The organism is Vagococcus sp. QWL-13 (genome assembly GCF_058683555.1).
Window position 1 is genome coordinate 373358 of the sequence record NZ_CM178746.1, and the last position, 57671, is coordinate 431028.

The window sequence follows — 57671 nt, forward strand, 5'->3', positions numbered from 1 at the left end:
GATTTTCCAAACTAAGTTCAAAAATTCCTAGTTCTGGAAAATTTTCGGAATAGAACCGCAACTTTTTATCTGTTCTTTTTTTTGCTAAGCCATAGGTGCCAAGAGTGATAGATGCAGGGAAAACGTGTCCGCCGTTATAATCCGTATGTTCACCAATCAAGTTGATTCTCCCTGGTGCAAAAAAGACTCCGTCGCATTCAGCATCAAACATTTTTTTGAATCCTGCCTTTAATTCTTTTAATACTGTCATGTCATGCCCTCCTAAATATTTACTAAATATAGTATAAAATATTTACTAAATGATTTCAATGAAAAAAAGCTATATTAGTAATTATTAATATAATTATTTTATTGTGAAGAGGTTTGCTAAAAATGAAAGGATTAAAATGAAGTTGTTATAAAAGGATTGAATTGAGTGAAAAACTTCCACAAAAATGCCGTTTGCAACGGATTTTTTGTGGAAGTTTAGTTAGGTGGCAAAAGTCAATCAATAAATTTTAAATTTTGAATATTTAAAAAGTTTTGAGCTGATTTTGTGACCGCCCCCAGAAGTGTGGCATTTGACTGCAGAGGGCTATTTTTTACGATTACATCCCTAGTAAAATGGTTGATTAATTTTTCGTTCAATAGTGAGATTAGTTCAGGAATCTTCTGATAAACTGAGCTATTAATGATTACTATTTCGGGATCGTAGAGGGAAGATAAATTATTGATACCAATGCTAAGATAGTCAACATTCTCAAATAAAATTTTTTTAATGGCTTCATTTTCTTCATCATAATATTCTTTAATGCGATCAGAGTTGATGTTTTGAACACCTAATGCAGTTTCAATTTCCTTGTAAAGGACCCTATGAGATGCGTATTGTTCTAAGCATCCTTTATTGCCGCAAGGGCATTGTCTCCCGTTAGGAAATAAAATACTGTGACCGATTTCTCCTGCTTTCCCATGTTTTCCACTTCTAAGCATGCCATTTTCTACAATCCCGGCACCAATTCCCCCATGAATGCTAATGCTCGCAAGACTATTGAATTTTGACGAAAAAGCATATTCACCAAGTGCGGCTAAATTAGCTTCATTTTCAAGAAAAACTGGGAAATCATAAATATCTTCTAATTCTTGAAATAAATTTATTTCATCCAATGGGTAGTTAGGAGTATATAAAATTTGATTATTAAGAACGATGCCATGGATAGCAACCGTCATCCCAACAATTCCGTGTTTTGATTCAGGAAGATAATCAAAAAGTTCAGTAACAACTTGATGAATGATTTCTAAAATGGTAACAGCAGTAATTTGTATTTTTCTTTTTTTAATCTTTTGAATGAATGTTCCATCTATGTAAGCAAGAACACCTTCAATGTAATCAGTACCGATATCTAGGGCGATTGTTAAGGAAGAGCGTTTGTTGAATGTTAAAAGGATAGGCTTTCTGCCGCCCAGATTACTTGAGTTGCCGATTCTTGTCTTGCTAACCAATTCTTCATCCATCAGTTTTTTTATGATAGAAGATACAGAAGCTTTATTTAAATTCGTTAAAGTGGCCAAAGAAGCCCGTGAGGTTTCCTTTTCATCGATAATTTTTTTTAAAATAAAAGCTTCATTTCGCTCGCGGATAGTATATTTGTTTGTTATCACAACTGATTCTCCTTAAAATTTAGTTTGACAAAATGATTAAGAACTTAGAAGTTCATTTAATAACAGTTATTTAATTTCAACGTAAAAATAAACAAAAATTTTACGGGTTATGTCAATTCTATTTGAAAACGTTATTTTTATCAACGTAAAAATTGTTAAAGATGGATTTCAAAACTTTAAGTCACGTTTTTAAAAAAGGGTTATTTTCTTGCTATTTTCATTAAAAAACAATGTAAGCGCTTGACAATTATCTTTGCAGATGTTATTTTATTCTTGTAAATTAGTTTATCGTACAAACAAAAGAAAATCAAGAATGGAGGTCTTAATATGAGTTATTTTCCAAATGTAGACAAAATTAAGTATGAGGGGACGAAAACTGCCAATCCATTTGCTTTTCATCATTTCAATCCTGAAGAGGTGGTTCTAGGCAAGACCATGCGGGAACACCTGCCCTTTGCGTTGGCTTATTGGCACACAATGACACAAGACGGCACGGACCCATTTGGCGACCCTGTCAATATTCGTACTTGGGAGACTGCGGATCCAATGGAAACGGCTAAGAACCGTGTGGATGCTTTTTTTGAAATCCTTGAAAAATTAGGTGTAGAATATTTCTGTTTCCATGACATTGATATCGCCCCTGCTGGTAATTCCTTGGAAGAGTTTTTTGCTAATTTAGATGAGATCACCGACTTGATTAAAGAAAAAATGGCTGCGACCGGGATAAAATTGTTGTGGAACACGGCCAATATGTTTTCTCATCCTCGTTTTAATAATGGGGCTGCCTCAACTAACAATGCAGAAGTGTATGCATATGCCGCAGCGCAGGTTAAAAAAGGTTTGGACTTGAGTAAAAAGCTTGATGGAAAAAACTATGTTTTCTGGGGCGGTCGTGAAGGGTATGAGTCTCTTCTGAATACGGACATGAAATTCGAGCAGGACAATATTGCCCGCTTGTTTAAAATGGCGATTGCTTATGGTGAAAAAATTGGTCACAAACCGCAGTTTTTATTGGAACCAAAACCAAAAGAGCCCTCAAAACATCAGTATGACTTCGATGCGGCTACAACGTTAGCCTTTATTCAAAAATATGGGCTAGAAGGAGACTTCAAGCTGAATTTAGAGGCGAACCATGCCACTCTGGCAGGGCATACCTTTGAGCATGAACTACATGTGGCCCGTATCAATGATGCGTTAGGCTCGATTGACGCCAACCAAGGGGATATGCTGCTTGGCTGGGACACAGATGAGTTTCCAACTAACCTTTATGATGCCACTTTGGCGATGTATGAAATTTTAGAAAATGGCGGGATTGCTCCAGGTGGTATCAATTTTGATTCTAAAGTCCGCCGTTCGTCATTTGAAATGGACGATTTGTTGTTGGCGCACATTGCGGGGATGGATACCTTTGCCCGCGGTTTGAAAGCAGCGGCAAAATTAAAAGAAGAGCGTTTCTTTGATGATTTGAAAGACAAACGTTATGCCAGCTTTAAAGAGGGAATCGGAGCTAAGATATTAGCGGATTCTGAAGATTTAGAAAGTTTGACTGCGTATGCGTTGAAACATGATGATCCGAAATTGGAGTCCAGTCATTTGGAGTATGTGAAGTCTTTGTTGAATGATTATTTAGTTTGAATAGGAGGAGGTAGTCTATGATAACAAATCCGATACTGACAGGATTCCATCCTGACCCAAGTATCTGCAGAGTGGAAGATGACTATTATATTGCCACATCTACATTTGAATGGTTTCCCGGTGTGATGATCTATCATTCGAAAGATTTAAAAAATTGGCATTTGGTTAGTACACCTGTTAACAGGGTGTCGCAATTGAATATGCTGGGAAATCCGGACTCAGGTGGAGTCTGGGCGCCAGCGCTAAGTCATCATGATGGACAGTTTTGGCTTATTTATTCGGATGTTAAGGAGGTGCAAGGAAACAACTGGAAAGATGTCAATAATTATTTGATTACTTGTTCTTCAATAGATGGGGAGTGGTCAGAGCCAATATATTTAAATAGCTCTGGTTTTGATCCCTCACTTTTTCATGACGAAGATGGTAAAAAATATCTTGTTAATATGTTGTGGGACTACAGACCGTACAAACATAGTTTTTATGGCATTGTCTTACAGGAATATTGTCATGATAGGGGTCGGTTAATTGGAGAAGCAAAAATCATTTTCAAAGGAACAGAAAGAAAACTAACTGAAGCACCGCATTTGTATAAATGGAATGATTATTACTATTTATTAACTGCTGAAGGCGGGACTAAATACGAGCATGCATCAACCATGGCTAGATCAAAAAAAATTGATGGTCCCTATGAGATTCATCCGCAAAAACATATTATTAGCTCATGGGGGCATCCAGAGATTAAATTACAAAAAGCTGGACATGGTTCCATTGTACATACGCATACTAATGAGTGGTATTTTGTTCATTTGACTGGACGTCCATTAAAAAGACCGGAAACACCAATATTAGAAAATAGGGGCTATTGTCCATTAGGTCGAGAAACGGCCATTCAAAAAATTTACTGGCAAGACGACTGGCCATATATTGTCGGTGGAGATTTTCCGCAGGATACGGTGGAAGCACCTAAGATGGAGGAACATCCATGGACTAAAGAAAACAGTAAAGTAGATTTTGATGAAACGACACTTCCTTTAAATTACCAAACTTTGAGGGTGCCGTTCACAGAAGAACTGGGGAGTTTGACTGATCGTCCCGGATATTTGAGATTGTATGGACGGGAATCCTTTAATTCCTTATTCCATAAGGCGTTAGTGGCAAGAAGATGGCAGCACTTTAAATTTGAAGCTAAAACAAAGGTGGAATTTTTTCCGGACTCATTTTTGCAATTAGCAGGTATGACAAATTACTACAACACAAAAAATTGGTCCAGCATTCATATCACATACAATGAAGAAAAGGGCAGAGTCATTGATGTGTTGGATAGCGATAATGGGAAGTTATTAGCACCTTTACAAGGAAAAGAAATTAAGATTCCAGAAGATGTTCAGTCAGTCTATTTTAAAACCATTGTTAACTACAACTTTTATCATTATGAGTATTCTTTCGACGGCAAGAATTGGAAGCGTATAAATTATGATTTGGATAGTCTTAAATTGTCAGATGATTATGTTGTTGAAACACAGGAAGGTTTTTTTACTGGTGCTTTTGTAGGGATGTTTGCGATTGATACCACAGGTAATAGGCGGGCAGCGGATTTTGATTGGTTTGACTATAAATAATGTAGAGGGGAGTATATTGTCATGAAAAAAATCAAAAGAATGTTTTCAGCGTTAGGGATTGCTCTGTTGGGTTCGTTGGTCTTGAGTGCGTGCGGTTCACAAGAAAAAGAAGAAGGAGGAAGTTCAAAAGGGAATAAAGAACTTGTTGTTTGGACATTTACTGACGAATTATCAAAAATGATCAATGACTATTATTTGAAAAACAATGAGCTAGATTATAAAGTAAAAATTGTTGAAATTCCCTCAGATCAATTTGAAACAAAATTGGATCCAGTATTAGGAACGAAAGACGCTCCAGATGTTATAGCTTTAGAATCAGCTTTTGTTAAAAAATATGTAGAATCTGGATTAATGGCAGACTTAGGTCCTCTAGGTTTGGAGGAAGCAGCAGCTGACACTTTCCAGTATGTCAAAGATGTGGGAACTAGCAGAGAAGGTGTTCTTCATGCGTTAGCATGGCAAGCGGCACCGGGAGGATTTTACTATCGTGCTTCTTTAGCAGAAGAATTATTAGGAGTGACAGAAGTAGAAGCTGCACAAGAAGCTTTATCGGATTACGATAAATTTTACGAAGCGGCAAAAACTATAAAAGAAGAAAGTGGAGATGCCGTTTACATGCTTTCGAGTGTACATGATCTGGCTAAACCTTTTTATGGACAACGGGAACATGGCTGGGTAGAAGATAATAAGTTGATAATAGACGACAAATTGATTGAGCTGTTGGAGATTTCTAGAAAATTTGTCGATGAGAGTTTGACACAGGATACAGAAGGTCAATCAGAAGCATGGTTTGCCGGAATGAATGGTGATAGTATTTTCGGTTACAGCCTGCCAACGTGGGGATTGCACTATTGGTTAAAACCTAATGCAGTTGCTGCTGACGGGTCAAAATCAACAGAAGGAGATTGGCGGATGATTCAAGGGCCGTCTTCCTGGTTCTGGGGTGGTACTTGGATAGGAGCAACGGAGACATCAAAGATGAAAGAAGAAGCGGCAGACCTAATCAAATACTTGACAACAAATCCTGATTTTCTCAGACAATGGGCGGAAGATACCGGAGATTTTGTTTCCAATGAAAAAGTGGTTGAAGAAATCAAAGGGGATTTCAGTGAAGAGTTTTTGGGCGGACAAAACCATTATGAAAAATTCGCTCAAATGGTCCAAGATATAAATGCTAAAATATTGACTGAATACGATCAGACCGTTGAAACTTTGTTTACAGATAATTGTTTAACACCGTATTCCAAGGGAGAAGTAGACATGGAGACAGCCATTCAAGATTTTAAAGATGCTGTTGCGAATGCTTATCCTGATGTTGAGGTGGATTGATTAGAGTAAAGTAAAGTGAGAGGAAGGGGTGGCTGGTAAAGTCAGCTCTTCCTTTTTAGAAAGGATAATGACTATGCGGAAAAACAGGGGGAATTTTGAAAAATTTAACAGATATGGCTATCTGTTTTTGACACCTTTTTTTATGGCATTTTTAATTTTTCAGCTTTATCCGATTATATATACGATATTTTTAAGTTTCACTGATTTAAAAGGCTGGAACCCTACCTTTGATTTAGTGGGTTTGGATAATTATTTAAATATTTTTAAGAATGCAATGTTTTTGAAATCCATAAAGAACACTTTTATTTTGTGGACAGTTAATTTTATACCGCAAATAGGCTTAGCCTTATTACTTGCTGCATGGTTTACTAATTTAAAACTAAGATTGAAGCATACGGGCTTCTTCAAAGTTATTTTTTATCTACCTAACATCATTACTGCAGCTTCGGTCGCTGTATTATTTTATGCTTTGTTCAGTTACCCTGTCGGACCGATGAATCTTGTGTTAGTAAAACTGGGCGTTTTGGAAAAGCCTTTTGAGTTTTTCAGAAGCGTGGGTGGCACTAGATTGATTGTTTCTTTTATTCAATTCTGGATGTGGTATGGACAAACGACTATTGTTTTAGTTTCAGGGATACTGAGTATTGACAATTCACTTTTTGAATCGGCCATGGTTGATGGGGCAAATGATGGACAAATTTTCAAAAGAATCACATTGCCGCTTTTGAAACCCATTTTACTGTATACATTAGTGACCTCTTTGATTGGGGGATTACAAATGTTTGATATTCCATTTTTATTAACAGATGGAAATCCGAATAACAGCGTATTGACGATAACAATGTTCATATACAAACAAGCTTTCACCGGAAGTAGAAATTTCAATGTCGCTGCCACTGCGTCTGTAATACTTCTTCTTATTTCAATAGCATTGAGTTCCTTATTGTTCAGGTTTTTCAAAGAAAAAAGCAGGGTAGGTGATAAATAATGGAAACGACATATAAAGTGAAAAGAATATTGATATATGTGTTTCTTATTCTATTAACTGTCTTGAGTATTCTCCCTTTTTGGGTCGTTTTAGTAAATTCCACTCGTTCAGCTGAACAGATCCAGCAAGGATTATCCCTTTTACCATCAGGCAATTTAAAATATAACTGGGCTGTCCTGATGAATAAAGGTTTTAATGTCTTCAGCGGTTTTAAGAATAGTTTTATTATTTCCGTCTGCTCTACAGTTTTGAACGTATATTTTTCTTCGCTTGCTGCTTATGGGGTGATTGCCTATAAGTTCAAAGGACGTCGAGCGTTGTTTGCAATTATTTTAGCCCTAATAATGATTCCTCAGCAGATTAGTATGATTGGATTCTATCAATTTATGAGCAAATTAGGGCTTTTGAATAGTTTCGTTCCGCTTATTTTGCCGGCTATTGCCTCTCCAACCACTGTTTTTTTCTTGAAACAGTATCTTGAAACCATTTATCACCCGGATTTGGCGGACTCGGCAAGATTAGACGGTGCCGGGGAAATAAAAATTTTTCACCAAATCATGCTGCCTCTGATGAAACCGGGACTGGCAACTATGGCTATTTTCTCCTTTGTGACTTCCTGGAATAATTTTCTGATGCCGTTGATTCTAATCAATGATACTGATAAATTTACACTTCCAATGCTGATTCAATTGCTTAAAACTGATGTTTACAGAACAGAATTCGGCAGTATGTATTTAGGAATATCGCTAAGTATTATTCCATTGTTGCTAATATACCTATTTTTATCAAAATATATCGTAGGAGGAGTTACTGCAGGTGGAATTAAAGAATAAAGAGGTGATAATATGTCATATGTTTTAGGAATAGATTTAGGTACGAGCTCTTTAAAAGGCATGTTAGTCAACCAACAAGGAGAATTGGTGGCTACTGCTTCCAGCAGTTATCCTTTGATCCATGAACAAACAGGCTACAGCGAACAGGCACCGGAAGAGTGGTTAAAGGCTTGTGAGAAAGTATTGCTTCAGTTGAAAAATGATGTGGCAGATTTCAATACAGGACTTCAAGGCATCAGTTTCTCCGGACAGATGCACAGTTTGGTGGTATTGGATGAAAACAAGAAGGTACTCCGCAACGCAATCCTTTGGAATGATGTAAGAACCACAGATGAATGTGTGTTAATCATGGAGGAATTTGGCGATGAACTTCTGGCAATTACAAAAAACATCGCCCTAGAAGGGTTCACTCTGCCTAAAATCCTTTGGCTTCAAAAACATGAGCCGGACGTTTGGCAGAAGGTCAAGCATATCCTGTTGCCGAAAGATTATTTAGGTTTTTGGATGACCGGAACGATCCACATGGACTATTCCGATGCTGCAGGGACACTGCTGCTGGATGTTGAAAAAAGAAGCTGGTCAGATGAAGTCTTAGAGAAATTCAACATTCCCAAAAAATATCTGCCTGAATTAATCAATTCTTCCGGTATGATTGGTGTGCTTCAACCCTCTTTGGCTGAAAAATTAGGCATCGCCCATGAAGTGCAAGTCTTTGCCGGCGGTGCGGACAACGCTTGTGCGGCGGTTGGTGCGGGCATTTTGGATGAAAATCTTGGTATGGCAAGTATTGGGACGTCAGGTGTGTTTCTTTCTTATGAGGGGCAGAGAACAGAAGGCTATCAAGGCAAGCTTCATCTGTTCAATCACGCCATGGCCGATAATTACTACGCTATGGGGGTTACCTTGGCAGCGGGGCACAGTTTAAACTGGTTTAAAGATACCTTTGCTTCCGGGCAAACCTTTGAAGAGTTGCTTGAAGGCATCAGTGAAATTCCAGCAGGGTCTGCGGGCTTGTTGTTTTCGCCATACATTGTGGGAGAGCGAACGCCCCATGTGGACAGTCAGATTCGCGGCAGTTTCATCGGCATTGATACTAACCACACGTTAAAGCATTTTGCCCGGGCAGTGCTTGAAGGGATTACGTTTTCTTTGAAAGATTCTCAAACATTGATGGAGCAGGTTTCAGGTAAAAAGTTTGAAAAAATAGTGTCTGTTGGCGGCGGGGCCCAAAACCCTGATTGGCTTCAGATGCAGGCAGATATTTTTGACTCTGAAATCATCTGTTTAGAAACAGAACAAGGTCCCGGGATGGGAGCGGCGATGCTTGCGGCTGTCGGTCTAGGATGGTTTAAAACCATTCAAAATTGTGCGGCAACATTTGTGACTTATCAGGGTTCGGTCAAACCGATTAATGCCAATGTGGCGGACTATCAGGAGTTGTATCAAATCTATCGAAAAATTTATCCTAGTACAAAAGAAATTTGCAAAGGATTAAGCAGTCTGCAGGGATAATTTTAAATATTTTTGAGAAAGCAATAAAGACCTCAGAGAGAATGAAATGTTAAAAAGTTTTAAAGCAGAGAAAATCCCGCGAAATCATTTTTCTAAATCGATGATTTCGCGGGATTTCGAATTTATGAATTTTTCTATCTCAAGCTTAAAAAATACTTTTGAGCTAATCAGATATAATTTACATTTGCCTAATCAAATAATCAAAAGCTCCCAGTGCTGCTGTCGCACCAGACCCCATGGAGATGACGATTTGTTTATAAGCACTGTTGGTGCAATCGCCAGCTGCAAAAACGCCAGCAATATTTGTTGCCCCATGAGCATCTACGATGATTTCGCCCCGTTCTGTCAGCGCGACGTCATCTTTCAGCCATTCTGTATTGGGGACTAAACCGATCAGGATGAACGCGCCATTGACGTCAATGGTGTGCTCTTTCCCTGTGTCGTTTTCCACATAGGATAGTCCTTCCACATGGGCGTTTCCGTATATTTCTTTGGTGGCAACATTTGTCAAAACAGTCACGTTATCTAGCGAATGCAGCCTTTTTTGTAAAACTTCATCAGCTTTCAGTTCAGGCATAAATTCTAGGACGGTCACATGTTTTGCGATGCCGGCTAAATCAATAGCTGCTTCGATTCCTGAGTTTCCTCCGCCAACGACAGCTACAGGCTTATCCTTGAACAACGGGCCGTCACAGTGAGGGCAGTAGGCCACGCCTTTGTTTTTAAACTCCTGTTCGCCAGGGATGTTCAAGTTTCTCCAGCGCGCTCCAGTGGATAAAATGACACTTTTACTTTTTAATACGGCGCCGTTAGCCAAGGTCACTTCAACTAAATCATTTTTCTCGATATGTGTTGCACGTTGATTTTTCATGATAGTGACATCATAATCTAAGACGTGGCGTTCCAAATTACCGATAAGTTTTGTACCTTCAATAGCTGAAACGGAAGGGAAATTGCTGATTTCAGCCGTCTCAAGCACTTGACCGCCAAAAGTTTCTGCGATGATACCGGTTTTGATTCCTTTTCTGGCGGAATAGATAGCAGAAGTTGCCCCTGCAACACCGCCCCCAACGACAAGAACATCATAAGGCTCATTATCATCTAAAAACGGCTGATTCTCATTTAGTCCTAGCTTTTCTAGGATTTCTTCCAAGGATGTTCTGCCGCTGTGGAATTCTTCCCCATTCAGGTAGACGGTAGGAACTGCAAAAATATTTTTTTCTTCCACTTCTGCACTGAAAATTTTTCCGTCAATCATCGTATGGCTGACCAACGGGTTTAAAACGCTCATGATATTAAGCGTTTGGACCACGTCAGGACAATTGTGGCACGTCAAACTGACATAAGTTTCAAACCTCAGCGGTGTATTAATTTTTTTGATTTGCTCGATTAAATCGTCATCTATTTTAGGTTTTCTGCCGCCGACTTGAAGCAGTGCCAAGACAAATGAAGTGAATTCGTGACCAAGAGGAACACCGGCAAAAGTAATGCCGCTGTCTTCAGTCACATTATTGATGCTGAAGCTTGGTGTTCTTTCCAATGTCGCTCTATCAACCGTTATTTTGGGTGATAGCTGAGCGACTTCTTCTACAAAGTCAAGCATCTCCTTTGATGATGGCTGCTCGTCCGCGCTTAATCGGATGACAATGTCATTTTCAAGCAGCTCTAAGTATTGTTTTAATTGTTGTACTAAATTAGCGTCTAACAAGTGGTATCCTCCTTAGATTTTTCCAACTAAATCTATTGTTGTGGAAAGAGTTTCTTCTCCTTCTTTCCATTTAGCCGGGCAGACTTCACCTGGATGTTTTCTGACGTATTGTGCTGCTTTAATTTTGTCAATCAAGATAGTTGCATCCCGCCCGATACCATCAGCATTGATTTCTACACTTTGAACCACGCCGTCAGGGTCAATGATGAACGTTCCTCGTTGTGCAAGTCCAGTTTCTTCGTCAAGTACACCGAAGATTCGGGAAATAGTATGAGAGGTATCTCCCAGCATAGCGTATTCGATTGTATTGATGGCATCGGAATGATCGTGCCACGCTTTATGGGTGAAGTGTGAGTCTGTTGAACAAGAATAAACTTCTACACCTAATGATTTTAATTCAGGATACTGCTCCTGTAAATCTGCTAATTCAGTCGGACATACAAAAGTAAAATCTGCCGGATAGAAGCATAAAATACTCCACTGATTTTTAAAATCCTCTGAACTTACCGTAATGAATTCTCCGTTTTGATAAGCTTCTGTTGAAAATTCTTCAATTTCTTTTCCAATGAGTGACATAATACCCATCCTCCTAAATTATAATTATTTTAATCTAATATTCAGTATAGTATACCCGATGAAAAATGTAAAATTATTTAGAACAAGTTTTTATTATCGGGAGAATTGAATGGATTTTCAAATTTACGATTTAAAATAATGGTATAATGATGGTTATCAATTAAATATGCTATGAAATAATACAGATAAAGGAGAAAATAAATTGGGGTTTTTGGTTGGACCGATGTCTTTAATTTTATGTATGGTTATGGGGTTTGTTATGAAAAGGGCAGGGATGTTTGGCCCGGACGCTTATCAGGTGATTATGAAAATTTTCACCACACTGTCTTTGCCCATCGTTATTTTATATCAGTATCAAAATTTTGAACGGGATCATTCGCTGTTATCGATTATACTGATCGGTTTTTTGGGAAGTTTTATTTCTTTGTTTGTGGGTTATTTTGCAGCATTCAAAAAAAATCCGCAGGACAGAGCTTTTTACATGTTCCATACTTCCGGTTACAATATCGGCGGTTTTACCCTGCCGGTAGTTTTGGCATTATTGGGACCGCAATCGGCGATGGCAGTTATATTTTTTGATTTGGGTAACGCGCTGATGCTGACGGGAGGGTCTTACGCGATAACGACCCAGCTCCTGTCTTTAGAGGGCGATGAAGCACCGACGATAGTCAATACATTGAAGAAGTTTTTATATTCTGCGCCTTTCATGATGTATATAGTGGTTCTCGGCATGTATGGTTTGGCAATCGAGCTGCCGTCATTTGTTTATGAACTGATTCAGCCGATTGCTCAGGCGAACGCCTTTATAGCAACTTTTATGCTAGGGCTGATGTTTAAGCTGCCGCAAACGAAAGACGGAAAAAATAATGTAGCAGGTGTGCTGGTGCTGCGTTTTATTTGTGCCGTTGTTTTTTCGCTGGTGACATACTATCTTCTCCCTTTAAGTCCTGAAATGAAAAAAACAGTGATTATTCTGTTGTTCTCTCCCATCGGTGCCATGGCTTCAAGTTATACATTGAAGATTAAAGGGGACCCGGCCCTGTCAAGTTTTAGTATTTCATTGTCAATTCTTGTCAGCCTGATAATCATGGTTATTTTATATGCTTTTTTATAAGGGAAACCGCAATTTTTTTGTTGGCAGTATATCACTGCTCTCTTCAGTGTAGTTGAAAATAGTTGAAATTTTTAGTGTTTGTTTCGGTTGATTTATTAGAAGATTCTGTCAATTTGACTTGAAAGACTTTTTTAACAATGTTAAAATTTTCTTTAAAATGTTATGCAAAGGTGCTGAAAAAAATGGAGAATAAATATATCAAGGCGTTTAAAGCGGCTTTTCCTAAAACAATTCCGATATTTGCAGGCTTTACCTTTTTAGGGATTTCATACGGCATGTTTGCAAACAGTCAAGGGTTCAATGTGTGGTATTCTCTTTTGATGAGCAGTCTGATTTTTGCCGGCTCAGTAGAATTTTTAACGATTGGTTTCTTGCTGGGGACCTTTCAGCCGCTAACCGTTCTTCTGATGACTCTAGTTGTCAACTTCCGTCATTTTTTCTACGGTATTTCCATGCTGGAAAAATTTAAGGGAACAGGATTAAAAAAATACTATTTGATATTCGGTATGTGTGACGAAACTTTTTCAATCAACTACACGGCAAAAATCCCTGAAGATGTGGATAAGGGCTGGTTTCTTTTTTTTGTGACCATATTAAATCAGTTTTACTGGGTGACGGGAGCTGTTGTGGGAAGTTTGCTCGGGGCGTCCATGAACGCAGATTTTGCGGGGATGGAATTTGTGATGACGGCTTTGTTCATCGTTTTATTTCTGGAGAGTTTTCTCAATGAGAAAGAGCATTTCAGTTCTTATTTGGGATTGAGTGTATCCCTGTTGTGTCTTTTTTTCTTTGGGGCGGAGAATTTTTTGCTTCCGGCCTTATTGAGTATCGCCGGCATTATTTTGTTAAGGGAGAACTTATCGCGGAAGGAAGGTGTCTCTAGATGACTTTGACAGAACAGATGGTAACCATCGGAATGGTGATTTTGGGGACAATGATGACACGTTTCTTACCGTTTATTTTATTTCCTGATAATCGTCCCACGCCAAAAATCGTTCAACAGATAGGCAGGCTGCTTCCCAGTGCTATTCTTGGCATGCTAGTGATATATTGTTATCGTCAAGTAGACGTGATTAGTAACCATGCTGGCTTTTTTGATATTATCGCCGGCATAGCAGTAGTGATAGTTCATCTGAAATGGCGTAACATGCTGCTATCTATTGCCTTTGGGACAATATTTTATATTTTATTGCTGCAATTGTAAAAAAGCGGGCTGCTTAAAGGGTCATTTTTAAAAAAGTCTATGCTGGTCTACAAAAAATCCTGCTCCATACAGTTTTAAGTATGTGAGGCAGGATTTTTTCGTCTGACTATGTATACAATTTTTTTAATGATAAGCTTCAACGACTACTTGCTGATACACTTCATTTATTTTATCAATGGAGGCTAAATCTTTTGAAAACGCAGTGGCACTGCCGCAGGCAACACCAAGTTTGAAGGCTTCCACAACATCACCACTTTTTAACAATGCATGGGTGAACCCTGCAATCATGGAGTCGCCGGCACCGACAGAGTTGACCAGTTTTTCTTCAGGGACATTTGAGCGGTATACTTTTTCACCGGTAAACAGCAACGCACCTTTTCCGCCTATGGAAACAAGGGCATGTAGGGCACCGAGAGACAGCAATTTTTTTCCATAGGGCAAAATATCGTCGCTGGATGAAAAAGTTGTTTGAAATATTTCCGCCAACTCGTCGTTGTTTGGCTTGACCAGCAGGGGGCGAAAAGCTAGAGCCTTTAACAGGTCTTTCCCCGAAGTATCAATGATGAAATTGGCTTTTCGCTGCTGAATCAGAGGAATCAGTTTGAGATAAAAATCTTCCCCTAAACATTTTGGGATGCTGCCGGATAAGATAACTAAATCGTCTTGGGTCAGCTGCTGGAATTTATTTTTTAGTCCATCAATTTCCCTTTCAGAGATGGTTGGACCAGCTCCGTTGATTTCGGTTTCCTCTTTTGCGCTTTTCATCTTCAAATTGATACGGGTCATCCCTTCGATAACAGTAAAATCATGACGTACCCCTTCTTTTTCTAATTCATTTTGAATAAACTCTCCTGTGAAACTTCCTAAAAAACCCCAGTTGACAGCAGTAGTCCCCAAGCGGTGGAGGACGCGGGACACATTGATTCCCTTTCCACCGGGCAAGGCGTATTCGTGGTGGGAGTGATTGAGTGCGCCAAGTTGCACGTTGTCAGCAGTGAAGACATAATCAATGGAAGGGTTTAGGGTCAGCGTGTAAATCATTTAAATACCTCCGTTAATGTCGTGATGTTTGGATAGACTTATTGCTCATCGAAAAAAAGTGTCTCTTTGATGAGTTTCCGATTCTTTTAACAGGAGTTTAACATACAGAATACTTCTCAGCAATCGGCAACTGCAAAACAATCTTTAACAGATTCTATTAAAAGAGGCTGACCCATAAGTCTCAAAAATAGTAAAAAGGGAACCAAAATCAATAAAAAGATTTTGGTTCCCTTATTTTTTTGTTTATTTAAGAGGTTCTTCCGCTGATAGGCAGTTAACTTTCTCAGATTAACCGCCATAAATGCAAAACCTAATTCGTTTCTCACCTTATCTTTACCTCTTACTGAAAATCGAGTGAAGCCTAAATTAGCCTTCAGATTTCCGAAGGCTGGTTCTACGTCTATTTTTCTTTGACCATATAATTTGCCTGTTCGTTCGTCTTTCAGAAGTGTCTGAACGTAAGCTTTAAAATAGTCCCAATTGCCGTTTTTTTGAATCATTCTATTACGACCCGACTTCGCTTTGGTACATTGAGAACGAACTGGGCAGTTTTCACAAGAAAGACATTCGTATATTTTTAATTGTCGTTGGTAGCCATAGTTATCTATACGATTGGCATAACGTTTAAACGGGACCTCACGGTCAATGGGACATAAATAGGTATCTCTTAACTCATCATACCGCCAATTCAAAGGATTAAAACGATTCTTTTTAAAACTTCTCTTTTTCTCTTTGCGGTACATCCCATAGGTTATCAAAGGTGTTTTTTCAAAGCCATCCACAATAGTTTCATAGTTTTCTTCACTACCATAACCGGCATCTGCCACAATATAGTCGGGTAAATCAAAATAGGTATTTTCTATGGTCCGTAAAAAAGGAACTAAAGTTCTCGTATCCGTAGGATTCGGAAAGATGTCATAAGCTAGGACATATTGTTGATTGGTCGCAATTTGGACATTGTAACCTGCTTTTAGTTGCCCATTGCGCATATGATCCTCTTTCATTCTCATAAAAGTGGCATCGTGATCTGTTTTGGAGTAACTATTTCTCTCACCTAAAATAGCTTTTTGACGGACATACCGTGACTGACGTTCTTTAAAATCAGAGAATTGCTTCAAGGCTTGTTTAGGTGCCTTTCGTTGAGAGCGTAGTTGTTTTCGTTTTTTAGCGCAGTCAGAGGTCTCAATTTCTTGAGTCAAATTTTCTACACTTGTTTCTAATGCCGTGATGATTTTTGAAAACTCTTTGTCTGAAAGGTCTTTGTCTTCATCACAAATAGAAGGAATGATGGTTTCCTTCACGAGTTGTTGATAAATCTCTTTTGATTTCTCTGTCAACTTAGCTTCATACTTTTCAATGCTTTTTTTCCAGACAAATGTGTATTTATTGGCATTGGCTTCTAACTTAGTACCGTCAATAAAGATGGCATCTGTTTCGATAAGATTCTGGGAAACCAAAAGGTTTCGGAATTGAATAAAGCATTCTTCTAATAACACTTGCATCTGAGGATGTACACGAAACCGATTAATCGTTCTAAAATTGGGTTGCTGGGATTGTGTCAGCCAGCGAGCGCGAATACTGTCTTTAGCTAGCGCTTCAATTCTTCTGCCAGAAAAAACAGACTGCGTGTAACCGCACAAAATCAACTTCAACATCATTTTAGGATGATAAGAGGTTGCACCCATCTGATGGTCAAAAACCGAGAAGGCTTTTTCTGGCATGCTTTCTACAAGTTCATTGATTGCAAAAGCGATGTCACCCTTTTCCAAATAAATTTCTAAATCTAGTGATAAAGTGACTTGATTCATGTTATAATCTTTGTACATAGATAGCACTCCCTTTTGGTTATGGTTGGTACTTTAATTATACAAGGAAGTGCTATTTTTATCGCTAAAAAAAGGAACAAAATCATAAAAAGATTTCGTTCCTTTTTGCATTGAATGAGGACTTATGGGTCAACCTCTGGGATGTAAATTTTTTCATGTGATTACCATGCGCCTTGCCTTGATTGCAGACGCAAGGAATTCTTATAATAAGTAATCAGTTTCTTGATAAACGGAGTAGTTTAGCCAGTTAAGATAAAACAAACTGGCGTCACTTGCCCAGCGGTTGATAATCGGCAGGTGTTTTTGGTCATTTTGATAGTAATTTTTAGGAAGCTTGACATTGTCTAAAAGCAAATCCCTTAAATATTCTTTTTCGAGTGTGTCAGCATCATACTCCGGGTGTCCCGCCATAAAAATAAATTTATCATCTTTGCTGCTTATTAAGTGATTGCCGGCTTCGGGTGATGTAGCCAGTACCCTTAAATCAGGGTGATTCAATATAGCTTCGGTGTCGCTGGCAGTATTTCTGGAATGGGGCACCCAAAAGGTATCTCCCATGCCTTGAAATAGACGATGATGGGTTTCGTTTTTCTGATGCTCAAAAATACCAAACAATTTCTTTTCTAACGGCTTCTTACCAATCCCATAATAGTAATAAAGAGCCGCCTGGCTTGCCCAGCAAATAAATAAAGTTGTAAAGATATTCGTTTGGCACCAATCCAAAATCATCGTTAATTCCTGCCAGTAATCTACCTCTTCGAAGGCTAAATGCTCGATAGGGGCACCGGTGATAATCATGGCATCGTATTTGTTGTGGCGAATGTCGGAAAACCGTTGATAAAAATTTTCCAGATGTCTTTTATCTGTATTTTTAGCCTGATAGGTTTCTGTTGTCAGCAGTGTGATATCCACCTGAATAATGCTGTTGCTTAATTTTCTCAGAAGCTGGGTTTCTGTGGTAATCTTATCAGGCATCAAATTTAAAATACAAATTTTTAACGGGCGGATATCTTGAGTTTTAGCTCGCAATTCTTTCATGATAATAATATTTTCGTCTTGAAGGATACCAGCAGCTGGCAAATCTTCTGGAACGATAATCGGCACAGTGTTTACCTCCTAATCGCTTGGTCCAAGTCCTGAATGATATCGTCAATGTTTTCCAAACCAACAGAGATTCGGATGAAATTATCTGTAATTCCTGCTGCAGCCAGTTCTTTTGCAGAAGACTGCCTGTGAGTCGTGCTGGCAGGATGGGAAACAATCGTACGGACATCCCCTACATTTACAGCATTGATACAGAGTTCTAAATGATTGATAAAGTTTTTGCACTTTTCTAAATCTCCCTTTAATTGAAGGGACAAGATACCGCCAGCACCATTTTTAAAGTATTCAACGGCTCGAGGATAATCTTTATGGCTTTCAAGTAGTGGGTAGGAGACAGAAGCAACATCTTCATGTGCCTCTAGCCATTTTGCCAGCTTCAAAGCATTTTCGGAAACGTATTTCAACCGCAGACTGAGTGTCTGAATGCCATTCAAAACAAGGTAACTGTTGAAAGGACTTGCGGTCAAACCAGTGTCTCGCAGCACTTGTGTCCGTACTTTATAAATAAATGCGGCATTGCCGAAAGTTTCTGCATAAACCAGTCCATGGTAGGCTGGATCAGGTGTGGTAAAGGCAGGGAATTTTCCATTAGCCCAGTCAAATGTACCGCAATCTACTATCACACCTGAGAGTGCATTGCCGTGTCCTCCCAGATATTTTGTTGCAGCATGGACAATGATGTCTGCTCCATGTTCCTTCGCTTGAAAAATGCCAGGAGGAGAAAATGTGTTATCAACTACAAAGGGAATTTGAGCTTTCTTTGCCAGTTGTGAGAATTTTTCACAATCCAATACGTTGATATTAGGGTTGCCGATGACTTCAGCAAAAATCAGCTTTGTATTCGGCTGAATCAGCACTTCAAGTTCTTCTATACTAGCATCTTGATCGACAAAAGTTGTTTCGATACCTAAACGGTGGAGAGTATTGGAAAGTAGAGCCAAAGTCCCGCCGTATAATTCTTTCGTTGCTAAAATATGGTCGCCTGTGTTGCAGATGGCTAAAATTGTTGCAGTCACAGCACTGGCTCCTGAAGAAACTGTCAGTCCGCCCACACCGCCTTCCAGATCGTTGACCACATTGCCCAGATCATCGTTTGTCGGATTGGTGAGCCGTGTATAAATATTTCCCGCAACTTTTAAATCGAAAAGATCGGCGCCATGGTCAGCATCATCAAAAATGAACGCTGTGGAAGGATAGATGCCTCTGGCTACAGAATTTTTGTCGTCCCCTCTAAAATTTTGATGAACGGCAATCGTGTCTAAATGATATTTTTTTTCACTCATGTTTTTTCCTCCTTAAGAATGTATGTTTTTATGTTATAAGTTGTCAATCGCTTGTGCTAACTCTCCGACTAATCTGACTTTAGCCCACTGTTCCTCTTCCGTTAAATGGTTTCCTTCTTCTGTCGATGCAAAGCCGCATTGAGGGGAAACACAAATTTGTTCCAGCGGGACGAATTGTGCCGCTTCTTTGACCCGTGCAATCAAATCGTCCAGATTTTCCAGCTCAGGTGTTTTAGAAGTAATCAACCCTAGAACGATTTTTTGTTTTTTCAAATCTTTAAGTGCCTTGAAATCACCAGCACGGTCGGAATCATATTCCAAGAAAAAACCGTCAAAGTGTTCGATGTCAAATAACCGTTTGGCAATCAAATCATAGTCCCCTTCATACAACCAGGAAGATTGGAAATTTCCCCGACAAGTATGGAACGTGATGGCCATATCTTCCGGCTTATTTGCAATGGCCTGTTCTGTAATATCGCCAAATTTTTGCAGTAATTTTTTCGGGTCGTGACCCAGAGAGAGGATCAGCTCATCGTATTTTTGGTCGGGCAGAGAATTCCATGCTGTGTCGTCAATTTGCAAGTAGCGGCAACCCGCATCATAGAAAGCCTGAATTGCATCTTGATAAGTTTTAATCAAATCATTTTCTAAATCTTCCAAGTTGTCATAGACAGGGTGTTCAGCGTACTGTTTAGAAATAATCGCTCCTGAAAAATAAATCAGACAGGGACCGGGAATGGTTTGTTTTGCGATAGCATCGCCTGCGTGAGCTTTCACAAACTTAAAATGCTCTAAAAAAGGATGATCGGGGTTGAAACTCAACTTATCGCTGACATAATAACTTTCCACGTCCTTTGCTTTGACCCCTTGAAACATGGTAATGTCTCCAAGAGATACTTTGGTGATGCCGTTCAGTCCAACAATAAAGTCCAAGTGCCACCATCTGCGGCGAAATTCTCCATCAGTTACCGCATGCAGCCCGTTTTCTTTTTGTTTTTCGATTAACTGGATGATTGCCTCGTCTTCAACTTTCCGAAGTTCTTCTCGGCTGATATTGCCTTTCTTGAATGCTTCTCTAGCTTTTTTTAATTCGGCGGGGCGTAAAAAACTTCCCACGATGTCGTTTCTAAAAGGTGCCTTAGTCATTTGTTTGTCCTCCTGTTTTTTTAAAATAAAAAACACCTTCTCTGCATTAAATGCAAAGAAGGTGTTGAATCTACACGTTACCACTTCTTTTCGTCTATCATTCACATGATAAACCTCTTCAGGTACGCTTTTAAATAAAAGAAATACCTTATTCCGCTATCGGGGAAATCCGTCTCAGCCTTAGTGTCAAACTTCGGTGAGCATCACTCGGGAGCCATTTTCATAGACTGTCTTCATTTTATCCCTCTCAGCAAATAGGATATTTTCTGTGATAAAGCTTCATCTATTACTTTTTCCGTCATCGTGCTTTTTCATGTTTTCACTATCTTAACTTGTTAAATGATAAAAGTCAACTCGATTTTTAATTTTTCTTTAATCTACCTGATTGCCTTAAATTTTAAAATTGGGGAATAAGTATTGCAAGAGGGAAGTCTCTCTTAAAACTTATTCTCGTTTAGAAACAGCAGCATTTTTAAACGAATATTTTTTTGAATCAATGCTTTTTTAGAAATTTTCAACAGTATTTTCGGAAGACACAGTCTATTGTTTGCTTATCATTACCAAAGGATTCAGAGAAATCGTGATAAAATCATTTCAATATCCCCATAAAGTAACTGTCTTTATACTTGCCGTTAGCAAAAAATTGTTCTTTCAATGTGCCTTCGATTTTAAACCCTAATTTTTGGTAAATATATATAGCAGCTTTGTCTGTAATGTCCACATAAAGATAGACTTTATGTAGATTCAACGTTTGAAAAGCATAATCCAATCCTCTTTTCATTGCTTCCTGAGCCAATCCCTGACCGCTGAATTCTTCCATAATGACGATTTGTATTTCGCAATTTCTGTGGATATAGTCGATGGCCATCAATTCCACGATGCCGGCAAATTCGCCATCAACATCAATAACAAATCTTCTTTCACTGTTGTCGTGGATGTGTTTGTCATACAGACTAGTTAGTTCGCTTAAAGACTCATAGGGTTCTTCAAACCACAAGCGCATGAATTCTTTCTGATTGTTGATCGTGTGGACATTGATTAAATCTGTTCTTTCTAAAGCTCTGATTTCCATGACTATTCCTCCTTGGCATCATTGTATGACACAACATGCAGCCAGTCAAAGAAAATAGTGAAAAATCGTTATTTAAAAAGGGGGCGCTGTATAAGTTTTTTGCAGGCGATCAGCCATTTTTTTGCCGGTAACTTGTAGGGGAAAGACCTGTTTTTTTCTTGAAGAGATAACTGAAATAATTTGAGTCGTTGTAGCCGATATCCAGTGCAATATCCGTCAGCTTCAAGTTGGTTTCCTTTAATAGATGTTTGGCGTGATTAATTCTTTGTTCAGTCAAATAATCAATGAACGTTTTCCCCATGGACTGGGAAAAGATGGTGCTGAAATGTGCAGAGCTTAGATTCAATTCTTCTGCGACCATACTTAGGGACATGTCCTGATCAGTGTAGTGTTCATGGATGTAATTTAATGCGTGATTGATCACACTTTGATATTTCAGCATGGAAGGGTGGACTTTGGCCCGTATCAAATGACTGATGATTTCTTCGATTATTTGGGAATAGGCGGTTTCATCTGAAGCAATGTCGATTAAATCCCCAGGCTCCTCAGAAATTTTGAATACCTCCTCAATGGCAATCTGCTTTTTTTTCAGCAAATTCCCCAACTCAACTAAAATAAAAAACCGGTACATTCTGGTTCTTTCCCAACTGCCCTGGGCTTCATTCAACTGGGAGATTAACTTGTTTTTATTGTCCTGAGTCAGAGAAGAAATTTCTTTTGCCAAGTCCATTTTAAAAGGATGGGTAGGTGAAAGTTCCCCTTCTTTCATATCGTCTTCATAGCTGATGATTTTTTCTACCCTTACTTGACCATAACTGCTGAGCATTTGTTGTGCGATTTCAAAGGCATGAGGAATTTCAGTAAGCCGTTTAACCACAGGCCCGATAGCGACAGCGATATCATCTTGATAGTTTTGTTCCAACTCATGAATCAGGGTATGAGCAATTTGGTAACTTTTTTCCAGCACTTGAGTTTTGGAAGAATGAAAAATAAAAAATTTTATAAACTGGGAAGAAACGCCGGAAAAGATGATTTCCTTGTCATCACCAAATAAAAAGTTTAAATAACCAGTAAAATGAGTGTAATCATCGAAGCTGCTTTTGAATTTGTTCGTCACTAACAAAACAGTATATTTTTTCCCAACGATAGAAAGACTGAATTTTTCTTCTTGAGTGATAACCTCATTGATTGATAATTTTCCTTTGAATAAGCTGTTTAGAAAATGATTTTTTTTGATTTCATCAACAAGAGTTTCTGAGTCGGAAGCAGCTTCAGTCGTCGACTTTTTTTTCTGCAGCTGAGTCACCGCTTTTTCCATGGCATTTTCAAGCTCTTCTAATTTGACGGGTTTCAAAAGATATTCATCTGCTTGGACTTGTATTGCCCCTTTCATGTATTCGAAGTCATCAAATCCGCTGATGAAGATAATCCGCGCCCAAGGAAGGGTCTTACGTGCTTCTTTTGCAAAAGACAAGCCGTCCATAAAGGGCATTTTAATATCTGTCAAAATAATATCCGGCTGCAAATCGATAATTGAGGCAAGGGCCATTTCTCCGTCGCCTGCTTCTCCAACATAATTGATAGGGAATTTATGACTGAGACTCATCACCTGCTGTCTCAGAGTGTTTCTGATGAGATACTCATCTTCAACGATAAAAACATCATACATGTGATTGTTCCTCCTGTCTCTTTGGGACGGTAAGAGTGACTGTTGTCCCAACATTGTAGCTGCTTTCGAGCTGAATGCCAGCACTGCGCCCATAGTAGAGCAACAGTCGTTTGTTGACATTGTATAAACCGTATCCAGTAGTAAACTCCGAATCAAGTCCATTTTTCAGTTCTTCTTGGATTTCAGCCAATCGTTCAGGTAAAATACCGATACCATTATCTTTGATTTTAAAAATAAGGGAGTCTTGTTGCTCACGGACTGAAACGTGGATGAAGCCTTGTCTGCGAGTATGTTTAGTGCCATGGTAAATGGCGTTTTCAATCAAGGGTTGTAAAACCATTTTTAAAATTTTATATTCTTGAATGTCGCATGAAGCATCAATTTGATAGTCCAGCATTTCTCCATAACGAATTTTTAAGATGATAAGATAATCTTCGATATGTTTGAGTTCAGTATTGACAGTGATCCAGTCGTTCCCTTTACTTAATGAAATTCTGAAAAAATCAGAAAGTGCATAAGTGGTTTCTTTGGCTTTTTCATAATCATGCTGTTCAATCAACGATAAAATAGCATCCAGACTGTTATAAATAAAATGAGGCGTAATTTGCGCCTGGAGGACACGGACTTCACTTTGAGCAAGATGATATTGTTTCAGAGCATTCTCTTCCAGGAGAGTGGTCAAATCATCAGCCATGGCATTGAGTCTTTCTGTGAGTGAACGCAGTTCTACCGTATCAGGCAATGCCATCCGGTAAGATAAATTCCCCTTGGACAGCTCATCAGCCATGTGAATCAGCCTATTTAGAGGCTGATGGATTTTATGAATCTGAAATTTATCATTTTTATAAACGAAGTAGACAATAGCTGCAACGATAAATATTTCAGCACTGGCAATAGCAATCAGGGAATGAAAAAGCTCTTCATTCTTTTTGCTGGCCAATCCGATTTCTACTTGTACGAAAGTTTGCAAAATATCAGAGAGCAGTTGCGTCACAGAATCAACTTGAATCATGATTTCCTCATTTTTATCAATGGAATGTCCTGTTTCGAGGTTTTCAATGATTTGATCCTGATAATTTTCCAAAGTATCCAGAGTACGGGTGGCCACATCTAATGTGCTTTTTTCTTGAAAAGTCGTGGTGTTTTGCTTGATATCGTTTATCTCCATACGTAAGTGATTAAGCATATTTTGCTGGGAGTAATCATGGACGGAGACTTGACCAAAAACAAGATCCCACATATTTTCTAAAACTACATCTCCTGAATTTTCCTCAATGATGTTGGCTTCTTGGATATTGGCGACTATTTTTTGATACATGTAAATTTGTCTAGTGTAGAGGAAAGCACTTATAAGCAACGGGATAATTGCTAAACCAAGCATCAGTTTGTTGGTGCGGGAAAAAATTTGCTTGATGCTGGGCGTATTAATTTTCATGATATTCCTCCTAGTAGTTTCTCGTTGGGATGTTGTCTAAGTTGCCTTGATCAGAAAAAACTGTTTCCGGCATGTAGATTTCCCGGGCGATGTTATTTTTTTTTCCGGAAAAAAGCCGTTCAACAGTGTTGGCAACAAACCATCCGGCATTCGGATTGCATTCAACCACACAATTCACGGTACCGTTTCTAAGCAATTCTATCATTTCAGCTTGTCCGTCGATAGTGACGATGATAAGATCTTTTCCGGGAACGATATCTATGCTTTTCAATGCATCGATAGCCCCAAGGGTCATTTCATCGCTATGGCTGTAAAGTACATCAATATTTGCCAAACCCTGTTCTTCGATAAAATTCAGCATAGCTTCTTCACCTTTTTTCCTGATAAAATCACCTTTGATTGTAGCAGTGATTTCCATCTTCAAGTCAGGATTTTCCGGATCATCCCAATTGATGGCTTCCAAAAAACCTTCTGAGCGCAAGGTAGTGGGAGAGGTATCTGACAATCCCTTGAGCTCTAAAATATTTACTTCCTTTATTCCTTTTTTATCGAAATGGTTTCTCACGTAAAGACCAGCTCTATTTCCTTCGGCTTTAAAGCTTGGCCCAATATGGGTCAGGAAAAGACTCTCGTCTGTTACTTCGAAGTGGCGGTCGACGACGATGACCTCAATATTTGCTTTTTGTGCTTCTTTTAAGACAGGTTCCCATCCGGTTTCCTTGAGCGGAGTAAAAACAATCACATCCACTTTGTGGGCGATAAACGTCCGTAAGTCTTGAATTTGTCTTTCTTGATTCATAAAGCCGTTTCGATATAATACTTGATAGTCGCGTTTTTCCAGTTCTTCGCGTATGGACTGAGTATGTTTTTTCCGCCAATTGCTTTCAGTTCCGGACTGAGAAAACCCGACAACAATACTTTTTTCTTTAGCTTCATCTTCTGTATTTGCTTTTTGACATCCCACTAAAATAAAAGCAAACAAAAAAATAATCATTTTTCTTTTCAATGTTAACTTCCCCCTGAGATCGTTTTCTCTATTCATAGTTTAACAAAAAAAACGTATTAAGGAGAGCTTTGTTCAACTGAAAGAAAAAATTTCAAGGAAAACTAAAAAAAATCAAGATAGGATTATAAAAGGCTAACGAATACGAATGGGAATCAAAAAAAAATGAATGAAACTTTTTTTTGAAAGGGTATACTTAAATCATAAAATAACAAACACGGAGGGATTTTAATGAAACTTGGTTTAAAAAGACTTATGGCATTGGGACTGCTTTTGTGTGCCGGATTGTCCTTAGCAGCTTGCGGCGGAGATAAAAAAGCTTCCGGCGGCGGGGGCGGAGATGTGGGCTATGTAGGGATTGCAATGCCGACGAAATCAGCAGAACGCTGGATTTCAGATGGAAATAATATGGTTAAGGAACTGGAAAAACTTGGTTACAAGACTGATTTGCAATATGGGGAAGATAAGGTAGAAAACCAAGTAGCGCAAATCGAAAACATGATTACCAAAGGGGTAGATACTCTTGTCATTGCTTCAATCGATGGTTCAGCACTGACAGACGTATTGGAAAAAGCACATAAAGAAGATATCAAAGTTATCGCTTATGATCGCTTGCTGATGAACTCAGAGTACGTGGACTATTATGCAACATTTGATAACTTTGCAGTGGGAGTTTTACAGGCATCCTACATTGAAGAACAGCTTGGTCTGAAAGATGGTGAAGGACCATTTAATATTGAATTGTTTGGCGGTTCCCCGGATGATAACAATGCTTTGATTAATTTCAATGGGGTGATGTCAGTATTTCAACCTTATATTGACAGCAAGCAATTAGTTGTACCGTCTGGACAAACTAGTTTTAGTCAGATAGCTACTTTACGCTGGGACGGGTCAACAGCTCAAGCCCGGATGGATAACTTGCTAAGTGCCAACTATACCGATAAGCAGCTGGATGCAGTGTTGTCACCTTACGACCCGATTAGTCTGGGGATTATTTCATCACTTAAAGGTGTTGGCTACGGTGCTTCTGATAAAGCACTGCCGGTAATCACTGGACAAGATGCGACGATTTCTGGATTGAAATCCATTATCGCAGGAGAGCAGACACAAACTGTCTTTAAAGACACCCGGACATTAGCTAAAAACACAATTGAAATGATTGAAGCTATCAACAAAGGAAAAGAAGTGCCGGTGAACGATACTGAAACCTATGATAATGGCGTGAAAGTAGTGCCGACATATCTGGCAACACCAGTTTCTGTTAACAAGGAAAATTACAAAGCAGAATTAATCGATACAGAATATTATACGGAAGCAGATTTAGAAGAATAGGTCAAAACACACAAAGGACCGAAGCTGTTTCGGTCCTTTCCTGATTACAGGGACAGCAGAAATATTCTTGCAAACAACTTCCTTTTTAAAAATTTAAAAGCGGGAAAGGATGTATAAGATGGCAGACACTATTTTGGAAATGAAAAATATTATAAAAGAATTCTCTGGTGTTCGTGCGTTGGATAATGTGAACCTTAAAATCACTCAAGGGGAAATTCATGCCCTGTGCGGTGAAAATGGTGCAGGGAAATCCACCTTGATGAATGTTCTCAGCGGTCTGTATCCTTACGGCAGTTACGATGGAGAAGTTATTTACGAAGGGGAGCTATGCGAATTTAAAAACTTAAGGGATAGCGAAGATAAAGGAATCGTAATCATCCATCAGGAATTGGCATTGATTCCCTATTTATCAATCAAAGAGAATATTTTTTTAGGAAACGAGCAGACTTCCCATGGCATTATTGATTGGAATTTGACTGAAAAGAAAACAGAAAATTTATTAAAAACGGTAGGGTTAAGGCTCAACCCTAATATGCTGGTTTCTCAAATCGGTGTGGGTCAGCAGCAACTGGTTGAAATCGCTAAAGCTTTTGCCAAATCAGTCAAACTACTGATATTAGATGAACCTACAGCTGCGTTGAATGAAGAAGAAAGTATGAACTTATTGGAGTTAATCAAGGAGTTTAAGGTTCAGGGGATCACATCAATTATCATTTCACATAAATTAAATGAAATCGTGAATGTGGCGGATCGGATTACTATATTAAGAGACGGGCAGACGATTGAGACGTTAGAGCACGACCAGATCAATGAAAATAGAATTATACGAGGGATGGTGGGACGGGATTTAACGAATCGGTATCCGGAACGCCGCCCAAATATCGGCGAAGTCTATTTTCAGGTTAAAGATTGGAGTGTCCATCATCCAATTGACGGGGAACGTTTAATCAATAAGAATATCAATTTGAATATTAAGCGAGGCGAGATTATCGGCATTGCAGGTTTGATGGGTGCCGGCAGAACGGAATTTGCCATGAGTGTTTTTGGTCATTCCTACGGCAGTAATATTTCGGGACAAGTGTTTATTGATGGGAAAGAAATTTCCGTTCAAAATGTTCCGTTAGCTATCGAAAATGGTTTGGCATATGTTTCAGAAGACCGTAAAGCACTGGGATTAAATCTGTTGATGGATATTCGTGAAAATACAACGATCGCCAGTTTGGATAAAATCAGCCGTACAGGCGTGATAGACAAAGAAAAAGAAATTTTAGCTTCGGAAAACTATAGAAAAAAGCTAAAAACAAAAGCGAGTTCGGTTTTTCAAAACGTGGGAAGTCTCAGTGGAGGCAACCAGCAAAAAGTTGTGTTGTCAAAATGGCTGATGACTGAACCCGAAGTTTTCTTTCTGGATGAACCTACCCGAGGCATTGATGTAGGGGCGAAATTTGAAATATACACGATTATTGAAGAGATGGCTTCCCAAGGGAAATGTATTTGTATCATTTCTTCAGAGCTGCCTGAGCTTTTAGGCATGTGTGACCGCATCTATACCATGAATGAAGGGGAATTCACCGGAGAAGTGATGCGTGAAGATGCGGATCAGGAAGTTTTAATGGATTTAATGACTATGGAGAAGAAGGTGTAGAATGGTATGGAAACGCTAAAAAAAGTAGACGAAAGAAAAAAATCTTTCGATGTGAAAGATAAACTGATGGATATTTTTAGCCGATACAGTATGGTAATCATCTTAGTCGCTTTGCTGATTGCCTTTCAAGTGATGACTGATGGTATTTTCTGGCGTCCGCTGAATATAACCAACCTAGTATTGCAAAACAGTCACATTTTAGTTCTGGCGGCGGGAATGCTATTAGTTGTATTGCTAGGACATGTGGATTTATCTGTCGGTTCCGTAATGGCATTTGTGGGTGCAGTGGCAGGCATGATGATGGTCAACAGAGGAATGAGTCCAATGTTAGCAGTGCCGCTTTGTCTTTTGATTGGAGCAGCAATCGGAGCATGGCAAGGATTTTGGGTGGCCTATGTAGGGATTCCGGCATTTATTGTTACACTGGCTGGATTGTTGATGTTTCGCGGGCTGACACAGGTGGTTTTGGGTGGACAATCACTGGCTCCGTTTCCTAGCAGTTTTCAAAAAATTTCAACAGGTTATCTGCCTAATATCGGCGGTGGGGAACTTCACCTGTTATCGATGATAATCGGTGCTATCATTACATTGGTATTAGTTTACTTTCAGTGGCGGGCAAGAGAACGCCGCAAGAAAAACTTGTTTGAAGTGCCGTCTTTTAATATGTTCCTTTTAAAAGCTGTATTTACCGGCTTGATTACTATGGGTATCACTTATGTTTTTGCTTCTTACCAAGGGTATCCCGTAATTCTAATCCTGTTAGGCATCATCGTCGCAGCCTATGGTTTTTTGACAAATCAAACGGTTGCCGGACGCCAAATTTATGCAACAGGAGGCAACAAAAAATCTGCAGAACTATCAGGAATTAAAACTAAGAAAATCACCTTTTTCGTTTTTGTTAACATGGGCATGATGGCTGCTTTGGCCGGCTTGATTTTGGCGGCGAGATTGAATGCAGCAACTCCGCAGGCGGGAACTTCTATGGAGCTGGATGCTATGGCGGCGGTGTATTTTGGCGGTGCTTCCACTTCCGGGGGAATCGGCACGATCATGGGGGCGATTGTTGGAGGCTTGGTGATGGGAGTCCTGAACAACGGAATGTCAATCTTAGGTATCGGTGTCGACTGGCAGCAGGCGATTAAAGGTTTGATATTACTGTTGGCAGTAGTATTAGATATTTACAATAAAAAGAAGAAAATTTCTTGATGAGGTGAAAAAATGACAGACTCTAAAAAAACGATTCTTTTGATTTGTACCGCCGGGATTACCACAGGACTTTTAGTCAAAAATGTTCAGCAGGCGGCAAACGAAAGAAATTTAGACGTTCATGTTTATTCAGCACCAGCTATCATTGCGGAACAAATCATTCAGAATCAGTCAGTAGACGCTTTATTGATCGGTCCTCAATCAAAGTATGAAGTGGAAAGATTGAAAGATTTTTTAGCGTACAAAGCCGTTCCGTATAAATTAATTTCAAAAGAAGATTATGAAACACTGGACGGGGAAGCCGTCCTGAACGATAGTTTGTCTTTATTAAAGTAAAAAATTAAAAAGTCTCTCTCAAAAAAGATATGTTTCCTTTAAAGCAAGCGTTCCTTTTGACTAACTGCTTAACGGGATTCAATTCAAAAATTGAGATAGGCTTTTTTATTTTCCCCAAACAACTCCAGATTTCTTCTATTAAAGAAAAAATGTTATAATACATGAATGATGGAAGGAGCAGGTGCAAACAATGAATTTTAATAATATAAATTGGCGTCGGTTAAAAAATGAATCATGGGTTACGATGTTGTTCTTAGGGGCGCAAGTAATTATATTTATTTTAATGACCTTGACTGGGCTGGCAAGAGGGCATGGTCTTTCCGGGACATACAGCGGAGAGATATTACATAAGTTTGGTGCAATCATGGTTCGTGATATTGTCATTTACCGTGAATACTGGCGTTTTTTAACACCTGTATTTGTTCATATCGGCTGGACTCACTTATTGTTTAATTCGATTTTCTTATATTTTGCCGGAAAAGATTTGGAAGAAGTGATGGGACACGTAAGATTTTTCTTTTTCTATTTATTGTGTGCCGTGGGGGGCAATATTTTCAGTTTTGCACTGACAAGTCCCGGGACAAATTCTATTTCAGCAGGTGCCAGTACCGCTCTCTTTGGGTTGTTCGGCGGCTTCATCGCCTTGGGACGTATTTTCCCTTACAATCCTAAAATCCAGTATATGGCACGGAACATGCTGACCCTAGCAGTTTTGAATATTCTTTTGAACTTGTTTAGTCCCGGCATTGATATGCTAGGGCACATCGGCGGCTTGCTGTCAGGACTTTTACTGGGCTTTGCTTTTTCTGCACCGAACTTAAAAGGAAACCGGTATGATTTTGTGGAAGATAACGTCCATCGGAGGATTGCTTGCGGTTTGGGTTATGTGATCGGTATTGCAGCGTTATTATTTTATGCTGCACAAGTTTACGGTGTGTATTATTGATTTTATTGAAAAAGTGAGTGAAATAATACTTTTTTATAGGTATAATAGAGGATGTATGTAAAATGCGGACACTTTATGATGTACAGCAATTGCTGAAAAGATTTGGCGTGTTTGTCTATGCAGGCAAACGTTTGTATGATATCGAATTAATGGAGCTGGAACTGCTTGATTTGAATGAGACAGGGTTGCTTGATGAATCCGATTTTAAAAAAGCCCGTCAAGTATTGGCAGCAGAATATCAAAATGAATTAAAATTACTGAGTGAGGAAAAGGAGGAGTTAGTGGTGAGTCGTAAATTAATCGGGATTGATTTAGGCGGAACGACCGTCAAGTTTGGGATTTTGAGTGCAGAAGGGGACATCCAGCAAAAATGGAGCATCCAAACTAATATCAATGACGGCGGTACTCATATCGTGCCGGATATCATTGAATCTATCCGTCACCGGATGGATTTATACCATATGACTAAAGAAGATTTTATCGGCATAGGTATGGGGACACCGGGGGCGGTGGATATCGTCAACGGCACGGTCATCGGAGCCTATAATTTAAATTGGGACACCCTTCAGCTGATTAGAGAGCAAATCGAAGGAGCCTTGGACATCCCATTTGTTTTGGATAATGACGCCAATGTGGCTGCTTTGGGAGAACGCTGGCGGGGAGCCGGGAACAATCATACCGATGTAACATTTATTACTCTAGGTACAGGCGTTGGCGGCGGCATCATCGCTGAAGGTCGTTTACTCCACGGAGCAGCAGGAGCTGCCGGAGAAATCGGGCACATCACTGTTGACCCTGATGGTTTTCAGTGCACATGCGGGAAAAAAGGTTGTCTGGAAACAGTTGCCAGTGCCACTGGTGTTGTGAGAGTTGCCAGAACACTGTCTGAAGAATACGCCGGCGATTCTCAACTGAAATGGATGATTGACGACGGACAAGATATTTCCAGCAAACTTGTCTTTGATTTGGCAAAAGATGGGGATGTTTTTGCTGATATGGTAGTGGAAAAAGTGTGCTTTTACCTTGGCTTGGCGTGCAGCCATATCGGGAATATGTTGAACCCGTCAGACATCGTTATCGGCGGCGGCGTTTCGGCAGCAGGAGATTTTCTGCTTGAGAGAATCAGAAAATATTTTGATCAATTTACTTTCAAGCAAGTGACTGAAAGTACAGATGTAAAGCTGGCAATCCTTGGTAACGATGCCGGGATTATCGGTGCAGCGTCTTTGGCATTGAAATTTAAAGAAACAGATTTAGAAAAGAGGAACTAGAGTGTTAAAACCTTTATGGATTTTTAATTACATACTGATTGCGATTTTGGTTTTTATCGGTTTGCGTGAGCTGTATTTACAAATAATGGCGAGAAAATCTGCCAAGATGATTGAGCAGGAGGAATTCCGCGAAAAAATGCGGACAGGGCAGACCATTGATCTGCGTGAGAAAGACAGTTATCAGGCAGGACATATTTTGGGCGCCCGTAACCTGGCTTATTCTACGTTTAAACAAACCTACATGGGTCTGCGCAAGGACACACCAGTGTTGTTGTACGATCAAAAGAAATCTTTGAGTATCAGGACAGCTAACTTTTTGAGAAAGAAAGGCTACAATGAAATTTATATTTTAAAAGGCGGTTTCAACGATTGGACGGGCAAAACCAAAAAGAAATAGCCGGACAAATTTTAAAAGGTGCTGGAAGAAAATACTTTCTGCACCTTTTTTTGTGCATGTTTTTAAAAAAGGTATCAAAATGTACTAAGGAGTGAGCAGCATGAAAAGTAGCGTCACAAGTATTTATTTTAGTCCCAGCGGTTCGACGGCGGCGATTGCCAAAATGATGGCAGGCGCAACGTTTGAAAAGGTGAACAAAAAAGATGTGTTGCGTAAACCATTGACCAAAGAAGTTGACCTTGAGTCCGATGATTTTTTATTGGTGACTGTTCCAGTATTTGTGGGACGAGTGCCGGCTGTATGTTTGGATTCTCTAAAATATTTAAAGGGCAATCAGACACCGGCAGTCGCAACGGTTGTCTACGGCAATCGGGCCTACGATGATGCTCTTTTGGAGTTGACGGATTTGCTGAGGCAAAACGGCTTTGCAGTTGTAGGAAGTGCAGCTGTGATTGCCCGTCATTCGATTTTCCCTAAAATAGCCAGCGACCGGCCAGATGTTGCCGATAGAGTATCCATGGAGCATTTTGTCAGGAAATGTGTAGAAATGGCGAGGAAAAGAAATTTCGGCGAATGCAGAGTCCCCGGCAAACGTCCTTACAAAGAGGGAAACAAATTGACACTTTACCCAACCGGCAATGAAAAATGTACTGTTTGCGGAAAATGTGCCGCCATTTGTCCAGTTGGAGCGATTCCCGTCGAACAGCCCCGTTTGACGGAACGTGACCTATGCATCAACTGTACGGCATGCATCACCGTTTGTCCTGAAAAAGCTAGAGGGTATGAGATGAAAGAGTACCCTGAGATGGAAAAAATGTTTCTTGACAATTACAGCCGCAGGTTAGAACCGGAATTTTATTATTCCAGTTGATTTTTCAGCAAATTTCGAAGCCAAATTAGAACACTTTGTCAGGATGGCAGGTGTTCTGATTTTGTTTTTCAGCATCAAAAAGAGATAAAACGCTTACTTTTTTAGGAAGCGTAGAAAAAGCTAGTTTTTTGCAGACAGCTTATGTATACTAATATCAATTATTAAAAAAAAATGAGAAAAGTTGACAGGGGGAAAATTATTTTGAAACAACGATTAAATATCGCCGTTTTAGGATTGGGCACAGTGGGTGGAGGCGTGCCGGCTTTGCTGGAAGAACATCGCGAAAAAATCTCCCAAGTGACTGGAATGGAAGTTGTCCTTACTAGGGCTCTAGTAAAGGACATGACGGAGGAAAAACCAGTTAAATTAGCGGAAGATTTCGGTTTTGAATTAACAGAAAACTTTGAAGATATTGTCAATGATAAAGAGATTCAAATCGTGGCGGAATTAATCGGCGGTATTGAGCCGGCGCGGACATTTATTAGACGTTCGCTGGAAAGCGGCAAGCATGTAATTACAGCCAATAAAGATCTTATCGCCCAGTTCGGACCGGAACTAGTTGAGATTGCCAAGGAAAAAAAATGCGATCTTTATTATGAAGCGAGTGTGGCCGGGGGAATTCCTATTTTGCGCACAATCAGCAACAGTCTGGTCGCGGACAGTATCGAAAAGATTTACGGTATCGTGAACGGGACGACAAATTTTATGCTGACAAAGATGCTCTTGGAGAAATGTTCTTACGAAGAAGCTCTGAGTGAAGCGCAGGCTCTTGGTTTTGCTGAAGCTGATCCTACCAATGATGTGGACGGCATCGATGCTGCGTATAAAATGGTGATTTTGACTCAATTTTCTTTTGGCATGAACATTTCAGTGGCAGATATGGATAAAGTTGGTATCAGAGGTCTGAAAGCAGAGGATATCGTAGTTGCTCAACAGTTAGGCTACGTCATTAAGCTATTGGGATCAGCAGAGATGACAAACGGCAGTGTGTCAGCTGAAGTCGGTCCCGTGCTGGTGCCGAAACATCATCCGCTGGCTTCAGTTCAGAATGAAATGAACGGTGTTTTTGTCAATAGTTCAGGTGTGGGAGAGTCCATGTATTATGGACCTGGTGCAGGAGAAAAACCGACTGCCACAAGTGTGATGAGCGACTTAATCACTATCGCAAAAAATATTCGTATGGAAACAACAGGACATCAGTTCAATCTATTTAATCAGGAGACCAAGCTGACACCGCCGGAAGAAGTTTTTTCAAAATATTATGTGGCAGTGGAAGTGCCTGATCAGCAAGGAATGCTTTTAAAAATTACCAGCTTGATGACAGAAGTAGGCGTCAGCTTTGACCAGATTTTACAGCAGCAATCTGACGGAAAAAATGCCCGGGTAGTTATCATCACCCACGAACTCAGCAAAGCACAAATGACACAAGTGAAAAAATCTTTTGAAGTCTCGCCGGATATCAAATTAAAATCAAGTTATCGAGTCTTGTAGGAGTGAAATCAAGTAATGAAAATACGCGTACCAGCTACCACAGCAAATTTAGGCCCAGGCTTTGATTCTTGCGGCTTGGCGTTAAATTTATATTTGACTTTAGAAATCGGGGAACCATCAAACGAATGGTCGATAGAACATGAAGTCCCTGGTATTCCCAAAGACGAGTCAAATTTGATTATCAAAACAGCATTGTCACTTGCCCCAAATATTCAGCCCCATCGTTTAGTGATGACAACGGAAGTCCCTTCTGCCCGCGGGCTGGGAAGCAGTTCATCAGCAGTTGTGGCGGGAATTGAATTGGCCAATATTTTGGGAGATTTGGGACTGAATGTTTACGACAAGCTGAAGATTGCCGCGAAAATCGAAGGGCACCCGGACAATGTGGCGCCGGCTATTTTAGGAGGCCTAGTGATCGCCAGCTTTGTAGACGGGGAGATCCACTACGAAGCAGCAGATTTTCCCGAAGCAGACTTGCTGGTCTATATACCTAAACATGAATTGCTGACAACAGAGAGCCGAGATGTTTTGCCCGAAACTCTTTCATATAAAGAAGCGGTTGAAGCGAGTGCTATTTCCAATATGCTGGTGGCGAGTTTGCTGAAAGGTAATTTGCCTCTTGCAGGGGAAATCATGATGAAAGACAAGTGGCATGAAAAATATCGTGAAGCATTGGTTCCTCATCTGACAGAAATCAAAAAATTGCAGACAGATTTTGGATTTTATGGGGCTGTTCTAAGCGGCGCCGGTCCGACGGTATTGATTTTATGTCCAAAAGATGGTTCTGCACAACTGCAGCAATTTCTAACCGATACTTATCAGGAACAAGCAGTAACGTTGAAATTGGATGTGGATAAGAACGGCGTCAGAATTGAGGATTAAGGAATAAGAAAAAATGGGGTTGAAAAAAATGAAAGTTGTGAAGTTCGGAGGGAGTTCTTTGGCTTCCTCAGTCCAGTTGTTAAAAACATTGCAGATTATCAAAGAGGACCCAAGCCGGAAATTTGTTGTGGTCTCCGCTCCGGGAAAACGTCATGAGTCGGATGTGAAAGTGACAGACCTGTTGATCGAGTATGCCCATGCTTTTATGGAAAAGCAGCCGATGGAAGAAATACAAAACAAAATCATTCAACGGTTCACTCAGATAACAGATGAGTTGGGGATTCAAGATGTTCAAGAAATCATTTCAGAAAACATTTTAAGTTTGGCTGAGATGAAAGAAGAGGATCCCGCAAGGATTATGGACGCCTTCAAGGCAAGCGGGGAAAATAACAATGCGATTTTGTATGCCAGCTTTTTAAGGAAAAACGGCTTGCCTGCGTCTTATGTGAACCCTAAAGAAGCAGGGATTATCGTAACAAACGAGCCCGGAAATGCAATGATTTTACCAGAAGCTTATGACGAGATTATTAAACTTCGGGACCGGGAAGGTATCTTAGTTATCCCGGGATTTTTCGGTTACACGAAGGACGGAAAAATTTGTACGTTCTCGCGGGGCGGATCTGATATCACCGGCTCTATTGTTGCAGCAGGTGTGAAAGCAGATCTGTACGAAAACTTTACAGATGTGGATGCGATTTTCTCCGCTCACCCGGGCATTGTCCGTCAGCCCCATGAAGTGGAAGAATTAACATTTAGAGAAATGCGTGAGTTAAGTTATGCAGGTTTTGGTGTTTTCCACGATGAAGCTTTGTTCCCGGTTTTTCGTGCAGACATTCCAGTAGTGATTAAAAATACTAATAATCCAGCGGCTCCAGGTACTAAAATCAGCACTACCAGAAAAGTCAATGGGTTGCCGGTGGTGGGTATTGCAGGGGATAGAGGATTTTGCAGTTTGTATTTAAGTAAGTATTTGATGAACAGAGAGGTCGGCTTCGGACGCCGAGTGTTGAATATTTTAGAGGATTTTGATATTAATTTTGAGCACATGCCTTCAGGAATCGATGATATTTCTGTTATTTTCAGAGAAAACCAGCTGGCACCTGAAGATGAAGACAAGTTGTTGACTCGACTGAAGGAAGAATTAGCTCTGGATGAGATTACCATCAAGCATGACTTAGCCATGCTGGCAATCGTAGGCGAAGGCATGAAAAGTGCCATCGGTGTGGCAGCTCGTGCCACCCAGTCCTTTGCTGACGCGGATATCAACCTTGAAATGATCAGCCAGGGGAATTCTGAAGTCACTATGCTGTTTTGTATCGAAGAGCGCTATTTGAATCGCGGCATCCGTGCGATTTATGATGCTTATTTTAAATAAAAAATAAAAACAGGATGAGAACATTTTGAGTTCTCATCCTGTTTTCTATTTAGCGAATGTCTAAAATATTTTCCACTGTTTGTTGCATATCCTCAGTTTTTATAGATGTATGATGCAGGACAGGTGCTTGACGAACATCTAAGACCGGTTCAGGTACTGCAATGTTTGAAAGTTCAGCCAAGTTATCTACCAAGTCATCTTCCACATCGGTCAGTTTTTCTGGTGCGATAGCACGGACCACTGCTTCTGGAAATTTGAATGGACTGGCGGTAGAAACAATCACTGTTTTTAAAGTGTCAGCAGTTTCTGCTTGATAGGTGTCAGCAGCTTTAACAGCAACAGCAGTATGGGGATCAATCACATAGGAAGATGCTTCATACACTTGTTTAATTGCCGCAGAAACTTCTTCTTCCTCGGCATAATCCCCATAAAAATCAACAAACTTTTGCCTCATGTCCGGGGACAGCTCATACTTCCCTTTTTGTTCAAGGGCAGACATTAATCGGGCCGTCTCTTGTGACGAATGATTTGTCAGGTAGTACACCAAACGTTCCAAGTTGCTGGAGATTAAGATATCCATCGAAGGACTGTTTGTGACAAAGAACGGACGGTTCTTATCGTAAAACCCTTTTTTGAAAAAGTCAGTCAAGACATTATTTTTATTTGAAGCACAAATGAGCCGCGAGATAGGGACGCCGATTCCTTTGGCATAGTAAGCTGCTAAAATGTTACCAAAATTACCAGTAGGAACTGAGAAATTGATTTCCTCGCCGATTGCGATTTCTTTCGCAGCCACCAGCTGGGCGTATGCATAAACATAATAAACGATTTGCGGGACCAATCTGCCCACGTTGATAGAATTGGCAGAAGAAAAAGCCATACCGTGGGAAGTTAGTGCATCTTTTAAAGTTAGATTGTTAAACATTTTTTTGACATTTCCCTGAGCATCGTCAAAGTTGCCGTCAATACTCACCACATAAGTATTGTCTCCCTTTTGGGTCAGCATTTGCTGCTCTTGAAATTTACTTACGCCATCTTTAGGGTAAAACACGATGATTTTGGTTCCCGGAACATCTGCAAAACCGGCCATTGCCGCCTTACCTGTGTCTCCTGATGTTGCCGTCAAAATAACGATATCTTTGTCCATTTGATTTTTAGCGGCTGCAGTGGTCAGCAAATAAGGCAGGATAGAAAGTGCCATATCTTTGAAAGCTAAAGTTTGTCCATGGAACAGCTCCAAGAAATAACGGTCGCCGTGTTTTACTAAAGGAGCGATTTTTTCGTTGGAAAACTTCTCGTCGTACGCAGAGTTGATACACCGCTGCAATTCCTCTTCGGAAAAATCCGTCAAAAATTCTTTCAAAATCTTATAGGCGACTTCTTGATAGGTCATAGCCGCCAATTCTTCAAAATCCAAGGTCATCTCAGGTAATCTTTCTGGGATAAACAGTCCGCCTTCATCTGACAATCCTTTTAGGATGGCTTGAGAGGCTGTTACTTTTTTATTTTTATCACGGGTGCTATTGTACATTATATTCATGCTGTTAACCTCCAACAAAACTTTTTCTCAACATTACCAGTCATTATATCATTTTTTCACTGAAAATGAATTTCTTTTTCTCATTTTATTTTAATAAAATTTATCGCCGTCTTTCTGGTGCCCCAACTGCGATTTTTTTGGCTGCCCGCTAGTGTGGCGGCTATCAGATAAATTTGTTTTCACTTTGGCAGAAAGGTTGATTTTACAAGGTTGAGCAGGAGCGCACGTATTAAGTGCTTGAAAGAAACGGCTGAAAGAGGGATAGTAAAAGTAGAAAAAAGTTTTTGAGGAGTGAGAAGATGCTGATTTCAAAAAATATCGTCAGATTTAGGAAAGAAAATAATTTAACGCAAAATGATTTGGCCGATGAACTAAACATTTCTCGGCAATCAGTATCAAAATGGGAAAACGGTGAGACAGTGCCAAGCATTGATAATTTGGTTCGGTTGAGCGGTATTTTGAATATTTCTTTAGATGAGTTGATTACAGGAGAGTCTTATTTGTCCTTTCCATTTGATTTTGGCCGGCCAAAAAACAAAGGACCTTTTCTGCTAATGACGTGCGGTGTCCTTATATCCGGTTTTTGGTCAGGGTATTTTAACCCGTGGGCGGGTGTTTTGATGGGGATTATTATCTATTTGTTTATTACCACGTTGTCTTTCTATGATTTTAAACGCTACTACAATTACTGGACTTTGGATAAAAAGAAACTCATTTATCCGGTAGGCCAAAAATTTCCTCTGTTAGATGATATATTTTTGCCGATTAAAGGATTTTTAGGATTTAGAAAAGTGAAAGAATTAGCTTATGCCGATATAAAATCGGTGGAATTGGTTTTGGTTAAATACCGATTCAATCCTAACAAAAGTGCTGTTGCCGGCTCGCTTTTCAGATATTATCTGCCCCGTCAGATGAGAGTTGCCAATGAACCGTTTTACTTAAAAATCACCAGTGTTGATAATGAGGTCGTTCATTTAGATGCGAGTTTCTATTATTTGTATTATACAAGGACATCAAGAGAACGTGTCTATTTGGCTCCAGTTCTATTGTTTTTAAAAAGAAAGCCTCTCAAGTTTATTGATAAGGATAATCTTTTGCCGATTATTGAAAAGAAGAAAAGTGTTTTTGATTATAAAGATTACTATGACCGGCGTTATGATACCACTGAAAGTCAGTAAAAAAATTAGCTCTTAAAAAAATCTTTGACAATTTATTTTTCTATTCTATGATGGTAAAAGGTGTGTTTTTTGTTTTTGAAAGGCAGACTAAATGTTTGGGCAGAAGATGCCTTGTTTTTATCAGCTGATTGCGGATAAGCAATGGAGAACAAGACGCTTTTTATCAACTATTATACTGATGGGAGAAATGTAATGTTAGAAACTAAAAGTTTGGCACTGACGAGAGAACAAAGAAAAGGGAGATGGTGGACGCCTGTCTTATGGACATTTGGACTGATGATTGCAGAAAGTCTGTTGTTTGTGATAGGTGTTTTTGTTTTCGGTCTGATATTTGTTACATTAGGGGGCAGTATTCCAAATCCAGCAGATTTTTTATCCTCAGACAGCGCTACGATGTTTAATCTTTTTTCTTTTTCGATTTTAGCTGCATTGACAATTCTATTAAGCAAAAAAATAGAAAAGCGGACGGTTCAATCCTTAGGTTTCTTTAAAGAGAAATTTATTTTTAATTATACGGTAGGATTAGGTGTTGGACTGCTGGAGATCATGCTGGTGGTTTTTGGCTGCCTGATGCTGGGGAGTTTATCTATAAAACTGAATGACTCTGTCGACTGGGGAGTAATTTTCATATTTTTCTTAGGATTTGCTGTTCAGGGATGGACCGAGGAGGTTCTTTTCCGGGGCTTTCTGATGAATGCCATTGCCAGTCAAAAAGGTGTTTGGTTTGGTATCATTGCCAATTCTTTGATATTTTCTTTTTTTCACGGCATGAATCCGGGGATTACCGTCTTGGCACTGGTAAATCTTTTTATCTTTGGTGTCATGTTTTCTTTGCTGTTTTATTTAAGTGATAATATCTGGCTTGTGGGGGCAGCTCACAGCATTTGGAATTTCATGCTCGGTCCAGTATTGGGAATCGAAGTGAGCGGGCAAAAAGTTCACACATCGGTTTTTGTCACCACACTGGATAAAGGGAAAATGCTGTTCAATGGCGGGAGCTTTGGTCTGGAAGGCGGTTTGGTTTGCACTTTGGCAGGCTTAAGTATTTGCGGAGTGCTTTATTATCTGATTAGGAGAAAAGACAACAGCAGCGGTGAGACAGGCGTCTCGTATCAGAGCTGACTTTCATTGCTGTCTGCGCTGTCTGCGAATATTTCCATCAGCTTTAATATAGAGAAACAGTAAAAGCAGAGAAAACACAGTATCCGTGACTATTTGAAAGAAGGGAAGACTCTTGAAAGGGAGCTTCCCTTCTTTACTTTTAAGTAAATCTTTGTTTAAATTAAAAGAATGGAGGAGGAGAGTTGTTTTGTTGAAACGTTTTTTCAGTTACTATAAACCGTATAAAAAATTATTTATTTTAGATTTTACTTGTGCTATTATTGCCGCCGGCCTTGAGCTGGCTTTTCCGATTGTCGTCAATGGTGTGATTGACGAGATTCTTCCTCAGGAGAACTGGCGTCTGATCGTTGTGGCGTGCCTTTCTTTATTGTTTTTGTATGTAGTGAATACCTTGCTTCAATATGTAGTAGTTTATTTTGGACATATGCTGGGGGTAAACATCGAGACAGACATGCGCCGGGAATTATTTGCTCATTTGGAAAGACAATCTTTTGAATATTTTGATGAGAGCAAAACAGGCAAACTAATCAGCCGTTTAACGACAGATTTATTTGAAATTTCTGAAGTTGCCCACCATGGACCGGAAGATGTGTTTATTACGATCATGACTGTGATTGGTTCTTTTATTCTCATGATGAGGATTCATGTCCAGCTGGCTTTGGCGACATTTATCATGGTGCCCTTTATCACATTGGCATTGGTTTTCTTCAACAAGAAGATGACAAGAATCAATACAGAAATTTATCATCGGCTGGGAGAATTTAATGCCGGTATTGAGGCTTCTGTCAGCGGGATTCGTGTAGTCCAGGCGTTTGCCAACGAAACTTTTGAAGAAAAACGCTTTGAAAGACTTAACCAAGGATATCGGAAAATTAAACTGGCTTTTTATAAAATGATGGCGGTCAGTTCTTCTTATAACTATTTGCTGATTCGCTTTATCAGTTTGTTTGCTTTGATTTTTGGCTCTTACTACGTCTTAAAAGGGGACATCACCACCGGGCAGTTCGTAGGATTTATTTTACTGTCTAATGTTTTCGTCCGACCTATTGAAAAAGTCAACACAATGATCGAGAGCTATCCTAAAGGAATCGCAGGTTTTAAACGTCTGACAGAAGAACTGGACCGGAAACCGTCCATCAAAGATCGTGCTGATGCTGTAGCGTTGCCTCCTGTCCGCGGTGACATCGAGTATCAAGGGGTTTCGTTTGCTTATGCTGACGGAACAAAAGTTTTAGATAATATTTCGCTGAAGATCAAAGCAGGGGAAACCGTTGCTTTCGTAGGTCCCAGCGGTGCCGGTAAAACCACGCTGACCAACTTGGTCCCAAGGTTTTATGAAATCACTGACGGAAGGTTGACGATTGATGGTCAGGATATCCGGGATGTGACTCTGCATTCTCTGCGCAGTCAAATCGGCATGGTCCAGCAAGACGTGTTTTTGTTTCCCGGAACGATCAAAGAGAACGTCGCCTACGGGAGATTGGCTGCAACAGATGAAGAAATCGAGGAAGCAGTTCGTTTGGCACATTTGGAAAAAGTCATTGACCAGATGCCGGACGGGATTGAAACAATGATTGGTGAACGGGGAGTGAAGTTGTCAGGGGGGCAGAAACAGCGGGTCGCCATTGCGCGGATGTTCCTAAAAAATCCGCCGATTCTGATTTTAGACGAAGCCACATCGGCTTTGGATACAGAAACAGAACAGGTGATTCAGGAATCGTTGTTCTCCTTGTCGGAAGGACGAACCACATTGATTATCGCCCACCGTTTGGCGACCATCAAATATGCGACACGGATTGTTGTTATCGGCGAAGACGGTATTGAGGAAGAGGGAACCCATGAAGAGCTGATGGCTTTAAATGGTGCTTACAAAAATTTATACGATGCACAATTTTCATAAGGATTTTTTGCCTAAAAGAAGCCTGGAGGTCAGTTTTGATTGAGAAACTGATCTCCAGGCTTAATATTTAATTGACAGAGAGATTTGTTTTTATCTGATGTTTTGTTCGGTCGGTTTGTTTTATCGGACGGATTGCCTTACATGGGTTTCCGGCAGCGATGACATTTGGAGGGATATCTTTAGTCACCACGCTCCCCGCACCAATGATGCTGTTTTTACCGATGGTAACCCCTTGCAGGACGCTGGTGCCGCCGCCCAGCCAGACTTTATCACCGATGTGGATAGGTTTGGAATAAACAATATTAAGTTCCGTCCGCTCTATGGGGTCTTCAGCATGGTTCGCTCCGTACAAACCTACTTTCGGACCGATATAGACATTATCCCCGATAGTTACTTCATTGCAATCCAGAATCACCATATCATGGTTGATATAGACGTGGTTTCCGATGGAGATATTAAAACCAAACTCACAGAAAAAATTTGGTTCGATATAAACATCTGTCCCAATTTCTTTCAATATTTTTTCTAAAATAGCCATGTCATACCGGTTTTCCGAATTCACCAGAAAATTATATCTCCGGCATTCCCGGATGGCGTTATTTCGTAGTCTTGCCACTTCTTCGCCTGCATCATCGTAAGGCGCACCGCTGTTTATCAGCGCTTTTATTTCCTCAATCGTCATAACAGCAACTCCTTAAAATTATTGAAAATCTCCCATTGACCTTATGGCGGGAAACTTGAGGGCTCCAGCTGATATTACAGGACACGTTCGAAAGGATCTAAACTAATTCCCTGTGCTAAGATGAGCTTTGCGTATTCTTGTGCGCCAAATAAGGAATGATCTTTATAATTTCCGCACTCTTTCGCAGTCACCGCAGGAATCGTTGTTGCTGTGACGACTTTTTCCAAAACTATTTTCAAAGCATCACGGATGTCTTTGATATCTTGTTCGCCCCACATGATCATGTAAAAGCCAGTCCGACAGCCCATGGGTGAAATATCAATGATGCCCGTTAATTCGTCACGCATCCAAGTGGCTAATAAATGTTCAAATGTATGGAGAGCGCCTGTGGGAAGGGCATCAGTATTGGGTTGAAGGAAACGCAAGTCGTATTTTTGAATCTTCACACCTTCTTGAGTTTCGGTGCCGGCTAAACGGACATAAGGTGCGTTAACTTTATGATGGTCTAATAAAAAACTTTCTACTTGTGCCATTTGTTTATTGTCCTTCTTTCTAGTTTTTAAGATGTGTTCACTATAGCAAGTCTGAAAAATGCTGTCAATGCAGGAATTTGAGACAAAAATTTATCCGGTTGGAAAGACAAGCTATTTTTACAAGAGTGTGTTAAAATGTAATAGATAAATTTTAGGACTGGCAATGAAAGATTTGGAAAGAAAGATGAAGGCTTCAATGAATGGGTAAAAAGCTTTTGCGAAAAATAATTTCATTCGATAGAAATTATTTTTTAAAAAATTGCTTTTTCTTTCGTTATTTTAACGTTTTTTTCTTATGCATATTAAAGTTTATTAATATTTGAAGAGGTGAAGAATTTGAGTTCAATAAAAATTATCCCCTTTGGCGGCGTACGTGAAAATGGGAAAAATATGTACGTGGTCGAAGTGGAGGAAGAAATTTACATTCTGGACTGCGGTTTGCAGTACCCGGAAAATGATTTATTAGGTATTGACGCGGTCATACCGGATTTTTCCTATTTATTAGAAAATAAAGACCGGATCGTGGGAATTTTTCTGACCCATGGACATGCAGACGGGGTCGGTGCACTGCCGTACTTGTTGGAAGCAGTCAGCTTGCCGGTTTTTGGTACAGAGCTGACCATCGAGCTGGCTAAACTTTACACAGCCGATTACCCGGCATCGAAACATTTCAATGATTTTCATGTGATTGATGAATTTACTGAGATTGATTTTACTAAAAGCACTGTCAGCTTTTTCCGCACAACTCATATTATTCCGGATTCTGTCGGAATCGTATTGAGCAGCAAGGAAGGCAACATTGTCTACACGGGAGATTTTAAATTTGATCATAGCGCTATCCCTATGTACCGCACTGATTTTTCCCGGTTGGCTGAAATTGGTAAAGAGGGAGTCTTTGCTTTGTTAAGCGATTCTTCCAGTGCCGAGAAGCCTGCACCTATCGCATCGGAGAAGAAAATCGCTGAAGAGGTCTTTGACACGCTGCGTTACTGGGAAGGCAGGATTATTGTGGCGGCTGTCGCCAGCAACATTCAAAGGATTCAGCAGATTCTAGATGCGGCACATCGTTCCAACCGGAAAGTATTGCTGACGGGTCGTGATTTGAATGAAATCATCGATGTGGCTATTCGGGTGAATAAATTAAAGCTGCCCAGCAAAGATTTGATAATTAAATACCATGACGTGAAAAAATATGCTCCAGAAGAATTGTTGATCTTAGAAACCGGCCGGATGGGGGAACCGATTAAATCTCTGCAAAGAATGGCTTCCGGTCGTGGACGGGGGTTGACGATTGGAGAAGGGGACTTAATCTACATTACCACGACGCCATCCACAGCCATGGAGACAGAAATGGCAAAAACAGAGGACATGATTTACCGGGCAGGGGGAACTGTGCGGACGATTTCCGACAACATTAAAGTTTCTGGCCATGCCAGTCCTGACGATTTGCAGTTGATGCTAAATCTTATGAAACCAAAATATTTTATCCCTATTCAAGGGGAATACCGGACCTTGGCTGCCCATGCTGACTTGGCTCATGAAGTGGGCATTCCTTATAAAAATATTTTCCTTACCGGCCGCGGCGATGTGTTAGAGTTTGACGGAAAACGAATGCACATGGCGGGAACGGTTGAGGCTCAAAATATTATGGTGGACGGTATCGGCGTGGGAGACATCGGCAACATTGTTCTGCGTGACCGCCGCGTATTATCAGAAGATGGTGTGTTTATCGCTGTCGCTACAATCAATCGAAAAACCAGAAAAATCGTTTCAAAACCGCAAATAACTTCGCGCGGGTTTGTCTATGTTCGCGAGAGTCGTGAATTGTTGTCAGAGAGTGCTAAAATTGTCGAAAAAATTGTCGAGGAAAATTTAGTAGACAATGATTTTGAATGGAGCAAACTGAAACAGAGCATACGAGACGAATTGAGCCGCTATTTGTTTGAACAAACGAAACGCCGGCCAGTGATTTTACCCGTCATCATGGAATCAAGCCAGAGAAGACGCGGATAAAAATCTAAGAGGCAGACTTTTCAGCCGTTTTAAATTTGAAATAACAGTAAATATCAAGAAAGCCACGAAATCATTGCTTTAGCTAAATGATTCCGTGGTTTTTTCTATTTATAGACTTTGGGCTTCGTCTTTATTTATTTATTTTTAATAAACTGTTGTGGTACACTAAGGTGAAAACTGTTATACTTTTTATCATTAGAGGAAAGAGACTGTTAAGAACTTCGAGACATGAACGGAAATAATTTAAGGGAGAAAAAGGAGGAAGTCTATGAGTACGAAGCACGATCAAATTTTAGCTTATGTTGAAAGCCTGCCTGTTGGGGAACGGATATCGGTTCGCGGCATTGCTAAAAATTTGGGTGTCAGTGAGGGGACGGCTTACCGAGCGATTAAGGCAGCAGAAAATGAAGGACTGGTTTCTACAATCGAGCGGGTGGGTACGATCCGGATTGAACAAAAGACCCAGGGGACGATTGAAAAACTGACGTTTAATGAGCTGGTTAAAATCATTGAAGGTACGGTTTTAGGAGGAAGTGAAGGGCTGGATAAACCTTTGGTGAAATTTATCATCGGAGCCATGACACCAGAAGCGATGGAGCCGTACATTTCATCAGGCTCACTGATGATTGTGGGGAACAGGAAAGAAGTTCAGGAGCTAGCACTGAAAAGAGATGCCGCTGTGTTGGTGACTGGGGGCTTCTCAATTTCAGAAGAAACGAAAAAATTGGCAGATGAAGTGAAAATGCCCGTGCTAGGGACTTCTTATGATACTTTTACCGTAGCTAGTTTGATTAATCGGGCTATCAGCGATCAAATGATCCGCAAAGAAATTTTGCTGGTAGGAGACATTTATACAAAGTTAAGTTTGACGGATTATTTATACCATACTGATACAGTTGCAGATTACGAAAAAAAATCTCTTGAGACCGGACATTCCCGTTTTCCTGTGGTAAATAAAAATATGCGGGTTTTAGGTGTGGTCACTTCAAAAGATGTGATCGGACGGCAGGCAAAACAAGGCATCGAAAAAGTCATGACGAAGGAAACCACTAATGTTAAACTTCACATGAGCGTTGCCAGCGTGGGGCATTTGATGATTTGGGACGGACTGGAAATGATGCCTGTAGTGGAAGATGATTTAACATTGATTGGTATTATCTCTCGAAGAGATGTGATGAGGGCCATGCAGATGGCACAGCGTCAGCCGCAAGTAGCCAATACCATGCCGGATCAAATTTCTGAAGCAATCACTGAGGTTGATACGGAAGATAAAAACAATTTTATTTTGAGTGTTGTTATTTCACCTCAGATGGTGGATAATATTGGGACATTATCTTATGGGGTCTTGAGTGAAATCATCACCAGTTCAGTCAGACGGGTGATGCATAAACAAGAAAAAAGAAATATCGTTATCGAACAAGTTTCGCTGTACTATTTTAAAGTCATTCAAATCGAAAGCCAAATCGAAATTGTCCCTAAAATTTTAGAGATTGGCCGCAGATCAGCGAAACTAGATGTAGAAGTCAAACTGGACAACACGATTGTTGCGAAAGCCATCGTTGTTTGTCAATTGATGGGTAAATCATAGAAAGTGGGCAGGAAAATGAGTCAGCAGAGGGAAATTTTGGGAGAAATAAAAGCATATAAAAAAATTATCATTCACCGTCATGAACGCCCTGATCCGGATGCCTTGGGTTCCCAGTTGGGATTGGCGGCCATACTGCGTGCTTCTTTCCCGGGAAAAACAATTTATTGTGTCGGCGATGAAGAAAGATCCTTGAGTTATATGGGGCGTATGGATATTATTGCTGATGAGATTTATCAGGGAGCGCTAGTCATTGTGACAGACACGGCAAATGCACCAAGAATCTCAGATAAGCGTTATGGTTTAGGTGATAAGCTGATAAAAATCGACCATCATCCAAATGACGAACCTTATGGTGATATCATGTGGATTTCGACTGAAGCGAGTAGCTGCAGCGAAATCATTTATGACTTTTATAGTTCTTTTTCTGATGAACTGGTAATGACAGAGGACGCTGCCAGACTGCTTTATGCCGGAATCGTTGGAGATACGGGAAGGTTTTTATATCCTTCGACTACCAGCCATACATTTCAGGTAGCCTCTGAGTTAAGAAAATATCCCTTTGATGCTGCTTTAATCAACCGGCAAATTTCGGAAATCCCGTGGAAAGTAGCCAGACTAATGGGATATATGCTGGAAAATATCGAGTGCGATGACAACGGTGTAGCACGGGTCATACTTCCCTACGAGCTGTTGAAAAAATATCATGTGGCTGACGGGGATACAGCAGGTTTGATTCCGATTCCCGGAAATATTGACAAGGTTGTGATGTGGGCATTGTTCGTGGAACAAGAAAAAGGATTTTACCGCGTAAGGATGCGCTCGAAAGGACCGACCATCAATGGACTTGCCAGAGAACATCACGGCGGAGGACATCCGCTGGCAAGCGGTGCTTCGGCAAGAGATTTGGCAGAGGTAGATGTGATTTATCAAAAGATGCAGGAATTGGTTGCTAAAAGCAAACAATCCATGGATTGATTAGTTATCAAAAAACGGCAGAATGCGTTGCGCATTCTGCCGTTTTTTTTTAAGTTGCTTTTTCCAGTTTCGTACTGCTTTCTTCCCACTCTTCCATGACTTTCAGCTGTTCTTCTTCCAGTGCATCAACTTCTTTTTGAAGATTGGCTAACTCGATATGGTTGGTGAGAATCTGAGGCAGTGTCATCCGTTCATGAATCTCTTCAATTTCTTTTTCAATTTTTTCCAGCTGTTCTTCGGCACTGCGGACTTGCCGTTCCAGTTTTCTGATTTCTTTTTGTATTTCTTTGGAGCGGTAATATTCTTTTTGGTTTGTTGTTTGCGTATGTGTTTCTGACACTCCCTGTGTAGCATAGGCTTCCTCGGCTTTCATCCGTGCCAATTCTTCCAGCTCTGCCTTTTTTGCCACATAATAATCATAATCACCTAAAAATTCCTGAGACCCTTTTTCAGATAATTCTACGACTTTAGTGGCGATGCGATTGATAAAATAGCGGTCATGGGAAACGAACAGAATTGTTCCCTCAAATTCAATCAAAGCATTTTCCAAAACTTCTTTGCTGTCGATATCCAGATGGTTCGTGGGCTCGTCAAGTATCAGAAAATTATGCTTTTTCATGGATAATTTAGCCAATGCCAGCCGTGCTTTTTCTCCGCCGCTGAGAAAAGGAACGGTTTTGCTGACATCATCCCCGGAAAAAAGGAAACTGCCGAGAATGGAACGGATATCTTTTTCTGGAGTGGTAGGATGTTCGTCCCATAACTCTTGAAGTACTGTTTTATTAGAGCGCAAATTACTTTGCTCCTGATCGTAGTATCCAATCATGACATTAGTTCCAGTGGCAATCTGCCCTTCAATCAGAGGATGCTCTTTTATGATGGATTTTAGCAAGGTTGATTTGCCGATACCATTAGGGCCTACCAAAGCAACAGCTTCTTGCCGGCGGATGTCTAACTCGATTGGCTTGGCCAGCACTTGTCCATCGTAACCGATAGCCGCTTTTTCGACTTGCAGGACCACATTGCCTGATTTTTTTTCAATGGAAAAGTTAAAATGTGCCGATTTTTCATCTCCCACCGGTTTTTCCAGCCTGTCCATTTTTTCCAGTTGTTTGCGTCTGCTTTGAGCCCGTTTCGTGGTGCTTGCCCTAACGATGTTTCTTGCCACAAAATCTTCTAATTTATGGATTTCTTCTTGCTGTTTTTCATAAGCTTTCCACTCTGATGTCAAACGTTGTTCCTTGATGTCAAGATAAGTCGTATAGTTTCCTTTGTAATAAGTAATCTGGCTGCGGCTCAACTCATAAACTTCTGTGACGATTTTATCTAAAAAATAGCGGTCATGAGAGACGATGAGCAAGGCTCCCCGATAATTTTGCAAATAGTTTTCCAACCAGGAAAGAGTGTCGATATCCAAGTGGTTGGTAGGCTCGTCAAGAATCAGCAGTTGGGGCCGTTCCAGCAATAATTTTGCCAATGCTAGACGGGTTTTTTGTCCGCCTGACAGACTGTTGACCTTACGTCCGTAGTAGCTTTCATCAAATTGAAAACCATTCAATACGGTCTTGATTTCTGTTTCATACATGTACCCATTTTGCTGCTGAAAATCATGCTGCAGCTGGTCATAATCTTTTAATTTTTTTTGAAACTCAGCCGAGTCTTGGCCGGAAGTATGGCGGCTGATATCCAGTTCTAATTGTCTGATTTTTTCTTCCATCTGTATAAGATGAGTGAAAGAGTCCCGCATCGCTTCCCAGATGGTCTTTTCAGAAGTGAATCCGGTATTTTGTGCCAGATATCCTAGAGTCAGTCCTCGTATTTTCGTCACTTGACCTTCATCCGGGGATTCAATGTCTGCTAAAATTTTCAATAAGGTGGATTTGCCGGCACCATTTCTTCCGACTAAACCAATCCGGCTGTTGTCTTTGATTTCGATGTGAATGTGTTGAAATAAAATATCTGCTCCGAAAAAACGAGCAATATTGTTTCCTTGTAATAAAATCATAACGGTTTTCTCCTAAAAAACATGATAAATTAAGTTTATCATATCATAAAGGGAAGAGAGAAATGAAAAAAGCTTTGAAATATCGGTTTTCAAACAGAAAAATTGCACAAAGTAAACTTTTATTGATATGATGTTAATGTGAGTAATAGAACAAGCTAATGTTAGAAAGGAATAAATGCAGTATGAAGAATAAACCGATTCCAAGGGCGACGGCGAAAAGGTTGCCTTTATATTATCGTTATTTGAAAGTTTTGTTTGATTCCGGAAAAACAAAAATTTCTTCAACAGAACTTAGTGAAGCAGTGAAGGTGGACAGTGCCACCATTCGCCGTGATTTTTCCTACTTTGGAGAATTAGGCAAACGGGGATATGGCTACGATGTGGAAAGTCTGCTTGAATTTTTTGGACGCATGTTGACAGAGGACCGTCTGACTAATGTGGCATTAATCGGGGTCGGGAATCTGGGGAGTGCTTTGCTTAAATATGGTTTTCATCAAAACAATAATATCCGGATCAGTGCCGCCTTTGATGTGAAGGAAGATTTGGTGGGACGGATTGTGGACGGTATTCCTGTTTATCCGATGGAAGACATGGCAGAGCAAATCCGGCAGCAGCAGATTGAAGTGGCGATTTTAACGATTCCTTCAGAAAATGCTCAAGATGTTGCAAATAAATTATACGAGGCAGGGATTCGCGGTATCATGAATTTTACCCGTGTCCGATTGAATACACCTAGCAATGTTCACGTTCAAAGTATCGACTTGACGAATGAACTGCAAACGTTGATTTATTTTTTGAATCATTACACGGATTAAAAAATGAGCGAGAGCTTGATAACACTTGATTTGGAACTTCTCCTATCTCAGGAGGAGTTTTTTTCTTTGTGTATTTTTTGTTGAAACTTAGGATAATACTTGCAAAAATCTTCAAGAATGAGTATCATAATAAATGTGAGTTAGCACTTGAAGTTCAAGAGTGCTAAAAAAGAAAATTGATGGAGGGATTTAAGTTGTTAAAACCATTAGGAGATCGTGTCATTATTGATGTAGCTCAAGAGGAAGAAGTGACTGCAGGAGGTTTGGTCTTAACTTCAGCAGCTAAAGAAAAACCACAAGTCGGGAAAGTGCTGGCTGTTGGTGACGGTCGTACGTTAGACAATGGAGAAAAATTACCGATGTCAGTTAAAGTCGGCGATCAAGTTGTTTTTGAAAAATATTCAGGTTCAGAGATTACTCACGCAGGTGAAGAATACCTGATCGTTCATGAAAAAGATATTATCGCTATCGTAGAATAAAACTTGAAAGGAAGCATAAAAAGACATGGCAAAAGATATTAAATTCAGCAGAGATGCACGGGAAGCAATGGTAAGAGGGATTGACTCTCTTGCAGATGTAGTAAAAGTAACATTAGGGCCAAAAGGTCGTAATGTGGTTTTAGAAAAATCTTTTGGTTCACCATTGATTACAAATGACGGTGTGACAATCGCTAAAGAAATCGAATTGGAAGACCATTTTGAAAATATGGGAGCACAATTAGTTTCAGAAGTGGCTTCTAAAACAAATGATATTGCAGGAGATGGAACAACAACAGCAACTGTGTTGACAAGTGCTATCGTCCGTGAAGGCTTGAAAAACGTTACAGCCGGGGCTAACCCTGTAGGTATCCGCCGCGGAATCGAGTTGGCAACTAAAGCAGCTGTTGAAGGTCTGTACGAAATTTCCAAACAAGTAGAAACAAAAGAATCTATCGCACAAGTGGCGGCAGTATCTTCCGGTTCTGAAACAATCGGTGAGTACGTTTCCGATGCGATGGAAAAAGTTGGCAATGACGGTGTCATCACGATTGAAGAATCTAAAGGAATCGAAACAGAGCTTGATGTCGTGGAAGGGATGCAGTTTGACCGCGGTTATCTGTCTCAATACATGGTGACTGACAACGATAAAATGGAAGCAGTCCTAGAAGATCCTTACATTTTGATCACAGACAAAAAAATCTCTAACATTCAAGATATTTTGCCGTTGTTAGAGCAAATTTTGCAAGAAGGCAAACCGTTATTGATTATCGCTGACGATGTGGACGGCGAAGCATTGCCGACACTCGTTCTAAATAAAATCCGCGGTACATTTAATGTGGCTGCAGTTAAAGCTCCAGGATTCGGCGACCGCCGCAAAGCAATGTTGGAAGATATTGCTATCTTAACAGGCGGTACAGTGATTACTGAAGATTTAGGACTGGAATTGAAAGACACTAAGATTGAGTCACTGGGAACAGCGAAAAAAGTTGTGGTGGACAAAGACAATACAACTATCGTAGAAGGCGGCGGCACGACTGACGCAATCGCTGAGCGTGTGGCATTGATCCGTTCACAAGTAGCAGATACTACTTCTGATTTCGACCGTGAAAAACTGCAAGAACGGTTGGCAAAACTTTCAGGCGGTGTAGCTGTTATCAAAGTGGGTGCAGCAACTGAAACTGAATTGAAAGAATTAAAACTGCGTATTGAAGATGCTTTGAATGCGACTCGTGCGGCAGTGGAAGAAGGAATTGTTTCCGGCGGGGGTACTGCTTTAATCAATGTGCTTGATAAGGTGGCAGCTGTCGATGCTGAAGGCGATGAACTGACAGGTGTGAACATCGTGTTGCGTGCTTTGGAAGAGCCTGTTCGTCAAATTGCTGACAATGCAGGAGTAGAAGGTTCTGTAGTTGTTGATAAGATGAAAAATGCTGAACCGGGCACAGGGTTTAACGCTGCTACCGGCGAATGGGTCAACATGATTGACGCAGGAATCGTAGACCCTACAAAAGTGACACGCTCAGCCCTTCAAAATGCGGCAAGCGTTGCTTCACTGATTTTGACAACTGAAGCTGTGATTGCTGACAAGCCGGCACCTGAAGCACCAGCTGGCGGAGCACCAGGCATGGACCCTAATATGATGGGTATGATGTAAGAAGCAGTCAACTATAAAATATAAACTAAGACTTACAAAAAAATTGTAAGTTAAGAGACACAGGAAAAAAAGGCAACTACTAAAAAAGTAGTTGTCTTTTTTTATTTTGGTGAACAAATTTTGAAATCAGAGTAATTTGTTTCTTAATCCTCAGGCGGTAAGTTTTCTTGTCTTCTTTATGATATAAATAATATTGAATTATTGTGACTGTTCTTGGTGATGGGAACACACGGACCTTGTCGTTGTCTATTGATTTTCTTCCATGCCATCGGACAGTGAATGCTCTTTTATTTTCTCCAACGATTCAAATGAAAGTGATAAAGGTTTGAAATGTATTTTTTACTCATTTCAGGAGAGCTTTTTTATGACTTTTCATTCACCGATTGCGGAGAGAGAGAAAACAAGATACACTCTTCTTAACAAGTAATGTCTGATAGAAGACTAATTGAGGAGTTAGCAGAGATGGAAGCAAGCAAAATCATTGAGGATTTACGAGCATTGGGTATCAGAGAGGACGATACGATCGTCGTTCACTCTTCTTATAATGCTTTGAAAGGAAGGGAAACAATCGAAGGGGGACCGGCAGCAGTCATTGCAGCTCTGAAAGAGACTGTGAAAAACGGTACGCTGCTGCTGCCTGCGCTGAGCTATGAAAATGTCAGCCTTGAGAACCGAAAGTTTGATCTGGAACAAACGCCGTCCTGTATCGGTATTCTGCCCGAGTTTATGAGAAAGTCAGAAGGAGTTTTCCGCAGTGTCCACCCTACCCATAGTGTGACAGCTTGGGGAAAAGATGCTGAAGAAATCACAAAACATCACTACAAGGATTTTTCTCCTGTGGGCCCTAATTCCCCGTTTAGAGAAGTTTACCGCCGGGGAGGTAAAATAGTGATGCTGGGTGCTCCGCTGGAAAGGAATACTAGCCTTCATGGTGTGGAGGAAATGGTTCTCCCGGATTATTTATTTCGCGGTAATTTCGACTATGAAATCACCTTGCCGGGAAACAAAACTATGATTATGAATGTTTTGCGCCATGATTTTTCCGGTTTTGAGCAACGCTACGACCGGGTACTAAATGTTTTATCACCGTCAGATTATCAGTGCGGAAAAGTTCTTCAGGCGAATTGCTGCGTGATGGACGCTGTGGCTGTTTGGGAAAAAGCTTTGGCAAAGTATAAAGAGGACAGTCATTATTTTGTAGATAAAGTGTAAAATTCATAGACGAAAGAGGAAGAAAAATGTATATCGGTTTTGATATCGGCGGTACGACAATTAAATATGGTGTTTTGACAGAGGATGGGGAAATCGTTGAAAAATCCATGGTGGACACCAATCGCGAAAAAGAATCATTGCTTCAGGATATAGCTAGTATCACAAAAAACTATCAGCAGAAATATCCCGACATCAAGGGCGTTGGTGTGAGTGCGCCGGGGATTATTCAAAAAGATGGTTTCATGACGACAGCAGGAGCAATACGCTCGTTGTATGAAACAAATTTGAAAGAGGAAATAGAAAAAAGAACAGAATTGCCGACTGAGGTGGAAAATGATGCCAATGCTGCGGCAATCGCTGAAAAATGGTTAGGTGCAGCACAAGATATCGACAATTATTTGTGTATCGTGCTAGGGACCGGAGTCGGCGGCGGGATTGTTATCAACGGAGAAGTCTACCGCGGGGCGCACGGGATGGCGGGGGAATTTGGTTATATGACGATCAAAGAACTGCCTGCGACCGGCAATATAGAAAAATCTTCCCTTAATCTGCGGGGAGCAGTAGTGGGCGGACTCAGTCGTTTGTATAATGCTGCCAGAAAAAGTGAGTCTCCGGAAATTGAAGAAACATTGGGAGCTAAGGAGATTTTTCAACGTGCTGAAAATGGAGAAGCATTGGCTAAACGAATTTTGGCACGATATTATGAAGAGCTGGCTTCTGGTTTGTTAAGTCTGCTTAGTGCGTTTGACCCCGAAGTGATTTTAATCGGCGGTGGGATTAGTGCCAACGAAGAATTTATGACCGGGTTGCAGGAAAAAACGTTGGAGTTGGCCAAGCGTCATGGCAGTATATCCTTTTTGCTTGACAAAACAATCGGAGAAATCAAACCGGCAAAACTGAAAAATGATGCGGGGATGATTGGGGCTGTTTATTTGGTGAAGCAGCAGCTTGCTCAGGGATAATAATTTTTTGAAGAATTTACCCGTTCTTTTTCTATTTACTGATGGCTGATATTAGTCAGAAAAATAAAAAAGTCTGTTATGGTATAATATAATGTACGTGCTATTTGAAGAGACAAATGTGAGTCTATAAGTGTTTATCAATTTTAAATCAGGCGGTTATTGCCGTTGACGTATAATTCTTGCTGCAACCATAAATTCATCATTTTGTATTCAGAACGAGTGGTTTTCATCGCTATATTATTAAGAAGGAGATTTATCAATGAATAAATTCAAAGAAATCTATGCTGATTTGGAAAAGAAAATTCTAAGTGGTGAATATCCGTCCAATACGTTACTTCCTAGCGAAAAGCAGTTGGCAGAAATGTACAGTGTTTCCAGAGAGACAATAAGGAAAGCTTTAAACCTTTTAATTAACACTGGATTGATTCAAAAAAAACAAGGAAAGGGATCAATCGTTTTAGATTTGCATCGCTTTGATTTTCCGATTTCTGGTTTGACCAGTTTTAAAGAACTGAAAGAGAGTCAAAAAATTGACAGTCAGACAAAAGTTATTGAAATAAAAAAGGTGGCTGTGTCCCCATTTTTAAGTGAAAAAACAGGCTGGCCGGTTGCGTCAGAAGCCTGGAAACTAGTCAGAACTAGAACCATCAATGGAGAACCTTCGATTATCGATATTGACTATTTGGATGCAAGTATTATTCCGGTTTTACCTGAAAAAAAAGTCTCCGAATCATTGTATGATTTTTTGGAAATTGACTTGGGACTGGAAATATCCTATGCGCAAAAAGAAATCACGGTAGAAAAAGCATCAAAGGAAGTGCGGGATTTGCTTGAACTGACGCTGGATGACAACCATGTGGTCACGGTGAAAAGTTTGGTTTATCTTTCTGACACAAGGTGCTTTGAGTATACAGAGTCGATTCATAAATTGGATAAATTCCGTTTCGTCGATTTTGCCCGGAGAAGAAAAATATAAGAGCGTTGGAGAAATTTCTCCAACGCTCTTTTTTAGTTATTTAAAATTTTGCAGACCGATTTTGCTGGATTTCTAATAGTTCATCAATGTTGAGTTCGCAAAAACTATTGACAGAAATATCTGCTCCCATCAGCGGACTATCGACTTCTATGCCCACTGCGTACATGCCGCAAGCTTTGATACCATCAATACCGGCTTGTGCGTCTTCGAATCCGATGCCTTCAGTTGGCTTGATTCCGATTAATTGAGCAGCACGTTCAAAAATCTCAGGGTCCGGTTTTCCTTTTGCTAAAGATGCCGGATCAACAATTGCTTCAAAATAGTCGCTAACCCCTAATTTTTTCAAAATAAGAGGAGCATTTTTTGAAGCAGAAGCAATCACACAAGGGATGTTTCTTTTTTTTGCTTCTATCAAGAATTCTTTTACTCCGGGCAATATATCATCAGGACCCAGCTCTTGCAAAAGTTCGAGATAATAGGTATTTTTTTCAGCAGCCATTTGTTTCTTTTCGATAGGAGAATATTCAGTTTCCTTGTTTCCCAATGCTAA

General features: G+C 40.1%; 50 protein-coding genes (2 of these 50 running past the window's edge). 32 read left to right on the forward strand and 18 right to left on the reverse strand.

Going from position 1 to position 57671, the window contains the following annotated elements:
* Window positions 1-250: the start of a galactokinase gene (locus AC4PHI_RS01890; RefSeq protein ID WP_492200637.1), read on the reverse strand. The gene continues 917 nt to the left of window position 1, outside the view; the window shows 250 of its 1167 coding nt (coding positions 1-250); it begins with the start codon at window positions 248-250; its stop codon lies beyond the left edge, outside the window.
* A 233-nt stretch (window positions 251-483) separates the two neighbouring features.
* Complete coding sequence (locus AC4PHI_RS01895) at window positions 484-1638, reverse strand: ROK family protein (RefSeq protein WP_492200638.1); 1155 nt, start codon at window positions 1636-1638, stop codon at window positions 484-486.
* 327 nt (window positions 1639-1965) lie between these two features.
* Here AC4PHI_RS01895 and xylA point away from each other — a divergent pair, with 327 nt between their 5' ends.
* The 6 genes from xylA to xylB all read left to right on the forward strand — a co-directional run bounded on the left by xylA (window position 1966) and on the right by xylB (window position 9554).
* Window positions 1966-3273 (forward strand): xylose isomerase, encoded by a 1308-nt coding sequence (gene xylA, locus AC4PHI_RS01900; protein ID WP_492200639.1) that lies wholly within the window; start codon window positions 1966-1968, stop codon window positions 3271-3273.
* A 17-nt stretch (window positions 3274-3290) separates the two neighbouring features.
* Window positions 3291-4892, forward strand: coding sequence for a glycoside hydrolase family 43 protein (locus tag AC4PHI_RS01905; RefSeq protein ID WP_492200640.1), 1602 nt, complete (start codon window positions 3291-3293; stop codon window positions 4890-4892).
* A gap of 21 nt (window positions 4893-4913) precedes the next feature.
* Window positions 4914-6221, forward strand: coding sequence for an ABC transporter substrate-binding protein (locus AC4PHI_RS01910; protein ID WP_492200641.1), 1308 nt, complete (start codon window positions 4914-4916; stop codon window positions 6219-6221).
* A 67-nt stretch (window positions 6222-6288) separates the two neighbouring features.
* Complete coding sequence (locus AC4PHI_RS01915) at window positions 6289-7209, forward strand: carbohydrate ABC transporter permease (protein WP_492201516.1); 921 nt, start codon at window positions 6289-6291, stop codon at window positions 7207-7209.
* Window positions 7209-8042 carry a carbohydrate ABC transporter permease gene (locus AC4PHI_RS01920; RefSeq protein ID WP_492200642.1) on the forward strand — a complete coding sequence of 278 codons (834 nt, stop codon included), beginning with the start codon at window positions 7209-7211 and terminating at the stop codon, window positions 8040-8042. The genes AC4PHI_RS01915 and AC4PHI_RS01920 overlap by 1 nt, the downstream gene beginning before the upstream one ends.
* A 12-nt stretch (window positions 8043-8054) precedes the next feature.
* Entirely contained in the window at window positions 8055-9554 is a 1500-nt protein-coding gene (gene xylB / locus AC4PHI_RS01925; RefSeq protein ID WP_492200643.1) for a xylulokinase, read from the forward strand.
* Window positions 9555-9732: 178 nt separating this feature from the next.
* Here xylB and ahpF read toward each other — a convergent pair whose 3' ends face one another.
* Together ahpF and ahpC are read right to left on the reverse strand one after the other, a co-directional pair.
* A complete protein-coding gene (ahpF, locus tag AC4PHI_RS01930) occupies window positions 9733-11262 on the reverse strand; it encodes an alkyl hydroperoxide reductase subunit F (protein WP_492200644.1) in 1530 nt (509 codons plus the stop codon).
* Window positions 11263-11274: 12 nt separating this feature from the next.
* The gene (ahpC, locus tag AC4PHI_RS01935; protein WP_492200645.1) at window positions 11275-11838 is read right to left on the reverse strand and encodes an alkyl hydroperoxide reductase subunit C; all 564 of its coding nucleotides are present in this window, start codon (window positions 11836-11838) and stop codon (window positions 11275-11277) included.
* Window positions 11839-12040: 202 nt separating this feature from the next.
* Here ahpC and AC4PHI_RS01940 point away from each other — a divergent pair, with 202 nt between their 5' ends.
* The 3 genes from AC4PHI_RS01940 to AC4PHI_RS01950 all read left to right on the forward strand — a co-directional run bounded on the left by AC4PHI_RS01940 (window position 12041) and on the right by AC4PHI_RS01950 (window position 14156).
* The gene (locus AC4PHI_RS01940; RefSeq protein WP_492200646.1) at window positions 12041-12952 is read left to right on the forward strand and encodes an AEC family transporter; all 912 of its coding nucleotides are present in this window, start codon (window positions 12041-12043) and stop codon (window positions 12950-12952) included.
* Window positions 12953-13134: 182 nt separating this feature from the next.
* Window positions 13135-13839 carry an AzlC family ABC transporter permease gene (locus tag AC4PHI_RS01945; RefSeq protein WP_492200647.1) on the forward strand — a complete coding sequence of 235 codons (705 nt, stop codon included), beginning with the start codon at window positions 13135-13137 and terminating at the stop codon, window positions 13837-13839.
* Entirely contained in the window at window positions 13836-14156 is a 321-nt protein-coding gene (locus AC4PHI_RS01950) for a branched-chain amino acid transporter permease (protein WP_492200648.1), read from the forward strand. The genes AC4PHI_RS01945 and AC4PHI_RS01950 overlap by 4 nt, the downstream gene beginning before the upstream one ends.
* Window positions 14157-14279: 123 nt before the next feature.
* Here the strand turns inward: AC4PHI_RS01950 and pfkB are convergent, their stop codons facing one another.
* The 9 genes from pfkB to AC4PHI_RS01995 form a co-directional block, all read right to left on the reverse strand.
* Entirely contained in the window at window positions 14280-15197 is a 918-nt protein-coding gene (gene pfkB, locus AC4PHI_RS01955; protein WP_492200649.1) for a 1-phosphofructokinase, read from the reverse strand.
* A 116-nt stretch (window positions 15198-15313) separates the two neighbouring features.
* Window positions 15314-17023 carry an IS1182 family transposase gene (locus AC4PHI_RS01960; protein ID WP_492200650.1) on the reverse strand — a complete coding sequence of 570 codons (1710 nt, stop codon included), beginning with the start codon at window positions 17021-17023 and terminating at the stop codon, window positions 15314-15316.
* Window positions 17024-17224: 201 nt separating this feature from the next.
* The gene (locus tag AC4PHI_RS01965; protein WP_492200651.1) at window positions 17225-18127 is read right to left on the reverse strand and encodes a homoserine O-succinyltransferase; all 903 of its coding nucleotides are present in this window, start codon (window positions 18125-18127) and stop codon (window positions 17225-17227) included.
* A 5-nt stretch (window positions 18128-18132) separates the two neighbouring features.
* Window positions 18133-19410 (reverse strand): O-acetylhomoserine aminocarboxypropyltransferase/cysteine synthase family protein, encoded by a 1278-nt coding sequence (locus AC4PHI_RS01970; protein ID WP_492200652.1) that lies wholly within the window; start codon window positions 19408-19410, stop codon window positions 18133-18135.
* A 33-nt stretch (window positions 19411-19443) separates the two neighbouring features.
* Entirely contained in the window at window positions 19444-20556 is a 1113-nt protein-coding gene (locus AC4PHI_RS01975; protein WP_492200653.1) for a 5-methyltetrahydropteroyltriglutamate--homocysteine S-methyltransferase, read from the reverse strand.
* A gap of 589 nt (window positions 20557-21145) precedes the next feature.
* Entirely contained in the window at window positions 21146-21628 is a 483-nt protein-coding gene (locus AC4PHI_RS01980; protein WP_492200654.1) for a GNAT family N-acetyltransferase, read from the reverse strand.
* A gap of 109 nt (window positions 21629-21737) precedes the next feature.
* Entirely contained in the window at window positions 21738-23297 is a 1560-nt protein-coding gene (locus AC4PHI_RS01985; protein WP_492200655.1) for a response regulator transcription factor, read from the reverse strand.
* On the reverse strand, window positions 23290-24732 hold the full coding sequence (locus AC4PHI_RS01990; RefSeq protein ID WP_492200656.1) for a sensor histidine kinase: 1443 nt from the start codon (window positions 24730-24732) through the stop codon (window positions 23290-23292). Before AC4PHI_RS01990 ends, AC4PHI_RS01985 begins: the two co-directional genes overlap by 8 nt.
* Before the next feature lie 10 nt (window positions 24733-24742).
* Window positions 24743-25726 (reverse strand): ABC transporter substrate-binding protein, encoded by a 984-nt coding sequence (locus AC4PHI_RS01995; RefSeq protein WP_492201517.1) that lies wholly within the window; start codon window positions 25724-25726, stop codon window positions 24743-24745.
* A 240-nt stretch (window positions 25727-25966) separates the two neighbouring features.
* Between AC4PHI_RS01995 and chvE the strand changes: the two genes are divergently transcribed.
* From chvE to AC4PHI_RS02050, 11 genes are all read left to right on the forward strand, one after another.
* The gene (chvE, locus tag AC4PHI_RS02000; protein WP_492200657.1) at window positions 25967-27067 is read left to right on the forward strand and encodes a multiple monosaccharide ABC transporter substrate-binding protein; all 1101 of its coding nucleotides are present in this window, start codon (window positions 25967-25969) and stop codon (window positions 27065-27067) included.
* A gap of 118 nt (window positions 27068-27185) precedes the next feature.
* On the forward strand, window positions 27186-28712 hold the full coding sequence (mmsA, locus tag AC4PHI_RS02005; RefSeq protein ID WP_492200658.1) for a multiple monosaccharide ABC transporter ATP-binding protein: 1527 nt from the start codon (window positions 27186-27188) through the stop codon (window positions 28710-28712).
* Window positions 28713-28718: 6 nt separating this feature from the next.
* Complete coding sequence (gene mmsB, locus AC4PHI_RS02010) at window positions 28719-29918, forward strand: multiple monosaccharide ABC transporter permease (RefSeq protein WP_492200659.1); 1200 nt, start codon at window positions 28719-28721, stop codon at window positions 29916-29918.
* A gap of 12 nt (window positions 29919-29930) precedes the next feature.
* The gene (locus AC4PHI_RS02015) at window positions 29931-30254 is read left to right on the forward strand and encodes a PTS sugar transporter subunit IIB (RefSeq protein ID WP_492200660.1); all 324 of its coding nucleotides are present in this window, start codon (window positions 29931-29933) and stop codon (window positions 30252-30254) included.
* Between the two features lie 190 nt (window positions 30255-30444).
* The gene (locus tag AC4PHI_RS02020) at window positions 30445-31200 is read left to right on the forward strand and encodes a rhomboid family intramembrane serine protease (RefSeq protein ID WP_492200661.1); all 756 of its coding nucleotides are present in this window, start codon (window positions 30445-30447) and stop codon (window positions 31198-31200) included.
* A gap of 62 nt (window positions 31201-31262) precedes the next feature.
* Window positions 31263-32471 carry an ROK family glucokinase gene (locus AC4PHI_RS02025; RefSeq protein ID WP_492200662.1) on the forward strand — a complete coding sequence of 403 codons (1209 nt, stop codon included), beginning with the start codon at window positions 31263-31265 and terminating at the stop codon, window positions 32469-32471.
* A gap of 1 nt (window position 32472) precedes the next feature.
* Window positions 32473-32868: a rhodanese-like domain-containing protein gene (locus AC4PHI_RS02030; RefSeq protein ID WP_492200663.1), complete on the forward strand. Its 396-nt coding sequence runs from the start codon at window positions 32473-32475 to the stop codon at window positions 32866-32868.
* A gap of 100 nt (window positions 32869-32968) precedes the next feature.
* Entirely contained in the window at window positions 32969-33739 is a 771-nt protein-coding gene (locus AC4PHI_RS02035) for a 4Fe-4S binding protein (protein WP_492200664.1), read from the forward strand.
* A 201-nt stretch (window positions 33740-33940) separates the two neighbouring features.
* Window positions 33941-35230: a homoserine dehydrogenase gene (locus AC4PHI_RS02040; RefSeq protein WP_492200665.1), complete on the forward strand. Its 1290-nt coding sequence runs from the start codon at window positions 33941-33943 to the stop codon at window positions 35228-35230.
* A 15-nt stretch (window positions 35231-35245) separates the two neighbouring features.
* Window positions 35246-36112, forward strand: coding sequence for a homoserine kinase (thrB, locus tag AC4PHI_RS02045; RefSeq protein WP_492200666.1), 867 nt, complete (start codon window positions 35246-35248; stop codon window positions 36110-36112).
* Between the two features lie 28 nt (window positions 36113-36140).
* Window positions 36141-37487, forward strand: a complete 1347-nt coding sequence (locus AC4PHI_RS02050) for an aspartate kinase (protein WP_492201518.1) — start codon at window positions 36141-36143, stop codon at window positions 37485-37487.
* Window positions 37488-37536: 49 nt separating this feature from the next.
* On the opposite strand, the gene thrC is transcribed toward AC4PHI_RS02050, so the two are convergent.
* Window positions 37537-39027, reverse strand: a complete 1491-nt coding sequence (gene thrC, locus AC4PHI_RS02055) for a threonine synthase (RefSeq protein ID WP_492200667.1) — start codon at window positions 39025-39027, stop codon at window positions 37537-37539.
* A 299-nt stretch (window positions 39028-39326) separates the two neighbouring features.
* On the opposite strand from thrC, the gene AC4PHI_RS02060 reads away from it, so the two are divergent.
* From AC4PHI_RS02060 to AC4PHI_RS02070, 3 genes are all read left to right on the forward strand, one after another.
* A complete protein-coding gene (locus tag AC4PHI_RS02060; protein ID WP_492200668.1) occupies window positions 39327-40205 on the forward strand; it encodes a helix-turn-helix domain-containing protein in 879 nt (292 codons plus the stop codon).
* Window positions 40206-40397: 192 nt separating this feature from the next.
* On the forward strand, window positions 40398-41327 hold the full coding sequence (locus tag AC4PHI_RS02065) for a CPBP family intramembrane glutamic endopeptidase (protein WP_492200669.1): 930 nt from the start codon (window positions 40398-40400) through the stop codon (window positions 41325-41327).
* Window positions 41328-41514: 187 nt separating this feature from the next.
* The gene (locus AC4PHI_RS02070) at window positions 41515-43227 is read left to right on the forward strand and encodes an ABC transporter ATP-binding protein (RefSeq protein WP_492200670.1); all 1713 of its coding nucleotides are present in this window, start codon (window positions 41515-41517) and stop codon (window positions 43225-43227) included.
* Between the two features lie 67 nt (window positions 43228-43294).
* Here the strand turns inward: AC4PHI_RS02070 and AC4PHI_RS02075 are convergent, their stop codons facing one another.
* On the reverse strand, window positions 43295-43909 hold the full coding sequence (locus AC4PHI_RS02075; protein WP_492200671.1) for a sugar O-acetyltransferase: 615 nt from the start codon (window positions 43907-43909) through the stop codon (window positions 43295-43297).
* A 74-nt stretch (window positions 43910-43983) separates the two neighbouring features.
* Window positions 43984-44442 (reverse strand): S-ribosylhomocysteine lyase, encoded by a 459-nt coding sequence (locus AC4PHI_RS02080; protein ID WP_492200672.1) that lies wholly within the window; start codon window positions 44440-44442, stop codon window positions 43984-43986.
* A gap of 336 nt (window positions 44443-44778) precedes the next feature.
* Between AC4PHI_RS02080 and AC4PHI_RS02085 the strand changes: the two genes are divergently transcribed.
* From AC4PHI_RS02085 to AC4PHI_RS02095, 3 genes are all read left to right on the forward strand, one after another.
* On the forward strand, window positions 44779-46455 hold the full coding sequence (locus AC4PHI_RS02085) for a ribonuclease J (protein ID WP_492200673.1): 1677 nt from the start codon (window positions 44779-44781) through the stop codon (window positions 46453-46455).
* A 268-nt stretch (window positions 46456-46723) separates the two neighbouring features.
* On the forward strand, window positions 46724-48043 hold the full coding sequence (locus tag AC4PHI_RS02090; protein WP_492200674.1) for a DRTGG domain-containing protein: 1320 nt from the start codon (window positions 46724-46726) through the stop codon (window positions 48041-48043).
* Between the two features lie 15 nt (window positions 48044-48058).
* Complete coding sequence (locus AC4PHI_RS02095) at window positions 48059-49018, forward strand: DHH family phosphoesterase (protein ID WP_492200675.1); 960 nt, start codon at window positions 48059-48061, stop codon at window positions 49016-49018.
* Window positions 49019-49067: 49 nt separating this feature from the next.
* Here the strand turns inward: AC4PHI_RS02095 and AC4PHI_RS02100 are convergent, their stop codons facing one another.
* A complete protein-coding gene (locus AC4PHI_RS02100; RefSeq protein ID WP_492200676.1) occupies window positions 49068-51023 on the reverse strand; it encodes an ABC-F family ATP-binding cassette domain-containing protein in 1956 nt (651 codons plus the stop codon).
* 182 nt (window positions 51024-51205) lie between these two features.
* Here AC4PHI_RS02100 and AC4PHI_RS02105 point away from each other — a divergent pair, with 182 nt between their 5' ends.
* The 6 genes from AC4PHI_RS02105 to treR all read left to right on the forward strand — a co-directional run bounded on the left by AC4PHI_RS02105 (window position 51206) and on the right by treR (window position 57121).
* Window positions 51206-51838, forward strand: coding sequence for a redox-sensing transcriptional repressor Rex (locus AC4PHI_RS02105; protein WP_492200677.1), 633 nt, complete (start codon window positions 51206-51208; stop codon window positions 51836-51838).
* A gap of 194 nt (window positions 51839-52032) precedes the next feature.
* On the forward strand, window positions 52033-52317 hold the full coding sequence (gene groES / locus AC4PHI_RS02110) for a co-chaperone GroES (protein ID WP_492200678.1): 285 nt from the start codon (window positions 52033-52035) through the stop codon (window positions 52315-52317).
* 25 nt (window positions 52318-52342) lie between these two features.
* Entirely contained in the window at window positions 52343-53971 is a 1629-nt protein-coding gene (groL, locus tag AC4PHI_RS02115) for a chaperonin GroEL (RefSeq protein ID WP_492200679.1), read from the forward strand.
* 462 nt (window positions 53972-54433) lie between these two features.
* Entirely contained in the window at window positions 54434-55183 is a 750-nt protein-coding gene (locus tag AC4PHI_RS02120; RefSeq protein WP_492200680.1) for an AAC(3) family N-acetyltransferase, read from the forward strand.
* A 26-nt stretch (window positions 55184-55209) separates the two neighbouring features.
* Complete coding sequence (locus AC4PHI_RS02125; RefSeq protein WP_492200681.1) at window positions 55210-56145, forward strand: ROK family protein; 936 nt, start codon at window positions 55210-55212, stop codon at window positions 56143-56145.
* A 259-nt stretch (window positions 56146-56404) separates the two neighbouring features.
* Entirely contained in the window at window positions 56405-57121 is a 717-nt protein-coding gene (treR, locus tag AC4PHI_RS02130; protein ID WP_492200682.1) for a trehalose operon repressor, read from the forward strand.
* Window positions 57122-57161: 40 nt separating this feature from the next.
* Here the strand turns inward: treR and pgmB are convergent, their stop codons facing one another.
* Window positions 57162-57671, reverse strand: the 3' portion of a protein-coding gene (gene pgmB / locus AC4PHI_RS02135) for a beta-phosphoglucomutase (protein WP_492200683.1). 162 nt of this gene lie beyond the right edge of the window; 510 of the gene's 672 nt are visible here — the last part of the coding sequence; its start codon lies beyond the right edge, outside the window; the stop codon is at window positions 57162-57164.

Coding starts and splice junctions, on each gene's coding strand:
- AC4PHI_RS01995 (WP_492201517.1), bottom strand. CDS start 25,726: ATGATTATTTTTTTGTTTGCTTTTATTTTAGTGGGATGTCAAAAAGCA.
- groL (WP_492200679.1), top strand. CDS start 52,343: ATGGCAAAAGATATTAAATTCAGCAGAGATGCACGGGAAGCAATGGTA.
- AC4PHI_RS01950 (WP_492200648.1), top strand. CDS start 13,836: ATGACTTTGACAGAACAGATGGTAACCATCGGAATGGTGATTTTGGGG.
- AC4PHI_RS02090 (WP_492200674.1), top strand. CDS start 46,724: ATGAGTACGAAGCACGATCAAATTTTAGCTTATGTTGAAAGCCTGCCT.
- AC4PHI_RS02120 (WP_492200680.1), top strand. CDS start 54,434: ATGGAAGCAAGCAAAATCATTGAGGATTTACGAGCATTGGGTATCAGA.
- AC4PHI_RS01960 (WP_492200650.1), bottom strand. CDS start 17,023: ATGTACAAAGATTATAACATGAATCAAGTCACTTTATCACTAGATTTA.
- xylB (WP_492200643.1), top strand. CDS start 8,055: ATGTCATATGTTTTAGGAATAGATTTAGGTACGAGCTCTTTAAAAGGC.
- AC4PHI_RS02080 (WP_492200672.1), bottom strand. CDS start 44,442: ATGGCACAAGTAGAAAGTTTTTTATTAGACCATCATAAAGTTAACGCA.
- mmsB (WP_492200659.1), top strand. CDS start 28,719: ATGGAAACGCTAAAAAAAGTAGACGAAAGAAAAAAATCTTTCGATGTG.
- chvE (WP_492200657.1), top strand. CDS start 25,967: ATGAAACTTGGTTTAAAAAGACTTATGGCATTGGGACTGCTTTTGTGT.
- AC4PHI_RS01905 (WP_492200640.1), top strand. CDS start 3,291: ATGATAACAAATCCGATACTGACAGGATTCCATCCTGACCCAAGTATC.
- treR (WP_492200682.1), top strand. CDS start 56,405: ATGAATAAATTCAAAGAAATCTATGCTGATTTGGAAAAGAAAATTCTA.
- AC4PHI_RS02020 (WP_492200661.1), top strand. CDS start 30,445: ATGAATTTTAATAATATAAATTGGCGTCGGTTAAAAAATGAATCATGG.
- ahpC (WP_492200645.1), bottom strand. CDS start 11,838: ATGTCACTCATTGGAAAAGAAATTGAAGAATTTTCAACAGAAGCTTAT.
- AC4PHI_RS02050 (WP_492201518.1), top strand. CDS start 36,141: ATGAAAGTTGTGAAGTTCGGAGGGAGTTCTTTGGCTTCCTCAGTCCAG.
- AC4PHI_RS02060 (WP_492200668.1), top strand. CDS start 39,327: ATGCTGATTTCAAAAAATATCGTCAGATTTAGGAAAGAAAATAATTTA.
- AC4PHI_RS01920 (WP_492200642.1), top strand. CDS start 7,209: ATGGAAACGACATATAAAGTGAAAAGAATATTGATATATGTGTTTCTT.
- AC4PHI_RS01985 (WP_492200655.1), bottom strand. CDS start 23,297: ATGTATGATGTTTTTATCGTTGAAGATGAGTATCTCATCAGAAACACT.
- mmsA (WP_492200658.1), top strand. CDS start 27,186: ATGGCAGACACTATTTTGGAAATGAAAAATATTATAAAAGAATTCTCT.
- thrB (WP_492200666.1), top strand. CDS start 35,246: ATGAAAATACGCGTACCAGCTACCACAGCAAATTTAGGCCCAGGCTTT.
- pfkB (WP_492200649.1), bottom strand. CDS start 15,197: ATGATTTACACGCTGACCCTAAACCCTTCCATTGATTATGTCTTCACT.
- AC4PHI_RS02015 (WP_492200660.1), top strand. CDS start 29,931: ATGACAGACTCTAAAAAAACGATTCTTTTGATTTGTACCGCCGGGATT.
- AC4PHI_RS01980 (WP_492200654.1), bottom strand. CDS start 21,628: ATGGAAATCAGAGCTTTAGAAAGAACAGATTTAATCAATGTCCACACG.
- AC4PHI_RS02105 (WP_492200677.1), top strand. CDS start 51,206: ATGAAGAATAAACCGATTCCAAGGGCGACGGCGAAAAGGTTGCCTTTA.
- AC4PHI_RS02125 (WP_492200681.1), top strand. CDS start 55,210: ATGTATATCGGTTTTGATATCGGCGGTACGACAATTAAATATGGTGTT.
- AC4PHI_RS01970 (WP_492200652.1), bottom strand. CDS start 19,410: ATGAGTGAAAAAAAATATCATTTAGACACGATTGCCGTTCATCAAAAT.
- thrC (WP_492200667.1), bottom strand. CDS start 39,027: ATGAATATAATGTACAATAGCACCCGTGATAAAAATAAAAAAGTAACA.
- AC4PHI_RS02100 (WP_492200676.1), bottom strand. CDS start 51,023: ATGATTTTATTACAAGGAAACAATATTGCTCGTTTTTTCGGAGCAGAT.
- AC4PHI_RS01975 (WP_492200653.1), bottom strand. CDS start 20,556: ATGACTAAGGCACCTTTTAGAAACGACATCGTGGGAAGTTTTTTACGC.
- AC4PHI_RS02075 (WP_492200671.1), bottom strand. CDS start 43,909: ATGACGATTGAGGAAATAAAAGCGCTGATAAACAGCGGTGCGCCTTAC.
- AC4PHI_RS02035 (WP_492200664.1), top strand. CDS start 32,969: ATGAAAAGTAGCGTCACAAGTATTTATTTTAGTCCCAGCGGTTCGACG.
- AC4PHI_RS02025 (WP_492200662.1), top strand. CDS start 31,263: ATGCGGACACTTTATGATGTACAGCAATTGCTGAAAAGATTTGGCGTG.
- AC4PHI_RS01990 (WP_492200656.1), bottom strand. CDS start 24,732: ATGAAAATTAATACGCCCAGCATCAAGCAAATTTTTTCCCGCACCAAC.
- AC4PHI_RS01910 (WP_492200641.1), top strand. CDS start 4,914: ATGAAAAAAATCAAAAGAATGTTTTCAGCGTTAGGGATTGCTCTGTTG.
- AC4PHI_RS02095 (WP_492200675.1), top strand. CDS start 48,059: ATGAGTCAGCAGAGGGAAATTTTGGGAGAAATAAAAGCATATAAAAAA.
- AC4PHI_RS01945 (WP_492200647.1), top strand. CDS start 13,135: ATGGAGAATAAATATATCAAGGCGTTTAAAGCGGCTTTTCCTAAAACA.
- AC4PHI_RS01915 (WP_492201516.1), top strand. CDS start 6,289: ATGACTATGCGGAAAAACAGGGGGAATTTTGAAAAATTTAACAGATAT.
- AC4PHI_RS02065 (WP_492200669.1), top strand. CDS start 40,398: ATGTTAGAAACTAAAAGTTTGGCACTGACGAGAGAACAAAGAAAAGGG.
- xylA (WP_492200639.1), top strand. CDS start 1,966: ATGAGTTATTTTCCAAATGTAGACAAAATTAAGTATGAGGGGACGAAA.